Consider the following 57,279-nt stretch of genomic DNA (forward strand, 5'->3'; position numbering starts at 1 on the left):
GGTCAGCCCTGCGGGTGGGGGAACGACGACCAGTCAGGGTCGCGCTTCTCCAGGAAGGCGTCGCGGCCCTCGACCGCTTCGTCGGTGGTGTACGCGAGACGAGTCGCCTCACCGGCGAACACCTGCTGGCCCATGAGGCCGTCGTCGGTGAGGTTGAACGCGAACTTCAGCATCCGGATCGCCTGCGGCGACTTCGTGGCGATGACCGCGGCCATCCGCAGCGCCTCGTCCTCGAGGTCCTCGTGGTCGACCACGCGGTTCACGGCGCCCCAGTCGTAGGCGTCGTCAGCGGAGTACTCCTCGGCGAGGAAGAAGATCTCCCGGGCGCGCTTCTGCCCGACCTGCTTGGCGAGGTACGCGGAGCCGTAGCCGCCGTCGAAGCTGCCGACGTTCGCATCGGTCTGCTTGAACCGGGCGTGCTGGCGGGAGGCGATGGACATGTCGGCCACCACGTGCAGGGAGTGCCCGCCGCCGGCGGCCCAGCCGTTGACCGCGGCGATGACGACCTTGCCCATGGTGCGGATCAGGCGCTGCACTTCGAGGATGTGGAGGCGGCCGGCGCCGCCGGCGCGGACCGTGTCGGCGGTGTCCCCGTCGGCGTACTGGTAGCCGGAGCGGCCGCGGATCCGCTGGTCGCCGCCGGAGCAGAACGCCCACACGCCGTCCTTCGGGGCGGGGCCGTTGCCGGTGAGGATGATGACGCCGACCGTCGGGTCGAGGCGGGCGTGGTCGAAGGCGCGGAACAGCTCATCCACGGTGTGGGGGCGGAACGCGTTGCGGACCTCAGGGCGGTCGAACGCGATGCGCACGGCGTTCAGGTCGCGGACGGCGCCGCTGTCGCGGGCGACGGCGCGGTGGTACGTGATGTCGGTGAACGCGGGGCCGCCGAGTTCGGCCTCGGGGATGTCGCGCCAGCGCTCGGGATCGAACGTGTCGGAGACGCGGCGGGGGAGTGCGGTGGGGGTGGCTCCATCAGTGGTCATGGCTCCACTGTAGAAGGTGGGTCCTGCTCGGCGAGGTCGCGGCCGACGGGGGCGAACCGCGCCGCCAGGTCCGCGAGCGGGACGCGCACGGCGCCGAGGCGGAGGCGGCATCCGTCGGCCGTGACGGGCATGCCCTCTGCCGCCCACAGCTGCCGGGCGCGCTCCAGGAGGTGGGGTGGGAGCTCGCCGCGGGCGTTGGTGACGCGCCACCAGGGGACGGCGCTGCCGTACTGCGCCATGATCCGCCCCACCTCACGGGGGCCGAGACCGGTGACTTCCCCCAGGTCGCCGTAGGTGACCGCTTCGCACTCAGCGAGCGTTTCCGTTAGTCTCAGAATCATCTCTGCTCTGGTCTCAGGATCCACTCAGACAGACTACTCTGGAGGCATGGCCACAACTATGTTCGACGGCATCGACCGGATCGAGGTCTACCGCATCCCCCTCACCACCCGATTCCGCGGGCTGGATGTGCGCGAAGGCGTCCTCCTGCACGGCGAGGCGGGCTGGTCGGAGTTCTCCCCGTTCTGGGACTACGACGCTGAGCAGTCGCGCCCCTGGTTCGAGGCGGCGATGGAGTCCGCCACCCGGGAGTTCCCCCGCATGGAGCGGTCCGATGTCGAGATCAACGCGACCGTCCCCGCCGTGGGGCCCGACGAGGCGCACCGCATCGCCCGCTCCTTCGGGTCGGCGACGGCGAAGGTGAAGGTGGCGGAGTCCGGTTCCACCCACAAGGAGGACCAGGCGCGCCTGGAGGCAGTGCGCGATGCCCTCGGCCCGGAGGCGAAGATCCGGATCGACGCCAACGCCGGGTGGGCGAAGTCCGAAGCGGTGAAGCGCATCGGGCAGCTCGACCGCGCCGCCGGCGGCCTCGAATACGTCGAGCAGCCGGGCCGCACGATCGCCGACATGGCCTGGATCCGTTCCCGCGTTGATGTGCCGATCGCGGCGGACGAGTCGGTGCGGCTCGCCGATGACCCCCTCGAAGTGATCCGCAAGGACGCCGCCGACATCATGATCCTCAAGGTGCAGCCGATGGGCGGCATCACCCGCTGCCTGCAGATCGCTGAGGACGCCGATGTCCCCGTCGTCGTCTCCAGCGCGCTGGAGTCGTCGGTCGGCATCGCAATGGGGCTGGCACTGGCCACGTCCCTGCCGGAGCTGCCGTATGCGTGCGGCCTGGGGACGGCGCGCCTGCTCGCCACCGACGTCGTCGCCGACCCGCTCATCTCCGGCAACGGCCGCCTCACCTCGTTCCGCCAGGACATCGACGAGCTGGGCCTGGAGGTCGTGAAAGCGCCGGAGGATGTGCGTGAGCGCTGGATGGAGCGCCTGAGCCACTACGCGTCCTGATCCCCGCCGTGACCGACGCCCAGCCCGTGCCGCCCGCACGCCCCGAGCTCGGCACCGCGGTGATCCCCGCGAGCGGGTCCGGGGCCGTCGAGTGCGCGCGTGCCCTGCTGGAAGCGCTGCGGGCCGCCGGCATGAGCGACCTCGTGGTGGCGCCCGGGTCGCGGTCCGCCCCGATCGTGTACGCCGCGCACGCGCTCGGCCTGCGGTGCCACGTGCGCCTCGATGAGCGGTCGGCCGCGTTCACCGCGCTCGGCATCTCCCGCGCCGGGCGGGCCGACGGGTCCTTCGCCGCCGTCGCCACCACGTCCGGCACCGCGACGGCGCACCTGCTGGCCGCGATGATGGAGGCGCACCATTCGCATGTCCCCCTGGTTGCGCTGACCGCTGACCGGCCGGCAGAGCTGCGCGGAACGGGCGCCAACCAGACCACCCACCAGGTGGGGATGTTCGAGCCGTTCACGGCGCTCAGTGCGGACCTTCCCGCACCGGCCGCGGACCGGGCGAGCGGGATGGAGCTGCGCACCTGGGCGTCCACCGCGGCGCGCGCTGCCGCGACCGCGCTCGAGGGAGGAGCGCCCGGGACCGACCTCGGAGCGCCCGTGCACCTCAACCTGTCCTTCCGCGACCCCCTCACCCCGCAGACCGCGCCCGAGTCTGCAGCGCCCGGGCCGGGCGGCGAGGATGCGTCGGCGCCCTCGCGTGCGATCAGACTCGGCGCCCGCCGCGACGCGCAGCGGGCACCCGGCGTCCCGCTGAGCCTGCCGATGCGCACCGTCGTCGTGGCCGGTGACGCCGATGAGGCCACCGGCGCCGACGCTGCCGCCCTCGCCGAGCACCTCGATCTGCCGATCGCCGCTGAGCCGTCCAGCAGCGCGCGCCGCCCGGGCCCGACCCTCATCACCCCGGAGCAGCTGGCGACCGTGTTCGCCGAGGATGCGCACCCGCTGCGGCCCGACGCAGCGGTCGTCTTCGGCCACCCGACGCTGTCCCGCCCGGTCCTGCGCAGCCTCCTGGGAGCTGACGACGTGGACATCACGGTCGTCTCACCCACCATCGACTGGGTGGACCCCACCCATCGCGCCGCCCGCGTTCTCGCGCGGGTGGACCCGTCGGCCTCCCGCCTCACCGGCGACGCGGACGCCGCCGGAAGCACCACCGGCGGCGAGTACGCCCGGGCCTGGGCCGCTGTCCCCACCAGCGACGCGACCACCTGGCAGACCCGCGCCGCGCTCGCGGTCTGGAACGAGGCCCGCAACGGCGACGTCCTCATCCTCGGTGCGAGCGCGCTCATCCGCGACCTCGAACGGCACGGCGGCCCCACCCGCGCCCGCATCATCGCCAATCGCGGTCTCGCCGGCATCGACGGCACGATGTCGATGGCCAGCGGCATCGCCCTCGCCCGCGCCCACCGCGGCGAGCGGGGACGCACCCGCGTGCTGCTGGGGGACGTCTCCGCGATCCACGACCTGACCGGGCTCGTCATCGGCCCCACCGAGGAGCAGCCGGAGCTGGACATCGTCATCGTGGACGACGGCGGCGGCCGCATCTTCGGCGGCCTCGAGCACGCTGGTGCCGACCGCGGCCTCTTCGACCGGTTCTTCACCACCCCGCACGGCACGGACCTCGCCGCTGCGGCCCGCGCCCTCGGCGTCGATGCCCGCACTGTCACAGCGGAGGATCTTCCGGAGGCGCTGGGGGAGCAGACGCGGGGCCGACGGGTGCTGGTCGTGCAGTCATCCACAGCCCAGCGGGGCTGATCGCGTCCTCAGGAGGGCTCTGGAACAATGGCGGAACTCCAGCCCCGTCGGCGCGGCGCAGCGGCGACGGACATGACCAGAACAGGAACTCGGATGGCCCCTCGATCACCCGGCTGGTGCGGCACGCTCGCACTGGTCGCCACCGGCATGCTCGTCGCCTCCGGCATCTCCATCGCCGGCAGCACCGCGATCAACGAGCTCAGCGATTCCGGGGACCGCAGCGGGCCCGCCATCACCACCGCAGCGCCGAGCGCCCCGCCGAACCCCGGCAACGGAAAGGGCGGGGATGACCCGTCGGCCCGCTGGTCGCAGACCATCGACCAGATCGGCCCCTCCACGGTGTCCATCCAGGTGAAGTCGGAGGAGGGCAGCGCCGAGGGCACCGGCATCATCCTGGACGGGGAGGGCCGCATCGTCACCAACAACCACGTGGTCGCGGGCGCGAGGCAGATCGCCGTGACCCTGGCGGACGGCCGCACGTTCTCCGCGAAGCCCGTGGGAGCCGACCCGACTACGGACGTCGCCGTCATCGCTCTGGAGCAGGCGCCGAAGGATCTGAAGCCAGCGGTGTTCAGCGACTCCGATCAGCTCAAGGTCGGGCAGGACGTGATGGCGGTCGGCACGCCGCTGGGGCTGGCGAACACCGCCACCACCGGCATCATCTCCGCACTGAACCGCCCCGTCACCACGATGGGGGAGAAGGCCGACGGGTCCGACGCCACCTTCATCTCCGCCGTGCAGACCGATGCATCCATCAACCCCGGCAACTCCGGCGGCCCCCTCGTCAACGCCAACGGTGAGGTCATCGGGATCAACTCGTCGATCGCGTCGAACGCGACCGATGAGCGCAGCGCCGGGTCGATCGGGCTCGGGTTCGCCATCCCGTCGAACACGGTCACGATGATCGCCGAGCAGATCATCGCCGGCCAGGACGTGAAGCACGCCCTGCTGGGGGTGACGGCGCAGGACTCCGCCACCGGTGGGGCCGACGCCACTTACAGGGGCGCCGAGGTCAAGGACATCACCGGCGGCGGAGCGGCGCAGAAGGCCGGGATCCGCCGGGGTGATGTGATCATCGCGGTGGATCAGATCCCCGTCGGCTCCGCCAGCGGCCTCACCGCGATCGTGCGGGGTCTGCAGCCCGGCAGCGAGCACACCATCACGCTGATCCGCGGGGATGAGAAGAAGGACGTCCGCGTCACACTCGGCAGCATGTGACACGGACGCCCTTCGGGGTGCAGGCGCTTCTGCTCCATGTGGTGCGGGCTTCGGCGCAGCACGATCCAGCCGATCGCGACCAGCAGGAACCAGAACGGGGTGGCGAGGCCGAAGATCATGCGGGACGTGGAGTAGATCCCGGAGTTCGCGGAGCTCATCGCGAACCAGAACTCGAGCTCACCGAAGTTCTTCACGCTCGGAATGTTCAGGGCGATGAGGCTGACGATGACCAGCAGTGCGACCACGGGGGCGGTCCACGCCGCCAGGTGGGGGAGCCCGATGATCCCTGGGAGAACCCCGTGGGGATGCCGTGGCGTCGGGGCCGTCGGCGAGTCGTTCAGCCGCGCAGGGCGCGCATCATAGGGCGGGTCTTCGCGAGCGCCTCGGCGTGCTCGGTCAGCGGATCGGACGCTTCGACGATGCCGCCGCCGGCCTGCAGGACCAGGTAGTGCGGGTCCTCGGGGTCGAGGTGCGCCATCCGCAGCGCGATCGCCCACTGGCCGTCGCCGCGCCCGCTCATCCACCCGACGGGGGCGGCGTACCCGCCGCGGTCCTGCTCCTCGATGGTCCGGTTGATGCGGTCGGCGTCGGCGCGGGGCGTGCCGCTGACGGCGGCCGACGGGTGCAGCAGACCGGCCACGTCCACGCTCGTCAGGCCGGGCCGCAGCTTCGCGGAGACGTCGGAGGCGAGGTGCTCCAGGCCGGGCAGGCGCAGCACGAACGGTTCCGCGGGGGCGGAGATCCATTCGGTGACGGCTTCGAGCGGGCCGGTGACGGAGCGGATCGCGTACTCGTGTTCGGCGCGCTCCTTCGGGTCGTGGAAGAAGGCGTCGCGGTCCTCGGCGGTGAGCTCCCCGCCGTCGGCGACGGGCCGGGTGCCGGCGAGGACGCGGGAGAAGAGGCGGGAGCCTTCGGTCTCCACCAGCATCTCGGGGGATGCGCCGATGACATCGCCTACGCGGAACACCCACGTCATGGGATACATCGCGGCGAGGCGGCGGGCGAGCGCAGGGATGGAGACGGGGTCACTGGACCGCGCGTCGAGGCGTTCGGAGATGACGAGCTTCTCGGCACCGCCGGCGCGGATCTCGTCCACGGCGCGGCTGATCAGCGCCTGATACTCGGCGGGGGTGTGGGCGCTGGCCACCTCGATGTGCGGCACGGGCGGTGCCGGCGCATCGGCTGCGCTCGCCTCAACGTCAGCGGTGGGGAAGAGCTCCGCGAGCAGGGCCGACGGGTCCCGGCCATCCGCTGCGCCGAGGCCGCGCGCTGGATCCTCGCCATCGGCGGTGACGAGGGTGAGGAAGGCGCACCCGTCGGCCTGTCCGAGGACGGCGCGGGGGATCACGAGGCGGGAGGGCCGCTCGGAGGCGGCGTAGTAGGAGAAGGAGCCGAGGGCGAGGAGCCCGCTGCCGCGCACACCGGCGGCGTCATCGACCGTGGCGGCGGCACTGACCTGCTGAAACGCCTGGGAGAGGTCCGTGAAGCGGTCCTCGCCGGTGGCGGTGAGGACGAGGGCCTCGCCGCGGGCGAGCAGGCCGTCGCCGCGGTGGAGGAACAGGCCGGAGGGGTCCGCTGGAATATGCTGGGCGAGGTCCACAGGGCCGTCGAGGCGGAGAGTCGTCACACTGAGCCGGGACGCGGATGCATCTGAGCCAGCGGTCCCCGGGCGGTTCACTAGGGTGGCCATGATGATCACCATTATGCCGTCGAGCAGGCCGGAAGAGGTAAGCCAGTGATTCGCAGACCGTCATCCCCGGCCGCAGCCGGGATCATCGCCGGTCTCATCGCGTTCGCGGTCAACGCCGCGACCGTGATCGTGCCCGCCATCGCCGCCCACACCGCCGACTCCCGCACCTCGCTGAGCCTGCTGGACGCGATCATGGTGGCGCTGTCGTTCTTCGCCCTCGGCAACGGCGGCGCGATCCACCTGACCGTGACGGGGATGACGGGGCCGGTCACGATCTCACCCGTCGGCCTCACCGTGGTGTTCTTCGCAGTGCTCGCGTTCACGATGCGCAGCCGCGCCCGCCTCATCGAGTTCACGCGGGCCGACGGCGGCCTCCACCCGGGCGCCATCGCCGGCCTCGGCGTGATCATCGGCGCGTTCGCCGCCGCGTACACCGTCGCGACCATGGTGACGATGATGCTCATCACCAGCGCAGACGTCCGCGTCACCACCATCCCCACCACCCTCGCCGCCCTGGTGCTGTCCCTGGTCGCGGGCGCGGTGGGCACGATGGCGAGCCTGAAGCGGCCGGCCGACGGAGGCATTCCCGCCGTCGGGATGCTCGCCCTCGTCCCGCACCCGTTCGACGCCATCATCCGTGCCATCGGCGCGACCGTCCTGCTGCTGCTCGGCCTCGGCGCCCTGCTCACCACGGTCATGCTCGCTGTCGCCTCCCCGTCGGTGATGGAGATGTTCACCGGCCTCAAGCCCGGACCGTTCGGCGGGGCGGTGCTGATCCTCGCGCAGCTGCTGGTGCTGCCGAGCCTGATCGTGTGGGCGATGGTGGTGCTGCTCGGCGGCACCGTCCTGACCGGCATCGGCACCGGCATCTCCCTCGGCGGCGCGACCGTCGGTGTGCTGCCGGTGCTGCCGGTGCTGGCGGCGCTGCCGCAGCCCGGTGTGTTCCCCCGGTGGATGCTCGCGCTGATGATCCTGCCGGTGATCGCGGTGGGGATGGGTGCTGTTCTGCTGGCGCGCGAGACCCGGCCGCTTGCTGATGAGCCGCCCCTGGACGGCCGCGAGATCGCCGTGATCTGGGGTGGGTTCGTCGGCGGACTGTTCTGCGTGCTGATGCTGCTGGCGGCGTTCTCCGGCGGTGCGATCGGCGCGGATCAGCTCAGTGAGCTCGGCCCGAAGCTCAGCTCGCTCGCGCTGCCGCTGCTGGGGATCATCGTCCTCGGCGCCGGCTCGGTCGCCGTGTGGGAGCTGATGGGGCTGGGGCAGCGCACCGCGGATGCGACGCAGCGTCTGCGGGACCGCGTGGATGCGTCTGAGCGCACCGACGAGGACTGACGCGCAGCAGAGCGCAGCTCAGCGACCGCCGCGCAGCCAGTCGATGACCTCGTCCTGCGCGGAGTCCTTGCAGGCGGCGCGCGCCTGCTCCGTGATCGCGTTCTCCTGACACTGCTGGATCGCGTGCATCGGCTGGTAGAAGATCGCGGACAGACCCGCCATCGCCACCAGCAGCAGTGACGCGAGGATGCCGAGCGCACCCATGATGACGGCCCGGGCACGGCGCTCAGTGCGCAGCCCCGCCATGATCGACCGCACCAGCATCACGATCGCCGCAATCGCCACCACGCCCGAGAGGAGCGAGAACGGCAGCGGGACCAGGGACAGCGCCCACGCCACCGCGAAGCAGAGCAGTGCTCGAGTGGTCCATCGGGTGTAGTCACGCAGGTTCTTCTCATCCATCACGCACCCCATTGTGCCCGAGACGGAGGACCCCCAACCACCCCGCACGGGTCGACTACGCTGGGGGTGTGCCCCACGAGAACACCGCCTCCGCCAGTCCCGCCGGTCCCGCTCGCCTCGTTGTGCTGATCTCCGGCACCGGATCCAACCTCGCCGCGGTGCTCGCCGCGATCGAGCAGAGGACCCTCACCGGCGCCCAGGTCGTCGCCGTCATCGCCGACGTCGACGCCGCCGGTCTCGACCACGCCCGCAGCCGCTCCATCCCCACCGCGGTCGTGCGCCTCGCCGACCATGAGGACCGCGCCGCCTGGGACCGCGCCCTCGCCGACGAGGTCGCGAGCCACGCACCGGACCTCATCGTCCTCGCTGGGTTCATGCGCCTGCTCGGCGCCCCCATGCTGGAGCGCTTCGGCGGCCGCATCATCAACACCCACCCCGCCCTGCTGCCGTCGTTCCCCGGCGCCCACGGCGTCCGCGACGCCCTCGCCTACGGCGTCAAGGTCACCGGCGCCACCGTCATCGAGGTCGACGCCGGCATCGACACCGGCCGCATCCTCGACCAGCGGCCCGTGCTCATCGAACCGGGCGACACCGAGGACACCCTCCATGAAAGGATCAAGGAGGTGGAGCGCGTGATGATCGTCGATGTCATCCGCGACCTCCTGCAGGCAGCACCCGTCGGCCCACCGACCACCACCCTCGCACCCTCGAAGCAGACAGGAACACAGCAGAAGTGACCACCCAGCGAGCGATCAAGCGCGCCCTCATCTCCGTCTTCGACAAGACCGGCCTGGAGGACCTCGCCCGAGCCCTCCACGGAGCCGGCACCGAGATCGTCTCCACCGGATCCACCGCCCAGACCATCCGGGACGCCGGCCTCCCCGTCACCGACGTCGCCGACGTCACCGGGTTCCCCGAAATCCTCGACGGCCGCGTCAAGACCCTGCACCCCGCCGTGCACGGCGGCCTCCTCGCCGACCGCACCAAGGAATCCCACGAGGCGGCGCTGCAGGAGCACGGCATCGCCCCGTTCGACCTCGTCGTGGTCAACCTGTACCCGTTCGAGCAGACCGTCGCCGACGGCGGCGCCTTCGAGGAGATCATCGAGAAGATCGACATCGGCGGCCCCGCCATGGTCCGCTCCGCCGCGAAGAACTTCTCCACCTGCGCCGTGGTCGTGGAGCAGAAGGACTACGCCCTCGCCGCCGATGCCGCCGGCCGCGGCGGCTTCACCCGCGCCGAACGGTACGCCCTCAGCGCCGTCGCCTTCGCCCGCATCGCGATGTACGACGCCGCCATCGACGACTGGACCCAGCAGCAGCTCGCCGACCTCGGCGACGAACTCGCCGGCACCGAACTCGACCTCGCCACCATCTCCGAGCGCTACGCCCCGGACTCCGACGGTGAGGACTGCGACTGCTGCGCCGACGGCCACGACGACGCCCTCGACGGGGAGGTCGAGGAGGTCAGCATCTTCGACATGCCCGCCGAGCAGATGGAGGAGATCGGCATGCGGGCGCTGCGCTACGGCGAGAACCCGCACCAGCGCGCCCTGCTCGACACCGCCGGTGAGGACGGCAGCCTCGCCTCCGCCGAGGTGCTGCACGGCAAGGAGATGAGCTACAACAACTACGTCGACGCCGATGCCGCCATCCGCGCCGCCTTCGACTTCGACCAGCCCGCCGTCGCCGTCATCAAGCACAACAACCCGTGCGGAGTGGCCGTCGCCGACGATGGTGAGGACATCGCGATCGCCCACCGGAAGGCGCACGCCACCGACCCCGTGTCCGCGTTCGGCGGCGTCATCGCCGCGAACCGCCCCGTCACGGTGGCGATGGCGAACCAGGTCGCCGAGGTGTTCACCGAAGTGCTGGTCGCACCCGGCTACGAGGACGGTGCGCTCGAGATCCTGACGCGCAAGAAGAACATCCGCCTGCTGGAGATCGATGGCCAGAACAGCGAACTGGGGGAGACCCGCGACATCTGGGGCGGCACCCTCATCCAGGAGAAGGACCGCTTCCAGGCCGACGGCGACGATCCGGCGTCCTGGCAGCTCGTCGCCGGCGACGCCGCCGATGACGCCACCCTCGCCGACCTCGCCTTCGCGTGGCGGGCCGTGCGCGCCCCGAAGTCCAACGCCATCCTGCTGGCGAAGGACGGCGGCGCTGTCGGCATCGGCATGGGCCAGGTGAACCGTGTGGACTCCTGCCGCCTCGCTGTGGAGCGCGCCAACACGCTCGCCGACGGGGAGGAGCGCGCCCGCGGATCCGTCTGCGCATCCGACGCGTTCTTCCCGTTCGCCGACGGGCCCCAGCAGCTCATCGATGCCGGCATCACCGCCATCGTGCAGCCCGGTGGGTCCGTGCGCGACCAGGAGGTCATCGACGCCTGCACGAAGGCCGGCGTCGCCATGTACGTGACCGGCACCCGCCACTTCGCCCACTGACCCACCCGGGCACCGCCCGGTGCCCGCCCCGCCGCCCAACGAAGGAGCCAGTCAATGAAGGACGTCCCCACGAACCAGAACCTCCGCGAATTCATCGAGCACCTCCGTGAAGAGGGGTACTCCGTCCAGGGCGGAGAGTCCCCGGACCCGGACCTGATCGACCCGCAGGGCAACCCCGTCTACACGTGGCAGGAGGGCTACCCGTACGACGAGCGCATGGAGCGCGACGCCTATGAGCTGGAGAAGTACCGCCTGCAGGTGGAGCTGCTCAAGCTGCAGTACTGGATGGAGGATGAGGGCCAGAAGGCCATCATCATCTTCGAGGGCCGCGACGCCGCCGGCAAGGGCGGCACCATCAAGCGGTTCACCGAGCACCTCAACCCGCGCATGGCGCGCGTGGTGGCGCTCAACAAGCCCAGCGACCGCGAACGCGGCCAGTGGTACTTCCAGCGCTACGTGCAGCACCTGCCCACCGATGGTGAGCTCGTCATGTTCGACCGCTCCTGGTACAACCGCGCCGGTGTGGAGCGCGTGATGGGCTTCTGCACCGATGACGAGTACCACCGCTTCATGGACCAGGCTCCGCAGTTCGAGCGGATGCTGGTGGATGCCGGCATCCATGTCACGAAGTTCTGGTTCTCGGTGTCGCAGAAGGAGCAGCGGACCCGCTTCGCGATCCGTCAGCTGGACCCGGTGCGCCAGTGGAAGCTGTCGCCGATGGACCTGGAGTCCCTGGACCGCTGGGAGCAGTACGGCGAAGCGAAGGAGGAGATGTTCCGCCGCACGGACAAGAAGTACGCGCCGTGGATCATCATCCGCTCCAACGACAAGAAGCGCGCCCGCCTCAACGCGATGCGCTATTTCCTCTCGCAGTTCGAATACGAGGGCAAGGACCATGCCGTGGTCGGCACTCCGGACCCGCTGCTGGTGATGCGCGGCAAGCACGAAGTCGCCGACGAGTGACGGTGCGCTGAGCGCGCCGCGCTGACCCGTCGGCCCGCCTCGCGCCCCGCAGCCCCCGCCGCCAGCGACGATCGGTCGACGTATGCGGGGAAAGCGGCGCGAAGATCCCCGAATGCGCAGACGGATCGCCGACCGCAGACAGAAGCGGCGCGGACACCCCGATGGGGCATCCGCGCCGCTTCACTGTTCTCGCCCATCGCGCTCAGCCGGCAGCCGGTGCTGCGCTGAGCAGGCGCTGCGGCTCAGAGCTAGAGGTCAGCGTCGGTGATGACCGGCATGATGTCGGTCTTGCCGGTGGCGCGGTACGGCTTCGTCATGCGCTCGGGCGCGAGGATGTGGCGCAGGTGCGCCTCGTCCAGCAGGCCCCGCTCGATGACGAGCTCGGCCACGCCGCGGCCGCTCTTCAGCGCCTCCGCCGCAATCTCCGTGGACGCGGCGTAGCCGATCACTGGCACGAGGGCCGTGATGACGCCGATGGAGCGGCGGATATGGTCGCCCAGCACGTCCTCGTTCACCGTGATGCCCTTGATGCAGCGCTCGGACAGGGTGTCCATCGCGCGGGTCATCATGCGGGTGGAGTTGAGGATGTTGTACGCGATGACCGGCTCGAATGCGTTGAGCTGCAGCTGGCCGCCCTCCGCCGCCATCGTCACCGTCATGTCGTTGCCGATGACCTGGTACGCGACCTGGTTGACGACCTCCGGGATCACCGGGTTGACCTTGCCGGGCATGACGGAGGAGCCGGGCTGCACAGCGGGCAGGTTGATCTCGTTGAAACCGGCGCGGGGACCGGAGGACAGCAGGCGCAGATCGTTGCAGATCTTCGAGGTCTTCACGGCGACGCGCTTGAGGATGCCGGAGAACGTGACGAACGCGCCGGTGTCGGAGGTCGCCTCCACGAGGTCGACCGCGGTGACGAACTCGATGCCGGTCAGTTCGGTGAGCTTCTTCGCCACCAGGTTCGCGTAGCGCGGGTCGGTGGTGATGCCCGTGCCGATGGCGGTGGCGCCCATGTTCATCTCGTGGAAGAGGCGCGCGGTGCGGGTGAGGCGCTGGACGTCCTCGGCGATGGTGGTGGCCCAGGCGGTGAACTCCTGCCCCACGGTCATCGGGACGGCGTCCTGCATCTGGGTGCGGCCCATCTTGAGGATGTCCTTGTACTCCTCGCCCTTCGCCTTCAGCGACTCGATGAGGTTCTCCATCGCGGCCGTGAGCTCCGGGAAGGACAGCAGGATCGCCAGGCGCAGGGCGGTCGGGTAGACGTCGTTCGTGGACTGCCCGAGGTTGACGTCGTTGTTGGGGTGGAGGTGCTCGTACTGGCCCTTCTCGTGGCCGAGGATCTCCAGTGCCCGGTTGGCGATGACCTCGTTCGCGTTCATATTGGTGGAGGTGCCGGCCCCGCCCTGGATCATGTCCACCACGAAATGGTCGTGGAGCTGGCCGCTCACGATCTCCTCGCAGGCGGCGCCGATGGCGTCGGCCTTCTCATCGTCGAGGATGCCGAGCTCCTGGTTGGCGCGGGCTGCCGCATGCTTCACGTACGCGAGGGCTTCGACCAGAGGGGGGAAGTGCTTCAGGGGCACGTCCGTGATGTGGAAGTTCTCCTGCGCCCGCAGGGTCTGCACCCCGTAGTAGGCGGAGGCGGGGACGTCGCGATCACCGAGCAGATCGTGTTCGGTGCGAACCTCAGTCATATTCTTCGATTGTCCTTTTCAGGTGGTGTCAACGCTGACATCCACCAGGGTAGCGCGTCCGTCTACCATGGGAGCGTGAATCAGTCGCCGTACACCCTGAGGGCCGCCATGGTGCGCCAGCGGGCACTGATCTTCGCTCTCATCGGCCTGCTGGCCACGGTGCTGATCGCCCTGCTGGTGGACGTCTCCACCGGTGGCTTCGCGCTCGCGGGCCTGCTGCTCTGCCTCGCGGTGGTGCGGCTGGTGGTGCCGGCGCGGCGCCTCGGCGGGCTCGTGATCCGTCGGCGCGTGATCGACGCCGTGATCCTCCTCGCCCTCGCCGGCGGTCTGCTGCTGCTGTCGTCCAGCCCGAACCTCTGACGGCCCGCCTGCGCGGCGAGGGCGGAGGAATGCTCGCCCGGCCGACGGGGTCAGACTCCGTCGGGCGCCTCCACCAGCTCCACCAGACCGGAGTCCAACTGGTACACGCCGCCGGCCAGGGCGATGCGGCCCTCCTCCACAGCGCGGCGCACGATCTCCGACTCCTGCGGCAGGTCCGCGAGGGTGCCGGCCACGTGGTGGCGGATGGGGCGCGGGTCGTCCGGGTCGCTGATGTGCGTGCGCAGGCGCTCCACCAGGACCGGCATGGAGCCGGGCAGCTGCTCACCGTCGCGGATCGCGGCGATGGTGGCCTTGACGGCGCCGCAGTTCTCGTGGCCGAGCACGAATACGATCTGGACGCCCAGGACGTCCACCGCGAACTCGATGGAGGCGCGGACGGAACGGCCCGCCACATGCCCGGCGTTGCGGATCACGAACAGGTCGCCGAAGCCCTGGTCGAACAGCAGCTCCACACTGGCGCGGGAGTCCGAGCAGCCCACTACGCACGCGAACGGCTCCTGCGATTCCGTGAGGATGGAACGGTGGTCGGCGTGCTGCCGCGGGTGCAGGGCGGCGTTGTCCGCGAAGCGGCGATTGCCGCGCAGAAGCTTGTCCAGGGCGTCGGCCGGGGTGCGCGCGGGAGCGGGCATGAAAAGTCTCCTTGTGGTGTGGGATCATCGGTCGGTGAGCACTTCCCTGTCGAGACTGCATGATGTCTTCGACCTCGCTATGAGGATCGGCGAGATCATGCTGGCCAGTGGCGCGGCCGCATCCGAAGTCACCGCCACGATGCTGCGCATCACTGCGTCCTCCGGCATCCGGAACGTCTCTGTGCAGGTCACGTTCAACGAACTGAGCGTCAGCTACCTGCCCGACGAGGAATCTACCCCGTTCACCCGCATCCGCGCAGTCGCAGACGCGGACATGGACTTCTCCAAGCTGGACGAGGCGGAGAAGATCACCTCCGACTACATCCACGGCGAACTCGCCCTCGCCGAAGCGATCACCGCGGCTGAACGCACCCGCTCCGCCCCGAAGCGCTACTCCAACGCGCTGACGACCGCGGGCTGGGCGATCATGAGCGGCGCCGCCGCGGTCGGCTTCGGTGCCGGCACCATGGTGATGCTGTTCGCGGCGATCACCGCCGGCATCATCTACAACCTGCTCGGCGCACTCGCCCGCCGCGGCATCCCCATGTTCTTCGCGCAGGTCATCGGCGGTTTCCTGTCGGTGATGGCGGCGATCCTCGCGTACGTCATCGACCCGAGCGTGAACGCCTCCATCGTGGTGATCGCCTGCATCATCCTGCTGCTGGCGGGCCTGACCTCCATCGGCGCGATGCAGGACGCGATCACCGGCTGGTACATCACGGCCTCGGCGCGGATCCTGCAGACCATCATGCTGACGATCGGCGTGGTGATCGGCGTGCGCGCCGGTCTGATGTTCTCCACCTGGGTGGGGGTGGACATCTCCGTCAGTTCGTCCCTGCCGAGCACGCTCGCGTCCGTGATCGTGGTGCTTGTCGCCGGTGCGGTGATGGGCCTGGGAAGTTCGATCGGTGTGCAGTCGCCGCGGCGCGTGATCGCGGTGTCGACCCTGCTGGCGACGATGTCGTCGGTGGTGAGCTTCGCGCTGCGCACCGTCGGCCTGGAGCAGCCCTGGAACGTCGGGGTGACGGCACTGCTGGTCGGCTGCTTCGCCGTGATAGGGGCTCAGCGTCTGCGCACTCCCGCCGTGTCGATGGTGATCGTCGGGGTGCTGCCGCTGGTGCCGGGCTCCATCATCTACCGCGGCCTCCTCGCGCTCGGCGACGACCCGCAGGCGGGCGCGCTGTCCCTGTTCACCGCGGTGTCGGTCGCGGTCGCGATCAGCGCGGGCGTGGTGTTCGGGCAGCTGCTGATGGCACGCCTGCTGCTGGGCCTGCAGGCGGCGTCCACCACCTGGATCCCGGTGATGTCCGCACCGTTCAGCACGGCGAGGCGCCGACGGGTCCTGAACTCCCGCACCGCCGCCGCGAAGGCCACGAACTACACTCTGGCGATTCCCGTGGTCCGTCTGGAACCGGGCGAAGCCGACCCCACCGAGCCGGAAGCGACCACGGAGAGCCAGAGCGTGCTCAGCCGTCTCGTGCTCGGCAGCACCGATGAGGAGAATCCTTGACCGAGACATCGACGACCCGCCTGCACCGCGCCCCCGACCGAGCCGAGGCGGCCCGCGCCGCTGGCCGGGCCTTCGCCGACGCGTTCGGCACCGAGGCCGACGGAGTCTTCTCCGCCCCGGGGCGCGTCACCATCATCGGTGAGCACGTCGACTACCAGGACGGGCTCTGCCTGCCGATGGCGATCGGCCACCGCTGCTTCGCCGCCGTCCGCGTCACCGAAACGGGCCGTCTGCAGCTGCGGTCCCGGCAGATGCCGGACGATGCCGTGGACGTTGCGCTCGCGGACCTGGCGCCGGGTGCCGTGCCCGTGTGGGCTGGCTATGCCGCCGGCGTGATCTGGGCGCTCGCCGACGCCCATCCGCAGCTGCGCAGCGGAGAGCTGGGCCTGGCGATCCTGGTGGACGGCCAGGTGCCGTTGGGGGCGGGGCTCAGTTCGTCGGCCGCGCTCGAATGCTCCGTGGCGCAGGCGCTGGAGGAGCTGCTCGGCCTGGGCACCACGCAGCAGGAACGGATCGCTGCGTGCATCCGCGCGGAGAACGAGTTCGTCGGCGCAGCAACGGGCGGGCTGGACCAGTCGGCGTCTGTGCGAGCGGCGCAGGGCCACGCCCTGCTGCTGGACTGCGCGGACGGCGCCGTGGAGCTGGAGCCGTGGGACCTGTCGGAGCACGGGCTCGGTCTGCTGATCGTCGACACCCGCGCGGAGCATTCGCTGATCGGAGGGGAGTACGCGGAGCGGCGCGGCCAGACTGAGTCGGCGGCCGAGGCGCTCGGCGCGGCGACGCTGCGCGAGGTCGCCGATGCGGGGGCCGACGGCGTCCGCGATCAGCTGGATGCGCTGGAGGATGACGTGATCCGTCGGCGCGCCCGCCATGTCGTGACGGAGATCTGCCGGGTGCGGGAGTTCGCCGACCTGCTCGCCGACGGGGGAGTGGGGGAGAACCTGCGCCGCCTCGGTGAACTGATGAACGCCTCGCACGACTCGCTGCGGGACGACTTCGAGGTGACGGTCCCGGAACTGGATGTCGCGGTGGGAGCGGCGCGCGATGCTGGCGCGCATGGTGCCCGCATGACCGGCGGCGGCTTCGGCGGCAGCATCATCGCGCTCGTGGATGCGGATCAGATGGAGGCGACCGCTGCGGCGGTGGCGACGGCGTTTGCGGAGCACGGCTTCACCGCACCGGTGGCGTTCGCGGCGCAGCCGTCGACCGGGGCCGGCCGAGACATCTGAGAGGACCGGGCCCCGAGGCGCGGTCCCGGTCAGCCGGGCTGGAGAGCCGGGCTGGATCAGGACGGCTCGGTCTCCAGCCAGCGCTGAACGCCGGCGAGGTGCTGCTGCTTCGCCTCATCGCTCATCGTTGAGGCCATGATGGAGCCCTCGGCGAGCCGAGCGAGTTCAGCATCGCTGAAGCCGTGCTCGCGCGCCTTCTCGTACTGCTCCAGCAGGCGGGAGCCGAACAGCAGCGGGTCATCAGCGCCGAGCGCGATCGTGGCACCAGCCTCCAGAAGGGTGCGCACGGGCACGTCCCCGGATTCGGAGTAGACCCCGAGAGCCACATTCGAGGCGGGGCAGATCTCGAAGGCGATCCCGTCGGCCACCAGGCGCTCCACCAGGCGCGGGTCCTCCGCAGCCCGCACCCCGTGGCCCAACCGGGTGGGCCGCAGGGAGTCGAGCACCTCGGTGATGTGGCCGGGGCCGAGCAGTTCGCCGCCGTGCGGAACCGCGGCGAGACCGGCATCCCGGGCGATGCGGAACGCGGGCGCGAACTCGCGCGTGTCACCGCGGCGCTCATCATTCGACAGGCCGAACCCGATCACCCGACCCGCGTTCCGGGCGGCGAGGCGGGCGAGGGTGCGCGCCTCCAACGGGTGCCGCATGCGGGAGGCCGCCACCACGATGCCCAGCGAGATGCCCTCCTCCTGCTCGATCGCCTCCGCTTCGTCGAGGATCAGCTCGAGCGCGGGTGTGAGACCGCCCGCGAACGGGGCGTAGCTGGTGGGGTCGATCTGCAGTTCGAGGCGGACCGACCCCTCCGCGCGGTCATCGATCGCCGCTTCGCGCAGCAGGCGGCGCATGATCTCCTCGGAGTTCACCACGCGCCGCGCCGTGTCGTAGAACCGCTGGAAGCGGAACCAGCCCCGGGCGCTCGGCTCCACCCGCAGCGCCTGGCCCGTCTGCAGCTGCGACGGCAGACGCAGACGCTGCTCCTCGGCGAGCTCCAGCAGGGTGTCCTGCCGCATCGACCCGGTGAAGTGCAGGTGCAGATGCGCCTTCGGCAGCGCCCTCAGGTCCCGGACCGCCTCCACGGGTCCGCCCTTCAGGCGAGGAGCTTCTGCACGCGCTCGATGCCTTCGGTGAGATCGGCATCGCTGAGGGCGTAGCTGAAGCGCAGGTGCCCGGGCGCATCGAACGCCTCACCGGGAACGGCGGCGACCTTCGCCTGGTCGAGGATCACCGTGGCGAGGTCGGTGGAGGTCTCCACCTTCTGCCCGCCGATGGTGCGTCCCAGCACCCCGCTGACCTCGGGGAACGCGTAGAACGCGCCGGTGGGACGGGGCACGGAGAATCCGTCGATCTCACTGAGCATGTCGAGGATGGTGGTGCGCCGACGGGCGAAGGCCGTCTTCATGTCCTCCACGCTGTCCATCGGGCCCGTCAGAGCAGCCAGCGCAGCGCGCTGCGCAATGTTGTTGACGTTCGAGGTGAGGTGGCTCTGCATGTTGGCGGCGCCGGTCAGGATGTCCTTCGGGGCGATCATCCAGCCCACCCGCCAGCCCGTCATCGCGAACGTCTTGGCGACGCCGTTGAGGACAACGGTCTGATCCGCGAGCTCCGGCACGGCCTGCAGCACGGAGGTGAACTCGGTGCCCTCGTAGGTGAGGTGCTGGTAGATCTCATCGGTGATGACCCACAGGCCGTTCTCCAGCGCCCAGCGGCCGATCTCCTCCATCTGGGCGCGGCTCAGCACGGACCCCGTCGGGTTCGACGGCGAGCAGATCAGCACGGCCTTCGTGCGGTCGGTGCGGACCGACTCCAGCTGCGCAGCCGTCGGTAGGTAGTCCTGGTCGGCGCCGGAGAAGACGCTGACGGGGGTGCCGCCGGCGAGGCGGATGCCCTCCGGGTAGGAGGTCCAGAACGGGGCGGGGACGATGACTTCGTCGCCCGGGTCGATCAGTGCGGCGAACGCCTGGTAGACGGCCTGCTTGCCGCCGTTGGTGATGAGCACCTGGGAGGCGTCCGCCTCCACGCCGCTGTACGTCTTCGCGGCCTCGGCGACGGCCTCGCGCAGCTCCGGCAGACCGGCGGCGGGGGAGTAGCGGTGGTTCTTCGGGTCCATAACGGCTTCCTTCGCCGCCTCCACGATGTGCGGCGGGGTGGGGAAGTCGGGCTCCCCGGCGCCGAACCCGATGACGGGATGGCCGGCGGCCTTCAGCGCCTTGGCCTTCGCATCCACGGCGAGGGTGGCGGACTCGGCGATGGAGCCGATGCGCTGGGAGAGACGGCGAGAGGGAGCAGTCATGGAGGTCAGCACCTTTCCGGTGGTCACGGGGCACAGATGAGGGCTCTGTCATTGTTCCAGAGCACCCCGCATGCAGCTGGGGAATCCTGCATGCTTGCTCACACTCGGCCGAAGGATTCGCCCCGGGGCCCCGGATGTGCGTATGATCGATGGCGGTCACTCACGCGGTGGCCGCGTTCGGATACGTCCGGACACAGGGCAGTGGCGCAATTGGTAGCGCAACGGTCTCCAAAACCGTCGGTTGCAGGTTCGAATCCTGTCTGCCCTGCTACTATCCGCCTCACGATGCACACAGACCCACGACGGACCGAGGTTTCTATGTCACAACTGGAGACGGACCGCACGCGGGGCGACTTCGAGAACGAACCCGTTCGCAGCAGGAACCCGATCACGGCGCTGCTGACCTTCATCCGCGAAGTCTTCGCGGAGGTGCGCAAGGTGGTCACCCCCACGGGTCGCGAACTCGCTTCCTACTCAGTGATCGTGGTCCTCTTCGTGGTCGTCATGATCGCGCTGATCTTTGGCCTGGACTTCGCGTTCGCCGCGCTCAGCCGTCTTGTCTTCGTGGGCTGACGCAGCCGCGAACTCACCGATAGCAAAGGAAGTTGGTTCATCCGTGTCCGATGACATGACCACCGACGACGCCCTCACCGGCGCCGACGAGAGCGCTCTGGAGCAGGCCGCCGCTGAGGACACCGCCGCCGAGCAGCCCGCAGCCGACGAGGCTGCTGACGTGCCCGCAGTCGACGAGGCCTCCGTCGACGAGGTCTCCGCAGACGTCGCTGACGGGGTCGCTGCCGACGAGGACGATGCCCCGGCTGTTCTCGATGCCGACTCCGAGTCCACTGTCGAGGACCCCACCGTGGCGCTCAAGCGCCATCTGCGCAGTGCCCCGGGTGAGTGGTACGTCGTGCACTCCTACTCCGGTCACGAGAACCGCGTGAAGACGCAGCTGACCACTCGTATCGAGACCCAGGACATGGAGGAGTTCATCTTCCAGATCGAGGTCCCGATGGAGGACGCCGCGGAGGTCAAGAACGGTCAGAAGAAGATCGTCCGCCGCGTGCGCATGCCCGGATACGTCCTGGTGCGCATGGACTTCACCGAAGCGTCCTGGCGCGTGGTCCGCGACACTCCCGGCGTCACCGGATTCGTGGGAAACGCCACGGATCCTGTTCCGCTGTCGTTCGATGAGATCTACTCGATGCTGGCTCCGTCGGTGAACCTGCCGGAGAAGAAGAAGTCCTCGAGTGCGAAGGCGTCCAAGAGCGCCGCTGTTCCGGCGTTCAGCGTCGGTGAGTCGGTGACCGTCATGGACGGTCCGTTCGAGACGATGCCCGCCACCATCTCGGAGATCGATTCGACCAACCAGAAGCTCCGGGTCCTCGTGGCCATCTTCGGACGCGAAACCCCGGTCGAGCTCGCGTTCGACCAGGTCGCCAAGATCTGATCCACCGCGAGTCGTACGTGGGAGGGGTCCTGCCGGACTCCGCCCGAACCACAACACAGTAAGGAAGAGCAATGGCTCCCAAGAAGAAGGTCTCGAGCGTCATCAAGCTCCAGATCCAGGCCGGCCAGGCCACGCCTGCGCCGCCGATCGGCCCCGCCCTCGGTGCCGCCGGTGTGAACATCGTTGAGTTCACCAAGGCGTACAACGCTGCCACCGAGTCCCAGCGCGGCAACGTCATCCCCGTCGAGATCACCGTGTACGAGGACCGCTCGTTCACGTTCATCACCAAGACCCCGCCGGCAGCGAAGCTGATCCTGAAGGCCGCTGGCCTCGACAAGGGCTCGGCTGTGCCGCACACCGACAAGGTCGGCAAGCTGACCATGGCGCAGGTCAAGGAGATCGCGGAGACGAAGATGCCGGATCTCACCGCAAACGATATCGATGCAGCCGCGAAGATCGTGGCCGGAACCGCGCGTTCCATGGGCATCACGGTGGAGGGCTGATACACGATGGCTAACCGTTCCAAGGCTTACCAGGACGCAGTCGCCAAGATCGACCGCGAGCAGTTCTACGCCCCGCTCGACGCTGTGCGCCTCGCCCAGAAGACCTCCGTCACCAAGTTCGACGCCGCCGTCGAGGTCGCCATGCGCCTCGGCGTCGACCCCCGCAAGGCGGACCAGATGGTGCGCGGCACCGTCAACCTGCCCCACGGCACCGGCAAGACCGCCCGCGTGATCGTGTTCGCCACCGGCCCCCAGGCCGAGGCTGCACGCGCAGCAGGCGCCGATGAGGTCGGCGATGACGAGCTCATCGAGAAGGTCGCCGGCGGCTGGACCGACTTCGACGCCGCTGTGGCCACCCCGAACCTCATGGGCAAGGTCGGCCGACTCGGCCGCGTGCTCGGCCCCCGCGGCCTCATGCCGAACCCGAAGACCGGCACGGTCACGATGGACACCGCCAAGGCTGTGGAGGACATCAAGGGCGGCAAGATCGAGTTCCGCGTGGACCGCGCCTCGAACCTGCACTTCATCATCGGCAAGGCGTCCTTCACCGACACCCAGCTGATCGAGAACTACGTGGCAGCGCTCGAGGAGATCCTGCGACTCAAGCCGGCCAGCGCCAAGGGTCGCTACATCTCGAAGATCACCATGTCCACCACCATGGGCCCGGGCATCGCGATCGACGTCAACCGCACCCGCAACCTCACCGAGGAGACCCCGGAGGCCTGAGCCCCCGTCGTCCCCTCACACGAGCCCCGCTCTGCATCTGCAGAGCGGGGCTCGTCCGTATCGCAGCCGCCCCGCTGTGAGGGCGGGCACAGTCCGCGCCATCGGGACTCCTGACCCCGTCGGCCGGCGGCGGCGCATGATTCACTCGAAGCGCGGCCCACCCGGCCGCGACGACCCTCCACTCAGAACCGACGCACACCCCGCGTCGGTCCGCTCGGAAAGGACACCCTCCATGTCCACTGCCCGCAACGAAGCAGGCACGGCAATCGGCGAGGAGACCATCTCCCGCCGCGCCGCGTACGTCCCCGAGGGACTGCGCACCGGTCCGTCCGTGAACGACCGCTCGTTCATCGGCCACCCCGGCGGCCTGCCGTGGATGCTGCAGGTCGAGATGTGGGAGCGCTTCTCCTGGTTCGGGATGCGCGCCATCCTCCTGTACTTCCTCACCGACACCCTCGCCAACCAGGGCCTGGGACTGTCCACCACCGCCGGCCAGGTGGTCGTCTCCGCCTACGGCGCCGCGGTGCTGCTCATGACGATCCCCGGCGGCATCGTCGCCGACCGTGTCCTCGGCCCCTGGATGTCCACCCTCGTGGGCGGCTCCGTCATCATGGCGGGCCACGTGGTCCTCGCCATCCCCAGCGTCCCCACCTCGTGGGTGGGTCTGATCCTCATCGCCATCGGCACCGGCTTCATCAAGCCGAACCTGTCGACCGTGGTGGGAGGCCTGTATGACAAGAACGACCCGCGCCGCGACCAGGGGTTCCAGTACTTCTACATGTCGATCAACGTGGGCTCCCTCGTAGCGCCGCTGCTGATCTCCTTCCTCCGCGGCATGTTCGGCTACCACATCGCCTTCATGGCCGCCGCGGTCGGAATGGCGTTCGCCCTCATCGCGTTCTTCTACGGCCGCCGCCGCCTCGGCGAATTCGCGTTCACCATCCCGAACCCGCTGCAGCCGGGCGAGGGAAAGAAGATGGCCCTGCTGGGACTCGGAATCGTGGCCCTCGCCGGTGGCCTCGTCGCGTTCTTCTCCCTCGTGGTGTTCGCCGACTCCGAGGACCCGCTGGTCGGTGCGATCTCCTGGTCCCTGTTCATCTTCGCCTTCGTGACCGCGCTCGGCTACTTCCTCACCATGTTCCGCAGCCCCCGCGTCACGGCGCAGGAGCGGTCGCACCTCAGCGCGTTCACGCCCCTGTGGGTGGGCAACGTGCTGTTCGTGGTGATCTTCGAGCAGGCGGCCGGCAAGATGGCCACCTTCGCGCTGGACAACACGGACCGCAGCGTGTTCGGCCTGTTCGAGCTGGCGCCGGCGATGTACCAGTCGTTCAACCCGCTGTTCGTGCTGCTGCTCGCACCGGTCCTCGGCTGGCTGTTCACCCGCCGTGCCGGACGCTTCCCGAACACGGCCGCCAAGTTCGCGATATCCCTGGTCATCATCGGTGTGTCCGCGCTGATGATGGGCTACGGCTTCAGCACCTGGCCGGGAGGCGCCGCGCTCGCGCCGTTCTGGTTCCTCGCCGCCGTGTTCTTCGTGCAGACCGTCGCGGAGCTGTTCATGAACCCGGTGGGTCTGTCCGTCACGACGAAGCTGGCGCCGCGCTACTTCGCGTCGCAGACGATGACGCTGTGGCTGCTGGCCCCGGCGGTGGGCATGGGCCTGACCTCGGTGGTCATCCAGATGGCCAGCGGCGTGGGCGACGGCGTCTTCTACACGATGCTCGGTGTGGTGACGCTCGTGGTGAGCGTCGGCATGTTCGTGATCGCACCGTGGGTGCAGTCGAAGATGGACGACATCGACCAGCGTGAGCGCGAAGGCAAGGCCTCCATGGAGAGGGCTGAGCAGGGCAGCGAGCCCGCCGACGTCGCCTGACCGCCACGTGGTCCGCCTCACGGGGAGGACCGTGATGCCGTAGGATCGTTGAACAATTCGCGGATGCCCCCGCTCTGCGAACGCACGATCCCTCGGAGGTCCCCCCGTGAGCGTCATCGATCTCAACAGTGACGTCGGTGAATCCTTCGGCAGCTGGACAATGGGCGATGACGCCGCCGTGCTCGCCGCCGTCTCCAGCGCCAACATCGCCTGCGGCTTCCACGCCGGCGACCCCAGCGTCATGGCCGCCACCTGCCGCAGCGCGGTCGCAGCCGGTGCGACCATCGGCGCGCATGTCGCCTACCGCGACCTCGTCGGCTTCGGGCGCCGCTTCCTGGACTGCTCACCCACCGAACTGGCCGACGACGTCCTCTACCAGCTCGGCGCCCTCGACGCCGTGGCCCGCCGCGAAGGCGGCGAAGTCCGCTACGTGAAGCCGCACGGCGCCCTCTACAACACGATCGTCCACCATGAGCAGCACGCGCAGGCGGTGGTGGACGCCGTCCGCGCGTTCAGCCCCGATCTCGCTCTGCTGCTCCTGCCGGGCTCGATCGCCCTGCAGAAGGCGGAGGCCGCTGGGCTGCGCGGCGTCGCCGAAGCGTTCGCCGACCGCGCCTACACCCCGGAGGGGACCCTGGTGTCCCGCCGGGAAGCGGGTGCGGTTCTGCATGACGGCGACGCCGTCACCGAGCGCATGGTGCGGCTCGTGCGGACCGGCACCCTCACTGCCATCGACGGCACCGACATCCGCATCGCTGCCGACAGCATCTGCCTGCACGGCGACACCCCCGGCGCCGCCGCCATGGCCGGGCAGGTCCGCGCCGGGCTGGAAGCCGCCGGCATCCGGATCGAGGCGTTCGCATGAGCCGCCCGCTGCGCTGGGCCGGTGCCCGTGCGTTCCTCGTGGAGTGCACGGACCTGCCCGAGGTGATGCGCCTGCACGCCCACCTGTCCCAGCATCCGCTGCCGGGCCAGGTGCAGGTGCTCGCTGCCGCCGAGACCGTGCTGGTGGAGTTCGAGTCCGCGCCCCGCGCCGCAGAGGGGGCCGACGCGCTCCAGCAGCTGCAGCTCGATGAACGGGCGGCCGTCGCGGGCCGGATCATCGACATCGACGTGGTCTACAGCGGGGAGGACCTCCGGGAGGTCGGGGAGCTCACCGGCCTCGGAGCCGACGGGGTCATCGCCGCCCACACGGGTGCCGAGTGGACCGCCGCGTTCGGCGGCTTCGCCCCCGGTTTCGTCTACCTGGCGGCCGACGGTGACCCCCTGCAGGTGCCGCGCCGCACCTCCCCGCGCCCCGCCGTGCCCGCAGGGTCGGTGGCCCTCGCCGGGGCGTTCTCCGCGGTGTACCCACAGAAGTCGCCGGGCGGCTGGCAGCTGATCGGACACACCGACGCGGTCCTGTGGGACCTCGGCCGGGAGGAGCCGTCGCTGATCCGTCCTGGTGACACGGTCCGCTACCGCGCCGTCACCGAACAGATCCGTGTGCAGGACCCGTCGGCAGCCCACCAGGACGAGCCCGCCGCGGACCCCTCGCAGCTCCCGGCGGTCCCGCAGCGCCCCGTCACCGCCAGCCGGCCCGACGCCGACTACGCCCTGGAAGTCACCGACCCGGGGATGCAGGCACTCATGCAGGACATGGGGCGGCCCGGGCACGGCGACCTCGGCGTCGTCGCCTCCGGTGCGGTGGACCGCGCGTCCGCCCGCCAGGCGAACCGCCTCGTCGGGAACGACGCCCGCTGCGCCGTCGTCGAAGCGCTCCTGGACGGCTTCGCGCTGACCGCCCGCGGCCACCACGTCGTCTCCGTCACCGGCGCCGCCGGCCCCCTCCGCATCGACGGGCCGAACGGGACGCGCACCGCAGTGCGCTGGTCCGCGATCCCCCTGTACGACGGGGAGACCCTCCGCATCGACATGCCGACCACGGGACTGCGCACCTACGTCGCGGTCCGCGGCGGCTTCGACGTGCCCGTGGTGCTCGGCTCCGCCTCCCGCGACATCATCTCCGGCATCGGCGCCGAGCCCCTCGCCGCCGGGGACGTCCTCGCCGTGCACCGCCGCGGCGGACACGTCGGCGCCCCCGAAGTCCCCGCCGTCAGCGCCCCCACCACCGGGTCGCTGCCGGTCCTGCCCGACCCGGAGGACCGGGCCGAGCCGGCGGTGTCGCTGCCCCCGCGGGACGACACGGCGGTGCTGCGGATCCTGCCCGGCCCGCGCGACGACTGGTTCACCCCCGAGGCGATGCAGGAGCTGACCTCCCGCACCTGGGTGGTGTCGAACCAGTCGAACCGCGTCGGCGTCCGCTTCGACGAACCCGCCGGCGGCGGCCTCACTCGCGCCCGCGACGGCGAACTCGCCAGCGAAGGCGCTGTCACCGGTTCCCTCCAGGTGCCGCACTCGGGCGTGCCCGTGCTGTTCCTCTCCGACCATCCCGTGACCGGCGGCTACCCCGTGATCGCCGTCGTAGTGCCGGAGGACCTGCCGCTGGCCGGACAGCTCCCGCCCGGAGCGCATGTGCGCTTCGAGCTCGCAGACTCCCCCCGACCCGTAGGAGAGAACGCATGAAGAAGGTCCTGATCGCCAACCGAGGCGAGATCGCGGTCCGCATCATCCGCGCCTGCTCCGACTCAGGCCTCACTTCGATCACCGTGTTCTCGGACCCGGACGCCGACGCGATGCACACGACCCTCGCCGACGAGGCCTACGCGCTGAACGGCTCCGCCCCCGCCGAGACCTACCTCGACCAGGAGAAGATCCTCGAGATCGCCCGCCGCTCCGGCGCCGACGCGGTCCACCCCGGCTACGGGTTCCTGTCGGAGAACGCCGACTTCGCCCGCGCCGTGGTCGACGCCGGCCTCACCTGGATCGGGCCCAGCGCCGACGTCATCGCCACGCTCGGTGACAAGGTCGCCGCCCGCGAGGTCGCCGTGCGCGTCGGTGCGCCCCTCGTGCCCGGCACCGACGGGCCCGCGAAGGACGCCGCTCAGGTGCGCGAGTTCGCCGAGGAGCACGGCCTGCCGATCGCGATCAAGGCGGCGTTCGGCGGCGGCGGCCGCGGCATGCGCATCGCCCGCACCATGGATGAGGTGGAGGATGCTTTCCTCTCCGCGACCCGCGAGGCGACCGCCGCGTTCGGCCGCGGCGAATGCTTCGTGGAGCGGTTCCTCGACCGGCCCCGCCATGTGGAGGCGCAGCTGCTCGCCGACACCCACGGCAGCGTCGCAGTCATCGGCACTCGCGACTGCTCCCTGCAGCGCCGCCACCAGAAGCTCGTGGAGGAGGCCCCGGCGCCGTTCCTCACCGATGAGCAGCGGATGCGCATCCACGATTCGGCCCGCGCGATCGCCCGTGAGGCCGGGTACGTCGGCGCCGGCACGGTGGAGTACCTCGTCTCCGAGGACGGTGTCATCTCCTTCCTCGAAGTGAACACCCGCCTGCAGGTGGAGCATCCCGTCACCGAGGCGACCAGCGGGGTGGACCTGGTGCGCGAGCAGCTGCGCATCGCGGCGGGCGAGCGGCTCAGCGTCAGTGAGGACCCGCAGCCGTCGGGCCACGCGTTCGAGTTCCGGCTGAACGCGGAGGATCCTGCACTCGGCTTCGTGCCCACCCCCGGCCTGGTGGAGGTGTTCGAGGCGCCGACGGGTCTCGGGGTCCGCGTGGACACCGGTGTGCGCAGTGGCTTCACCGTCCCCGCGGAGTACGACTCCCTGCTGGCGAAGCTGATCGTGTGGGGTGAGGACCGGCAGCAGGCGATCCGGCGAGCCCGCACCGCTCTTGCGGAACTGCGGATCGAGGGCCTGCCCACCGTGGTGCCGTTCCACCGCGCGGTCATGGACCACCCCGCCTACACCGCCGCTGATCGCTTCGGCGTGTTCACCACCTGGATCGAGTCGGAGTTCGCGCCGGACTTGGAGACCTCGCCGTACGCGGCCGCGCCGGAGCGCACCCGCACCACCGTGATGATCGACATCGACGGCCGGGCCGTGCAGCTCGGTCTGCCCGCGGATCTGCACCGCGCCCTGCTCAGCGGCGGGGGCGGTCAGGGCGGCGCTGGTGGTGCCGATGGCGGCGCCGCCGGCGGCGAGGGGGCCGACGGGTCCCAGGAGCGCGATGAGTCGCAGCTGACCGCACCGATGTCCGGCACCGTCGTGTCCTGGTCCGTGGAGGACGGCGCCGAGGTCGAGGACGGCGACGCCGTGCTCGTGATGGAGGCGATGAAGATGGAGACGACGGTGCGCGCGCACCGCGCCGGACGCCTCACCCGCGCCGACATCAGCGACGGGGAAGCGCTGACGCGCGGTCAGGAGATCGCGAGGATCGCATGACCGCTCGCCCGCCCCACCGTGACACCCGCTCGGCCTCGAGCCGGGCGGCCGCGTCGCTGCGCGCCCAGATCTCCGCGGGCCGGCTCCTGCCCGGGTCGAAGCTGTCCGAGGTGGCGGTGGCGGCGGAGCTCGGCATCTCCCGCAATACGCTGCGGGAGGCGTTCGCGACTCTCGCGCAGGAGAACCTGATCGATCGGCGGCCGCACCGGGGCGTGTGCGTCGCCCGGCCGGACCAAGCGGACGTGCGGGAGATCTACGAAGCGCGGCTCGCGGTGGAGCCCAGCGCCGTCCTGTGGGGTGAGGTCACGGATCAGCTGGCCGCCCGGCAGGAGAGCGTCCTCGCCGCCGCACAGGAGGCGCTGGGCGAGGGGCGCATGCACGATGTGGGCGACCAGAACCAGCTGTTCCACGACGGTCTGGTGCAGATGACCGGGTCCACCATCGTGATGGGGGCGATGGATCAGCTGCTGGCGCGGATGCGGCTGATGTTCCTGTGCAAGGATTACAGCCCCACGTTCCACGCGAACTATGTGCACCGCAACGCCGAGCTGTGGGCGATGGTGATGCAGGGACGCCGCCGAGACGCCGCGGAGGAGCTGCGCCGCTACCTCGTGGATGCGCGCACCGAGGTCCTCGACTTCCTCGGCTACGGCGCTCAGGCACCCCGCCGCTAGGGCGCGCGGGCCACGCGCCCGTGCGGCGCCCAGCAGCCGCGGTCAGGGCACGAGGTAGTCGCTGTCGCGGGCGTCCGTGATCAGCATGTGCCCCGGGTCGTGCGCGATCGCGAACGACGGCCGCGATTCCATCACCGCTGCCTGCGGCGTGACCCCGCAGGCCCAGAACACGGGGATGTGCCCGGCGGGGATGTCCACCGGGTCACCGAAATCGGGTCGGGACAGGTCGGCGATCCCCAGCTCCGACGGGGAGCCCACATGCACCGGGGCGCCGTGCACGGCGGGGTAGCGGGAGGTGATGCGGACCGCGTCGGCCACCTGGGAGGCGGGGATGGGCCGCATGGACACCACCAGCGGCCCGCCGATCCGGCCCCCTGATGCGCAGCGGCGCGTGGTGCGGAACATCGGCACGTTTACGCCCTGGTCCTGGTGCGCGAGCGCGATCCCGCCCTCCAGCAGGGCCCGTTCGAACGTGAACGAGCAGCCCACGAGGAACGCCACCAGGTCCTCGCGCCAATAGTCGGTGGCATCCGTCGGCCGCGCGACCTCCACCCCGTTCTCGAAGACGCGGTAGCGCGGGATGTCGGTGCGGATGTCCCCGCCGGCGAGCAGATCGCTGGTGACCTGCCCGGGCTCCAGCACGCCGAGAACGGGGCAGGGCTTGGGGTTGCGCTGCGCGAACAAAAGGACGTCGAAGGCGAGCTCCTGTGGGACCGCGATCAGGTTGGCCTGCGCGAAGGCGTCGGCGATCCCGGAGGTGGGGCGCACCTCGCCGGCGCGGAAGCGCGAACGCGCATCGGCCGGTGACAGGTCCGCCCAGTCGCCGCCGGGGGAGTCGGAAGCAGGTCCGGCCGCTTGCGCGGGGGCCGACGCATCCGGCGCGGCGGCGGGCTGCGCGTCGCGGTCCGCGGGGCCGACGGATTCTGCGCGCATGGCTGGTCTCCTTCTCAGGCGAAGATGCCGGGGATCTTCGCGAGCGAGGTCCAGGCGAGGCCGAGGGACACCAGCCAGGCGAGGACACCGAGCAGCAGCAGCCAGGCGGGGTAGCGGTAGCCGTGCAGCAGGTCGCGGCGGCGCCACCCGGCGTACAGCAGGATCGCGAGGCCGAACGGCAGGATCAGGGCGTTGAACGCACCCGCGAAGATCAGCAGTGCCTGCGGGGCCTGGCCGAGCACCACGAACAGGATGCCGCACACCGCGATGAACGCGACCGTCATCAGGTTGCGGGTGCGCGCCGCGGTGGCCTGGGCGGTGATGAAGGAGATGGAGGTGAAGGACGCGCCGATCACGGACGTGAGGGCGGCGCTCCACAGCACCACGCCGAACAGGCGCAGGCCGATCTGCCCGGCCGCGGCCTGGAACGCGTCGGCGGCCATGTTGTCACCGGCGAGCGCGACACCACCGGCGACCACGCCGAAGATCGCAAGGAACAGCAGCACGCGCATCACGCAGGTGACGAGGATGCCGACCACCGAGCTGCGGGTGATCTCCCGATCCGATTCGGGGCCGGTGACGCCGGAGTCGATCATGCGGTGGGCACCGGAGTAGGTGATGTAGCCGCCGACGGTGCCGCCGATGAGAGTGGAGATGATGAGGAAGTCGACCTGCTCCGGCAGTACGGTGTTCTTCAGCGCCTCACCGACCGGGGGAGCGGACACGACTGCCACGTAGATCATCAGCAGGATCATCACGGCGCCGAGGATGACCACGATGCGGTCCAGGGCGAGCCCGGCCCGCTTGGACAGGAAGATGAGGATGGCGAGGACGGCGGAGACGCCGCCGCCGATGGTCGGGTCGAGGCCCAGCATGGCGTTGAGGCCGAGGCCGGTGCCGGCGATGTTGCCGATGTTGAACACCGCGCCGCCGATGAAGACGAGGGCGGCGAGCACCCAGCCGGCGCCGGGCAGGACCCGGTTGCAGAGCTCCTGGGCGCGCAGGCCGGAGATGCCGAGGATCTTCCACACGTTCAGCTGGACGGCGATGTCGATCAGGATCGAGACGAGGATCGCGAAGGCGAACGCGGCGCCGAGCTGCGCCGTGAACACGGTGGTCTGGGTGATGAAGCCGGGACCGATGGCGCTGGTGGCCATGAGGAACATGGCGCCGAGGAGCGCTGTCCGGCGGCCGCGGCGGGCTGTGCGGTCGTCGCTGCTGTGGGCGGCTGCGTCGGTCTGGGAGGGAGTGCTGGACATTGACCGTCCGTTCCATTGGAGGGGTGAGAGGGGTCACACTGGGTCGCGTAGTCGCACGACACTAGCAGTTGTTGAACAATCCGCTCAAGCGGTGCCCACGGGCCGTCGCCTCCCCGGGTCGTCCCCGCGGGCTGCCGGGTCGCATTTGATCCGCGCCACATCGGGGTGGGAGAAGGCGACGGGATCGGGTAGTGTGACAGCTACCGAAGACCGCCGGTCGTCGCTCCTGCCATCAGGATCGACCGAAGGTTTCCCAGTCGCACTGAGGAACGGCCTGCGCAGGTGACGATTCTTCCGCACACCGGGGCTGGACTCCAGTGGGCGATGAGCCTCGACGCCTGCGTCGGGGCTTTTCTTATGCTGCGGGACACGAATCCTTCAAGGCCGGCAGCACAACCTCTGGAAGGAGGGCCATGGCGAGGCCTGACAAGGCAGCAGCTGTTGCTGAGGTCGCGGATCTGTTCCGCGAGTCCAGCGCAGCGATCCTGACCGAGTACCGCGGCCTGAGCGTGGGGCAGCTGCAGACGCTGCGCCGTTCGCTCGGTGCTGATACCACCTACGCCGTGGTGAAGAACACGCTGGCTGAGATCGCCGCCAAGGAAGCAGGAGTCGATGCTTTCCACGGCGAGCTCAATGGCCCGACCGCTATCGCCTTCATCAAGGGCGAGCCGGTCGAACCGGCAAAGGCCATGCGTGACTTTGCCAAGGAAAACCCACAGCTGATCGTCAAGTCCGGCTACTTCGAGGGCTCCGCTCTCACGGCTGACGATGTCAAGAAGCTCGCAGACCTGGAGTCCCGCGAGGTTCTTCTGGCCAAGGCGGCCGGTGCCCTCAAGGCATCCATGTCCAAGGCCGCGGCAGTCTTCAACGCACCGCTCACGAAGACCGCCCGCACCGTCGACGCTCTGCGTGCCAAGAACGAAGACGCCTGACACTCTGACGAAACGGTGCTGCGTGCACCACCCCAACTTAGGAAGGACTAAGCCCCATGGCTAAGCTCACCAAGGACGAGCTCATCGAAGCTTTCAAGGAAATGACCCTCATCGAGCTCTCCGAGTTCGTCAAGGAGTTCGAGGAGGTCTTCGACGTTGAGGCCGCCGCTCCCGTGGCCGTCGCTGCAGCCGGTGGCGCTGCAGGCGGCGACGCCGGTGGCGCCGCTGAGGAGAAGACCGAGTTCGACGTCATCCTCAGCTCCGCCGGCTCCGCCAAGATCGCCGTGATCAAGGAAGTCCGTGCCCTCACCGGCCTCGGCCTCAAGGAGGCCAAGGAGCTCGTCGACGGCGCACCGAAGCCGGTCCTCGAGGGTGTCGACCAGGACGCCGCCGACAAGGCCAAGGAGCAGCTCGAGGGCGCAGGCGCCGCTGTCGAGGTCAAGTGACCTCCGCGCTGAGAAGCGCAGCCTGACCCCGAGCCGACCGGGCACGAACAGCGCCCGATGCTCGTGACGGAACCGCCCGCCTCCCATGAGGAGGCGGGCGGTTCCTGTATGGGCGGCATCGGAGCGCGCAGGCATCCGTCGGGCCGCAGCGTGTGCGGCCGGCGGGGGAGAGGTCTCCAGGGGCACGGGTACCCGCTCGTTCCGGTGGCGGCGAGGGATGCGCTGGGAGATGATGGGCTCAATCGCTCAGCCCCGGGCCGCTGTCTGCAGCGGCGCCGACGGGCCCGACCACCAGGAGATCCCATGACCCGCTCAGTCCTCACCCGTCCCGGACGCACCCGCGCTGGCCGCACCCGTACGGTGCGCCGCAGCGTCACCGCCGCCACCGCGCTCGCCGCCTCCGCGCTGCTGTTCACCGGCTGCGGTGCGATCAGCGGCTTCGGCAGCGAGGCGGACCCCACCGAGAAGCCCAGTGAGACAGCGAGCGACGAGGTTGACGGATCCACCCCCGCGGGCGACCAGAGCCCGTCGGATGACGCCGCCCCGAGCGACGACGCGACACCGTCCGATGATGCGAGCCCGTCCGATGATGCGAGCCCGTCCGACGACTCCTCCGGCGGCCCCGACGGCGCGATGATGGCCGAGGACATCGGCATCGGCACGAACGTGAAGGCCTCAGTCCAGGAGCAGAGCTCCCCCAGCCCAGACCAGCCTCTCGACTTCACCATGACCTACACCCTCGACGGCGTCGACATCCCGCCCGCATGCCAGGCGGCGATCGACGGAGTCAACAACTCCAAGCAGGACGCCACGGGCCTCGTCGTCGTCAACTACGACGGTGACTTCAGTGCTGAGGCCGTCGACGGCGCAACCGATGAGCCGACCGTGGTCTCCGCACTCGCCACCACCAACGAGGACACCACACTGTTCGACCCCCTGAAGGAAGTCGCCGCCGCATGCACGGAGGAGATGTCCGGCCAGGGCGGCGCGGCGAAGGCCACCGTCAAACAGCTCGGGAACAACCCCAACACGTCCTTCACCACCATGACCCTCGGCGAGCAGAAGCTCACCATGCTCATGTCCGGCGTGGACAAGGGCACCGAACACGGCTACATCCTCGCCATCAACCTCGATGAGGCCTCTGCGCTGAAGTACGCGAGTGCGCTCGAGGAGCATATGAACGGCTGACCTCCCGTTCCGGAAGCGGCGGCGCCCACGGGGCCCGCCGCTTCGCTCTGCCGAGCCGCGGAAGCCGTCGGCCTCCCAGCGGCGCCCCGGGCGCCAGCCGCACCGGCTGCGGGGCGCGCAGGAGCGAGTGTGTCAGGGATAACGGCCGTCACATTTTCCGCGGGGCCCCTTTACGGGGTATCGGGCGCGGCTTATGCTGGTTCTTTGCGCCCAGTGATCAGCGCGCCCATTTTCAGAATTCGACTCATATAGCGGGGTTGGTCGAGAAGGTGGGTGCGGTCACAGCAGCGGCGCCCATTCATCCTCGGCCCGTGGAAGGATCACCCTTGGCTGCCTCGAGCACCGATCTGAAGAAGACCACAGCCCAGCTGACGCAGTCGCCTCGCGTGACGTTCGCAAAGCTCGGCGACCCCATTGAAGTACCTGACCTTCTGAGTCTGCAGACCAGCTCGTTCGACTGGCTTCTCGGCAACGAGAACTGGGAGGAGCGCGCCGCCGCAGCGGCCGCCGCCGGTCGCGAAGACGTCCCCCAGACCTCCGGTCTCGCGGACATCTTCGAAGAGATCTCCCCCATCGAGGACATCGCCGGCAACATGTCGCTGTCCTTCCGCAACCACTCCTTCGAGGCCCCGACCTACACGGTCGAGGAGTGCAAGGACAAGGACCTCACCTACTCCGCACCGCTGTACGTCACTGCGGAGTTCATGAACCACGAGACCGATGAGATCAAGACCCAGACGGTCTTCATGGGCGACTTCCCGCTCATGACCGACAAGGGTACGTTCATCATCAACGGCACCGAGCGCGTCGTCGTCTCCCAGCTGGTCCGCTCCCCGGGCGTGTACTTCGAAGAGTCCATCGACAAGACCAGCGACAAGCACATCTTCAACGCGAAGATCATCCCGAGCCGCGGCGCATGGCTCGAGTTCGAGGTCGACAAGCGCGACCAGGTCGGCGTCCGCATCGACCGCAAGCGCAAGCAGTCCGTCACCACCCTCCTGCAGGCCCTCGGCATGTCCAAGGCTGAGATCCTCGAGGAGTTCGGCGAGTTCGAGTCGATCCGCTCCACCCTGGAGAAGGACAGGATCTCCTCGCAGGACGAAGCGCTCATGGACATCTACCGCAAGCAGCGCCCGGGCGAGCCGCCCAGCCGCGATGCGGGCGAGACGATGCTCAACAACATGTTCTTCAACGAGAAGCGCTACGACCTCGCGAAGGTCGGCCGCTACAAGATCGGCAAGAAGCTCGGCCTGGAGGTCAGCCTCTCCGAGAGCGTTCTCAACGTTGAGGACATCGTCACCACCATCAAGTACATCGTCGCCCTGCACGCGGGCCTCACCGAGTTCACCGCCGAAGGCGGCCGCACGGTGCGCGTGGAGACCGACGACATCGACCACTTCGGCAACCGCCGCATCCGCGCGGTCGGCGAACTGATCCAGAACCAGGTCCGCACCGGCCTGTCCCGCATGGAGCGCGTCGTCCGTGAGCGCATGACCACGCAGGACGTCGAGGCGATCACGCCGCTGACCCTGATCAACATCCGCCCGGTCACCGCTGCGATCAAGGAGTTCTTCGGAACCTCCCAGCTGTCGCAGTTCATGGACCAGAACAACCCGCTGTCGGGCCTCACCCACAAGCGCCGCCTCTCGGCGCTGGGCCCGGGCGGTCTGTCCCGTGACCGCGCAGGCATGGAAGTGCGCGACGTCCACCCGTCCCACTACGGCCGCATGTGCCCGATCGAGACCCCGGAAGGCCCCAACATCGGCCTGATCGGCTCGCTCGCCACCTTCGCGCGCATCAACCCGTTCGGCTTCGTGGAGACCCCGTACCGCAAGGTCGTCGACGGTGTCGTCACCGACGACGTCGTCTACCTGACCGCCGATGACGAGGACCGCCACATCATCGCGCAGGCCAACGCCAAGATCGATGAGGACGGCCGCTTCCTCGAGGAAGCCGTGCTGGTGCGCCTCGCCGGCGGCGAGCCGGACCTCGTGGCCCCGTCGGACGTCGACTACATGGACGTGTCCGCACGTCAGATGGTGTCGGTCGCGACCGCCATGATTCCGTTCCTTGAGCACGACGACGCCAACCGCGCCCTCATGGGCTCGAACATGCAGCGTCAGGCCGTGCCGCTGCTGCGCACCGAGATGCCGCTGGTCGGCACCGGCATGGAGCGCCGCGCCGCTGTCGACGCCGGTGACGTCATCGTCGCTGAGAAGGCCGGTGTCATCGACGAACTGTCCGCCGACTTCATCAAGGTCCTCGCGGACGACGGCACCTCGCAGTCCTACCGCGTGAACAAGTTCGAGCGCTCCAACGCCGGCAACTGCTACAACCAGCGCGTGCTGTTCGACGAGGGCGACCGTGTCGAAGCCGGCTCCATCCTGGCCGACGGCCCCTCCACCGACTCCGGTGAGCTCGCGCTCGGCAAGAACCTGCTCGTGGCGTTCATGTCCTGGCAGGGCCACAACTACGAGGACGGCATCATCCTGTCCTCGCGCCTGGTCCAGGACGACGTCCTCACCTCGATCCACATCGAGGAGCACGAGGTCGACGCCCGCGACACCAAGCTCGGCAAGGAAGAGATCACCCGCGACATCCCGAACGTCGGTGAGGACGTCCTCGCCGACCTCGACGAGCGCGGCATCATCCGCATCGGCGCAGAAGTGCAGCCGGGCGACATCCTCGTCGGCAAGGTGACCCCGAAGGGTGAGACCGAGCTGACCCCGGAGGAGCGCCTGCTGCGCGCCATCTTCGGTGAGAAGGCCCGCGAGGTCCGCGACACCTCCCTGCGCGTCCCGCACGGCGAGTCCGGCACGGTCATCGGCGTCCGCGTGTTCAATGAGGACGAGGACTCCGACATCCTGCCCACCGGCGTCAACGAGATGGTCCGCGTGTACATTGCGCAGAAGCGCAAGATCACCGACGGCGACAAGCTCGCCGGCCGTCACGGCAACAAGGGCGTCATCGCGAAGATCCTGCCCGTGGAGGACATGCCGTTCCTCGAGGACGGCACCCCCGTGGACATCATCCTCAACCCGATGGGCGTGCCCGGCCGTATGAACATCGGCCAGGTGATGGAGACCCACCTCGGCTGGGTCGCCAAGTCCGGTTGGGAGCTCGACCCCGAGTCCGAGCACGCCAAGGAGCTGCCGGTCGCGTCCCACAAGGGCGAGCCCGGCACCCCGGTGGCCGTGCCCGTGTTCGACGGACTCACCGCTCCCGAGGTCAACAGCCTGATCGAGGCGCACTCGCCGAACCGCGACGGCGACCATGTCGTCGGCAACGACGGCAAGGCCCGCCTGTTCGACGGCCGCTCCGGTGAGCCGTTCCCGGACCCCGTCTCGGTCGGCTACATGTACATCCTGAAGCTGCACCACCTGGTGGACGACAAGCTCCACGCACGCTCGACCGGCCCGTACTCGATGATCACCCAGCAGCCGCTGGGCGGTAAGGCGCAGTTCGGCGGCCAGCGCTTCGGTGAGATGGAGGTGTGGGCCCTGGAGGCCTACGGCGCCGCTCACGCCCTGCAGGAGCTGCTGACCATCAAGTCGGATGACATCAACGGACGTGTGAAGGTCTACGAGGCCATCGTCAAGGGTGACAACATCCCCGAGCCGGGCATCCCGGAGTCCTTCCGCGTGCTCCTCAAGGAGATGCAGTCGCTCTGCCTCAACGTCGAAGTGCTGTCCTCGGACGGCAACAGCGTCGAGGTCCCGGAGGATGACGAGGAGGTCTTCCGCGCCGCGGAGGAGCTCGGCATCGACCTGTCCCGCCGTCCCCATGAGGGCGTCGGCACCGTCGAGGAACTCTGAGCCCGCTCAGACACCCCGACCCATCCAACTTTCACCTGCTTTTTTCGAACGAGAGAAGGACACACGTGCTCGACGTCAACCACTTTGACGAGCTGCGAATCGGCCTCGCAACGGCCGATGAGATCCGTTCGTGGTCCCATGGCGAAGTCAAGAAGCCAGAGACCATCAACTACCGAACCCTCAAGCCCGAGATGGACGGCCTCTTCTGCGAGCGCATCTTCGGTCCCACCCGGGACTGGGAGTGCTACTGCGGCAAGTACAAGCGCGTCCGCTTCAAGGGGATCGTCTGCGAACGCTGCGGCGTCGAGGTGACGAAGTCGGCCGTGCGCCGTGAGCGCATGGGCCACATCGAACTCGCCGCCCCGGTCACCCACATCTGGTACTTCAAGGGCGTCCCGAGCCGCCTCGGCTACCTGCTGGACCTCGCCCCGAAGGACCTCGAGAAGGTCATCTACTTCGCGGCGTACATGATCACCGAGGTGGACGAGGACGCTCGCCACGAGGACATGCCGGAGCTGCAGCAGCGCCATGACCTCGAGATCAAGGAGCTCGCCTCCGAGCGCGACGCCGCGATCAACGACCGCGCCCTCGCCGCCGAGAAGGACCTCGCCCAGCTCGAGGAGGAGGGTGCCAAGGCCGACGCCAAGCGCAAGGTCCGCGACTCCTCCGAGCGCGAGCAGGCGCAGATCCGCAAGAAGTACGACACCGAGATCGCCCGCATCGAGGCGATCTGGGACCGCTTCAAGAACCTCAAGGTCGCCGACCTCGAGGGCGATGAGCAGCTGTACCGCGCCATGAAGCTGCGCTACGGCACGTACTTCGAGGGCGGCATGGGCGCCGGTGCGCTCCAGAAGCGTCTGCAGGACTTCGACCTCGAGGCCGAAGCCGCGACGCTGCGCGACACCATCGCCAACGGCAAGGGCCAGCGCAAGGCGCGCGCCCTGAAGCGCCTGAAGGTCGTCTCCTCCTTCCTGTCGACCTCCAACCAGCCCGCAGGCATGGTCCTCGAGGCGATCCCGGTGATCCCGCCGGACCTGCGCCCGATGGTGCAGCTGGACGGCGGCCGCTTCGCGACCTCCGACCTCAACGACCTGTACCGTCGCGTCATCAACCGCAACAACCGCCTCAAGCGCCTGATGGACCTTGGTGCGCCCGAGATCATCGTGAACAACGAGAAGCGGATGCTGCAGGAGTCCGTGGACTCCCTGTTCGACAACGGACGCCGCGGCCGCCCGGTCACCGGTCCGGGCAACCGTCCGCTGAAGTCGCTGTCCGACATGCTCAAGGGCAAGCAGGGCCGCTTCCGTGCGAACCTGCTGGGCAAGCGCGTGGACTACTCCGGTCGTTCCGTCATTGTGAACGGTCCGGAGCTGAACCTGCACCAGTGCGGCCTGCCGAAGGGCATGGCGCTGGAGCTGTTCAAGCCGTTCGTGATGAAGCGCCTGGTCGACCTCGGCCACGCTCAGAACGTCAAGGCCGCCAAGCGCATGGTGGAGCGCGCACGCCCCGAGGTGTGGGATGTCCTCGAAGAGGTCATCACCGAGCACCCGGTGCTGCTGAACCGTGCACCCACCCTGCACCGCCTCGGCATCCAGGCGTTCGAGCCGGTGCTCGTGGAGGGCAAGGCCATCCACCTGCACCCGCTGGTCTGTGCAGCGTTCAACGCTGACTTCGACGGTGACCAGATGGCTGTGCACCTGCCGCTCTCCGCGGAGGCGCAGGCCGAGGCCCGCATCCTCATGCTGTCCTCGAACAACATCCTCAAGCCGTCGGACGGCCGCCCGGTCACCATGCCGGCGCAGGACATGATCATCGGTCTGTACCACCTGACCACGGTCAACGAGGACGCGCTCGGCGCCGGTCGCACCTTCGGCTCCGTCGCCGAAGCGATCATGGCGTTCGACGCCGGTGAGCTGCACATCAACGCCCCGATCACCATCCGCTTCGAGGACATCGTCGCGCCGACCGATTGGGAGGCGCCGGAGGGCTGGAGCGAGGGCGACCCGATCCGCCTGACCACCACCCTCGGCACCGTGTACTTCAACGAGACCCTGCCTCTGGACTTCCCGTTCGTGCAGGGCCAGGTGGGCAAGAAGCGCCTCGGCACGATCGTCAACGCCCTGGCCGAGCGCTACGAGAAGGTGCAGGTCTCCGCATCGCTGGATGCGCTGAAGTCCTACGGCTTCCACTGGTCGACCTTCTCCGGTGTGTCGTTCGGTCTGGCCGACGTGGTCGCCCCGCCGAACAAGGCGGAGATCATCGCCAAGTACGAGGCGAAGGCCGCCCAGGTCGATGAGAACCGCGACTTCGGCCTCGTGTCCGAGGCGGAGCGCAACTCCGAACTGATCGACATCTGGACCGAAGCCACCAACGAGGTGGACGCCGCGATGCGCGCCAACTTCGAGCGCGACAACTCGATCTACCGCATGGTGGACTCGGGCGCACGAGGCAACTGGATGCAGATCCGTCAGATCGCCGGTATGCGCGGCCTGGTGAACAACCCGAAGGGCGAGATCATCCCGCGTCCGATCCTCTCGAACTACCGAGAGGGCCTGTCGGTGCTGGAGTACTTCATCGCCTCGCACGGCTCCCGTAAGGGCCTGGCGGATACGGCTCTGAAGACCGCCCAGTCCGGCTACCTGACCCGTCGTCTGGTCGACGTCTCGCAGGACGTCATCGTCCGCGAGCACGACTGCGGCTCCACCAAGGGCTTCACCATGCCGATCGGTGTGGAGGAGGGCGGCGTCGTCGTCCCGGCCGAGAACGTGGAGATCACCGCCTACGGCCGCTCCCTCGCGCAGCCGGTCCTCGCGGAGGACGGCACCGAGCTCGCCGCAGCCGGCGCCGATGTGGGCGACGTCCTCATCGAGAAGCTGGTCGCCGCCGGTGTCACCGAGGTCAAGGTCCGCTCCGTGCTCACCTGTGACTCCGCTGTCGGCACCTGCGCCATGTGCTACGGCCGCTCCCTGGCCACCGGCCAGATCGTCGACATCGGCGAGGCCGTCGGCATCATCGCCGCACAGTCGATCGGTGAGCCCGGCACGCAGCTGACCATGCGGACCTTCCACTCCGGTGGTGTCGCGTCCTCCGGCGGCGACATCACGCACGGTCTTCCCCGTGTGCAGGAGCTGTTCGAGGCACGCACCCCGGCCGGCTTCGCGCCGATCACCGAGGTCGCCGGCCGCGTCAGCATCGAGGAGACGGACAAGCAGCGCAAGCTCACTGTCACCCCGGACGACGGTTCCGAGCCCGTCAGCTACACCCTGTCCAAGCGCGTGTCGATGCTCGTCTTCGACGGCGACCACATCGAGGCCGGCCAGCAGCTCTCCCAGGGCTCGGTCGACCCGAAGCAGGTGCTGCGCATCCTCGGTCCCCGCGCCGTGCAGAAGCACCTCGTGGACGAGGTTCAGAAGGTGTACGTGTCGCAGGGTGTGGACATCCACGCCAAGCACATCGAGGTCATCGTGCGCCAGATGCTGCGTCGCAACACGATCGTCTCCTCCGGTGACACGAACCTGCTGCCGGGCGACCTCGTGGAGTCCGCTGCGTTCGTCGCCGAGAACCGTCGCGTGGTGGCTGAGGGCGGCGAGCCCGCAGCCGGACGTCCGGAGCTCATGGGCATCACCAAGGCGTCGCTGGCGACCGAGTCATGGCTGTCCGCGGCATCGTTCCAGGAGACGACCCGCGTGCTCACCGAGGCTGCTCTCAACCAGAAGAGCGACCAGCTGATGGGCCTCAAGGAGAACGTCATCATCGGTAAGCTCATCCCGGCCGGCACCGGCCTGCCGCGGTTCCGCAGCTTCGATGTTGAGCCGACCGAGGAGGCGAAGGCCTCGATGTACCAGGTCCCCGGCCTGGACGACTTCGGCTTCGGCGACTACAACGGCTCCGGCTCCTCGCTGAACCTGGACGACCTCGACTTCGGTGATCCGTTCCGCACGAACACGATCTGATCCGATGCGATCCTCGCACCCGTCGGCCCTCTGAGCCGGCGGGGTCGGGACGAGAGCGGCCGCTCAACCACCATGGTGGGGGAGTGGCCGCTCTCGTTCATCCTGGCGCACCACCGTCCGGCAGCGGGCCGCCGCTGGACGCCGCCGCTGGGTGCTGGCCGCGGCACGGTCGCCTGGGCCACATGGCCCCTATGGCCGCAGTTACACGAACCGTCAACCTTGGGTAAAGAGTCCGCCTGGCCGCATCTAAGAAGCGACCATGTCCCTCGTGCTCCGCGGCAGGGGTGCAGAGGATAGGGGATGTTCACCGATCAGACCTGAGGATGTGTCGTGAAGAAGAAGTCCCCCATCATCATCTCCGCCGTCGCGGGCGTTCTGCTCGCCGGCGGTGGCGGCACCGCCGCATTCGCCCTCTCCAACGAAGTCACTGTGGACCATTACGGTCAGCAGACCACCATCCGCACCTACGAGACGGATGTCGACAAGATCCTGGAGAAGCAGGGCCTCGACGTGAAGGACACGGACCGTGTCAGCCCGGCTCTGGACTCCAGCGTCAGCTCCGGCGACACCATCACCGTGGTCGACCGCACCGAGGCGACCGTGGTGGTCGACGGCAAGCCCCGCACCGTGCTCACCGAGGGTGAGACCGTGGAGGCTGCTCTGAACACCGCCGAGGTGAAGGCCGACGGAGCCGTCATCAGCCCGGCGCCCTCCGAGAAGCTCACCGATGGCATGGAGATCACCGTCACCACCCCGAAGGACGTCACGTTCGTGGGCCAGAACGGCTCGTGGACCGCTGAGGGCACCACGGAGCCGACCGTCGACGCCGCTCTGAAGAAGTACTTCTCCGACTCCGTCACCGACGCCGACACCATCACGCCGGGCCGCGACACCCCGCTGACCGACGGCATGGTCATCACCATCGAGCGCCACCGCTCCGGCACGACCGAGAAGGTCGAAGCCATCGACTTCAAGACCATCACCCGCAAGGACGATTCGCTGCCCGAGGGCCAGAAGAAGGTCCTCGCCAAGGGTGAGAAGGGTGCGCGCACCACCGTGATCCAGGAGGTCACCGTGGACGGCAAGGTCACCGAGACCAAGGAGGTCTCCTCGACGGTGACCAAGGAGCCGGTGGACGAGGTCGTCGTCGTCGGCACCAAGAAGGCCCCGGCGCCGCAGCCGACTCAGGCTCCGAAGCCGACCCAGAAGGCGGAGAAGAAGGCGTCCCCGAGCCCGTCGCGCTCCTCCGAGCCGGCACCGAAGAAGTCGAAGGCGCCGAAGAAGTCGGAGGCGCCGAAGAAGTCGGAGGCGCCGAAGAAGTCGGAGGCGCCGAAGAAATCGGCGGCCCCGAAGAAGTCGAAGGCGCCGAAGAAGTCTCCGAAGGCTCCGTCGGTCTCCAACGGCTCCACCTGGGACAAGCTCGCCCAGTGCGAGTCCGGCGGCAACTGGTCCATCAGCACCGGCAACGGCTACTACGGCGGCCTGCAGTTCAACCGCGGCACGTGGCTGGCCTACGGCGGCGACAAGTACGCCCCGACCGCCAATCTCGCCACCCGCGAGCAGCAGATCGACATCGCCAAGAAGGTCCAGGCCAGGCAGGGCTGGGGCGCATGGCCGGCCTGCACCGCGAAGCTCGGCCTGCGCTGAGCATTCGGTCCGCTGCTGCGGCAGCACCCCGCACGCCCTGAATTCGGGGCCGCGGCACATCCTCCATATCAGTGAACGCACGGCCCCGTCGGCTCCTCTTCGGAGGGCGGCGGGGCTTCGTGCACCCCGCGGGGTCCTGCGGCTGAGAGGGCGGCCGGAATGCGCCCGACGGGTGCCGGCCGTCCGCGGTCCCGTTCGGGGTGCAATGTGATGTGCAACAGAACGAGGGAAGACCTTTGACCGGCCGTGATGGCCGTCGGTAAACTGACAAACTGTGTCATGGTTGCCCTCTGTACGCCGCCTTCCGGGCCTGTTCGCAGAGCCGAATCGGGCGTCACGGTAGCCGGGACACCAGCGGATCCGTCCGCTGTGCGGGCCGGAGAGATCCGGGTCGCCCGGGTGGCGCACGCACGTGCGAGCATCCGAAAGAAGTTGATCTGACCGCCCGAACAGGGCGGGAAGCGATAGGAAAGAGAACCAGTGCCTACCATTCAGCAGTTGGTGCGCAAGGGTCGCCAGGACAAGTCGGCGGCATCGTCGACTCCCGCGCTCAAGGGCTCGCCCCAGCGCCGCGGCGTCTGCACCCGTGTGTACACCACCACCCCGAAGAAGCCGAACTCGGCGCTGCGCAAGATTGCGCGTGTCCGCCTCTCCTCCGGCATCGAAGTCACCGCCTACATTCCGGGCGTCGGCCACAACCTGCAGGAGCACTCCATCGTGCTCGTCCGCGGCGGCCGTGTGAAGGACCTCCCGGGCGTTCGCTACAAGATCGTCCGCGGTGCCCTGGACACCCAGGCAGTGAAGGGCCGCCAGCAGGCGCGCTCCCGCTACGGTGCGAAGAAGGAGAAGAAGTAATGCCACGCAAAGGTGCAGCTCCCAAGCGCCAGCTCGCCGTTGACCCCGTCTACGGCTCCCCGCTGGTCACTCAGCTGATCAACAAGGTCCTCCTCGACGGCAAGAAGACCGTCGCCGAGAAGATCGTATACGACGCTCTCGAAGGCTGCCGCGAGAAGAACGGCCAGGATCCCGTCGTGACCCTGAAGAAGGCTCTCGACAACATCCGCCCGTCGCTCGAGGTCCGCTCCCGTCGCGTCGGCGGTGCCACCTACCAGGTGCCCGTCGAGGTCCGCGCTGGCCGCTCGACCACCCTGGCTCTGCGCTGGCTCGTGGGCTACTCCCGCGCCCGCCGCGAGAACACCATGACCGAGCGCCTCATGAACGAGATCCTCGATGCCAACAACGGCCTGGGTGCCGCTGTGAAGCGCCGCGAGGACACTCACAAGATGGCGGAGGCCAACAAGGCGTTCGCTCACTACCGCTGGTAATTCACACCGAAGAATTGGCAGCGGGGACGAGAAGAAGTCGCCCCCTAGCCAGAAAGGCAGCAGCCCGTGGCACTTGCAGTGCTCAGTGACCTCAGCAAGGTCCGCAACATCGGCATCATGGCCCACATCGATGCCGGTAAGACCACCACGACCGAGCGCATCCTTTACTACACCGGCGTCAACTACAAGATGGGCGAGACCCACGACGGCGCCGGCACCATGGACTGGATGGAGCAGGAGAAGGAGCGCGGCATCACGATCACGTCTGCCGCGACGACCTGCTACTGGCACGACAGCCAGATCAACATCATCGACACCCCCGGGCACGTCGACTTCACCGTTGAGGTGGAGCGTTCGCTCCGCGTCCTCGACGGTGCCGTCGCTGTCTTCGACGGCAAGGAGGGCGTGGAGCCCCAGTCGGAGACCGTGTGGCGTCAGGCTGACAAGTACGATGTCCCGCGCATCTGCTTCGTCAACAAGATGGACAAGATGGGGGCCGACTTCTTCTTCACCGTGAAGACGATCGTCGACCGTCTGAAGGCGAAGCCCATCATCATGCAGGTTCCGATCGGTGCCGAGGCGGACTTCCGCGGCGTCATCGACCTCGTCGAGATGAAGGCCTACGAGTGGCCGGACGTCTTCGAAGAGGACGCACCGGAGCTCGGCAAGAAGAAGGGGGACGACGCCTTCGGTCAGTACCAGAAGGAGATCGAGATCCCCGCTGAGCTGAAGGACACGGTCGATGAGTACCGTGCCAAGCTCGTCGAGGACGTCGCCGAGAGCTCCGAGGAGCTCATGGAGAAGTACCTCGAAGAGGGCGACCTCACCATCGAGGAGATCAAGGCCGGCATCCGCCAGCTGACGATCAACTCCGAGGCGTACCCGGTCTTCTGCGGCTCCGCATTCAAGAACAAGGGCGTGCAGCCGGTTCTGAATGCTGTGGTCGACTACCTTCCGTCCCCGCTGGACGTCCCCGCGATGATCGGTCACGACCCGAAGGACGAGTCCAAGGAGATCGAGCGCAAGGCCGACTGGAACGAGCCGTTCGCAGCGCTGTCCTTCAAGGTCGCTGCGCACCCGTTCTTCGGCTCGCTCACCTATGTGCGCGTCTACTCCGGCCAGGTGAAGCAGGGCGATCAGGTCCTGAACGCCACCACCGGCAAGAAGGAGCGCGTGGGCAAGCTCTTCCAGATGCACTCGAACCAGGAGAACCCGGTCGAGGAGGCCTTCGCCGGCCACATCTACGCGTTCATCGGCCTGAAGGACACCACCACCGGTGACACCCTGTGCGATCCGTCGAACCCGATCGTGCTGGAGTCCATGTCCTTCCCGGAGCCCGTGATCTCGATGGCCATCGAGCCGAAGACCAAGGGCGACCAGGAGAAGCTGGGCGTTGCTATTCAGCGCCTCGCCAAGGAGGACCCGACCTTCCAGGTCGAGCTGGACGAGGAGACCGGCCAGACGGTCATCCGCGGCATGGGCGAGCTGCAGCTCGACGTCCTCGTGGACCGTATGCGCCGCGAGTTCAAGGTCGAGGCCAACGTGGGCTCCCCGCAGGTCGCGTACCGCGAGTCCATCAAGCGCACTGTCGAGAAGTTCGACTACACGCACAAGAAGCAGACCGGCGGCTCCGGCCAGTTCGGTAAGGTCCAGATCACCTTCGAGCCGCTCGTGGACGCCGAGGACGGCGTGTTCTACGAGTTCGACAACCAGGTGACCGGTGGCCGCATCCCGCGCGAATACATCCCGAGCGTGGACGCGGGCATCCAGAGCGCCCTCGAGTCCGGCGTCCTCGCCGGCTACCCGGTGGTCAACGTCAAGGCAACCCTCATCGACGGTGCCTACCATGACGTGGACTCCTCGGAGATGGCGTTCAAGGTCGCAGGCTCCATGGCAACGCGCGAGGCCCTCAAGAAGGCCCAGCCGATTCTGCTCGAGCCGATCATGGACGTCGAGGTCCGTACTCCTGAGGAGTACATGGGCGACGTCATCGGCGACCTGAACAAGCGTCGTGGTCAGGTTTCGTCGATGGAGGACGCGAGCGGGGTCAAGATCGTCCGTGCTCTCGTTCCGCTGTCGGAGATGTTCGGTTACATCGGTGACCTGCGTTCCTTCACGCAGGGTCGCGCAATGTACACCATGCAGTTCGACAACTACGCGGAGGTCCCCGGCAGCATCGCCGAGGAGATCATCGCGAAGACCAGGGGCGAATGAGCTTCCATCTCTGACACGTAGACTTCTGTCTGCATGTCGGTGTCCGGATCACATTCGGTCGGGGCCCGCTGCGGCGGGCCCCACCCACCGTTCAACAGAACAACCAACAACGTCCTAGGAGGACATCACTATGGCTAAGGCCAAGTTCGAGCGCAAGAAGCCGCACGTCAACATCGGCACCATCGGTCACGTCGACCACGGCAAGACCACGCTCACCGCTGCCATCTCCAAGGTGCTGCACGACCAGTACCCGGACCTCAACGAGAGCCGTGACTACGACCAGATCGACAACGCTCCCGAAGAGAAGCAGCGCGGCATCACCATCAACGTCTCGCACATCGAGTACGAGACCGAGAAGCGCCACTACGCTCACGTCGACGCCCCCGGACACGCCGACTACGTGAAGAACATGATCACCGGTGCTGCTCAGATGGACGGCGCCATCCTTGTGGTCGCCGGCACCGACGGCCCGATGGCTCAGACCCGTGAGCACGTGCTCCTCGCCCGCCAGGTGGGCGTGCCGGCTCTGATCGTTGCGCTGAACAAGTGCGACATGGTCGACGACGAGGAGATCCTGGAGCTCGTCGAGATGGAGGTCCGCGAGCTGCTCGGTTCGCAGGGCTTCGATGAGGACGCACCGGTCCACCAGGTCTCCGCTCTCAAGGCCATCGAGGGCGATGAGAAGTGGGTCAAGTCCGTGCAGGACCTCATGGCTTCCGTCGATGAGTACATCCCGGAGCCGGAGCGCGACATGGACAAGCCGTTCCTCATGCCGATCGAGGACGTCTTCACCATCACCGGTCGTGGCACCGTGGTGACCGGTAAGGTCGACCGCGGCAAGCTCGCCATCAACTCCGAGGTCGAGATCCTCGGCATTCGCGAGCCGCAGAAGACCACCGTCACCGGTATCGAGATGTTCCACAAGCAGATGGACGAGGCATGGGCCGGCGAGAACTGTGGTCTGCTCCTGCGCGGCACCAAGCGTGAGGACGTCGAGCGCGGCCAGGTCGTCTGCGTGCCGGGCTCCATCACCCCGCACACCAAGTTCGAGGCTCAGGTCTACATCCTGTCCAAGGACGAGGGCGGCCGTCACAACCCGTTCTACTCGAACTACCGTCCGCAGTTCTACTTCCGTACCACGGACGTCACCGGCGTCATCGAGCTGCCCGAGGGCACCGAGATGGTCATGCCGGGCGACAACACCGAGATGTCGGTCGAGCTCATCCAGCCGATCGCCATGGAAGAGGGCCTCGGCTTCGCTATCCGTGAGGGTGGCCGCACCGTGGGCTCCGGCCGTGTCACCAAGATCAACGCCTGATTCTCCTGAGAGACTCAGCGTCTGATTGACGCATAGCGGCGGCCCCGGGATTCGTTCCCGGGGCCGCTTCTTCATGCCCGATTCGCGGCCGGAGCTCTGTACCGTCGGCGCTGTGGCGCCGGTGCCGGGTCCCCGCGACCGCGGTGCCGGCAGCCCCGGGACTAAGGGGCTGGCAGCCCCGTGCGCCTGCCGCATCCGCCGGGACGAATCGTCGTCGTATTCGGGGGGAAGGCGATCGATGCGCGCATACGTCAACGGATCGGTGCCGCACCCGCCGAGTCGTGCGTGCGGCCTCCGCCGAGTGTGTGCGGCGGCCGGCGGCGCGCCGAGGGCGGCGTACGAGCGGCGCCCTGCTGACCGCTTACTGTCTGAGCTGCGGCCCTCGCATGCGAGCTCGGAGCAGCGCACTCGTACCCATTCCGGTAGCCGACGGGAGCACGCTCGGGTCCTGGATGACGATGAGGCCCCCACCGGGTGGTGGGGGCCTCATGGTGCTGAGCCGAGCAGAGCAGATGCCGGCTCGGGGAGTCAGCGGGGGAGGTCAGCGCGAGCGGGGATCCTCACCCGACGGGGACCCGTCGGCGCCGGATGCGGAGGCTGCGCCGCGATTCGAGTCTCCGGGTGCGGGCGCAGCGCCGTCTGCTGCGTTGCCTGATGCGGCGTGCCGTCCGGGCTGCGCGGGCAGTCCGAAGCTGGGACGGCGCGGCGCGTCATCGTCGGTGCCGAAGCGCGGATCGTGGGTCTGCCCGTCCGGCGCGGCTGCGGTTGAACCGCCGGCTGAGACCGGCGCGGAATCGTCCGGGTGCGGGGCGCGGTGGCGCGGCTGGTGCGCTGCACCGGACGGCGAGTGCGCCAAGTGAGGGGAGTGTGAGGACTGCGCCGGGTCTCCTGACTGACGCGAGCGACCGGAGGAGGGCTGGCCGTACCGGTTGTGCATCTCCGGGCTGATCGGCGCCGAGTCGCCGGTGCCGAATGCGCCATAGCCGAGCGCGATGCCCTTCTCCATGAGGATGCGTCGGGCGTCAGCGAAGTGGCGATGCTCCACCAGCAGTTCGTACTGCATGGGAATCGTCGACACCATCGAGGTGAAATCGCGCTGGCCCCGGTTCGAGGCATGCCGGATGATCGCCCACACCGTGAAGAACACGATGCCCATCAGCACCGACGTGCCGAGCATGGACAGCCAGTTGCTGGTGAACAGGCCGAACAGCAGGCCGATGAACGTGCCCATCCACAGGCCCGAGAGAATGCCTCCCATGATGACCCTGCCCCATGTCTGGCGGCCGGTCACGCGCTCCACGAGCTTCAGGTCCGTGCCGACGATCAGGGTGTGCTGTACGGGGAAGTCCTCATCGGCGAGGGCATCCACCATCCGCTGCACCTCCACATAGTCCCGCACCATCCCGAGGGACTGCGGGAACTCGAGGCGGAAGGCGCTCTGCATGAGTCGGCTGGATGCGGCCATCTGGCCCTGGCTGCTGGGATGCTGAGTCATGGCCCCAGGTTATAGGGAGCACCCGTCGGCGCCTTGGGTGTCCGCTCAGGGCGCAGGGCGAGCCGACGGCGCCCGCGGTGTGATGTGACCTGCTCCTTAGTGCGAACCCCTTGGCGGGCCGTTCGCATGATGGTTGAATGGATGAGTTGCCTGCGCGAGTCGACATGCCCGGTTCCATTCCCGTCTCTGGGGAATGATCACCGGATGAGGCTCAGCCCGAGGATGCGAACAGTGCGGTCTTGACCCTGAGTGCGCATCGGTCGAGGGACCAGTCGTAGGTGCAATGGGATCTGCCCACGGCGTTTCGATGCCCGCGGCACACTCGACACACCCGACCGCGGGTGTCGGGTGGGTCCCTGACCATGTCAACGCGGTTATGAAGAGAGAGAGTCAGACCAAAGCTATGGCGGGACAGAAGATCCGCATCCGGCTCAAGTCGTATGACCACGAGGTGATTGACAGCTCGGCACGCAAGATTGTCGATACTGTCACCCGCGCTGGTGCAACGGTTGTGGGCCCGGTGCCGCTGCCGACCGAGAAGAACGTCTTTGTTGTTGTTCGGTCGCCGCACAAGTACAAGGACTCCCGTGAGCAGTTCGAGATGCGCACGCACAAGCGCCTCATCGACATCGTCGATCCCACGCCGAAGGCTGTGGACTCGCTGATGCGCCTCGACCTGCCGGCGGACGTCAACATCGAGATCAAGCTCTGAGGTATCGGAACATGAGTAACGAACTGACAGGGCAGCGCGCAGCCAACGTCTCCGGCGTGCTCGGCACCAAGCTCGGCATGACCCAGGTCTGGGATGAGAACGGCGTTCTCGTTCCCGTGACCGTCGTGCAGGCTGGTCCGTGCGTTGTCACGCAGGTGCGCTCCGTCGAGACCGACGGCTACGACGCTGTTCAGATCGCCTACGGCGCGATCGACCCCCGCAAGGTCACCAAGCCCCTGAAGGGCCACTTCGAGAAGGCCGGCGTCACCCCGCGCCGTCACCTCGTCGAGCTGCGCACTTCCGACGCCGCTGACTTCTCGCTCGGCCAGGAGATCGACGCCTCGGTCTTCGAAGCCGGCCAGAAGGTCGACGTCGTCGGCACCTCCAAGGGCAAGGGCACCGCTGGCGTCATGAAGCGCCACGGCTTCGCAGGCGTGTCGGCCACCCACGGCCAGCACCGCAACCACCGCAAGCCGGGCTCCATCGGCGGCGCATCGACCCCGGGTCGTGTTTTCAAGGGCCAGAAGATGGCCGGACGCATGGGCGGCGACCGCACCAGCGTGCAGAACCTCACCGTTCACGCGGTGGATGCAGAGAAGGGCCTCGTGCTCGTCAAGGGCGCCATCCCCGGCCCCAAGGGCGGCATCGTCCTGGTCCGCTCCGCATCGAAGACTTCGGCGAAGAAGGAGGCCTGAGAACCATGGCGAACCTGACTGTCGATGTTCTCGACCCCGCAGGCAAGAAGGCTGGCACCGCTGAGCTGCCCGCCGCGATCTTCGACGTTCAGACGAACGTCGCACTGATCCACCAGGTCGTCACGGCGCAGCGCAACGCTGCACGCCAGGGCACCCACAAGGCCAAGACCCGCGGCGAGGTCGCCGGCGGCGGCCGCAAGCCGTGGAAGCAGAAGGGCACCGGTCGCGCTCGTCAGGGCTCGATCCGCGCTCCTCAGTGGACCGGCGGTGGCATCGTCCACGGCCCGACCCCGCGCGACTACAGCCAGCGCACCCCGAAGAAGATGAAGGCCGCCGCACTGCGCGGTGCCCTCTCGGATCGCGCACGCTGCGGCCGCGTCCACGTGGTCACCGCACTGCTCGAGGGCGACACCCCGTCGACCAAGGCAGTTGTGAAGACCCTGTCCGCCATCTCCGACCGCAAGCACCTCCTGCTGGTGGTGCGCCGCGGCGACACGATCGGCGCTCTGAGCAGCCGCAACCTGAAGGACTCCCACGTCCTGTTCGCGGACCAGCTCAACACCTACGATGTCATGCTCTCCGACGACGTCGTCTTCACCTCCGGTGCTCTCGAGGACTTCGTGGCCGCTGCCATGCTGACCGCCTCGAAGTCCAAGGCCGCCGCGTCGGTCTCCGCTCAGGCTGCGCCTGCTGCTGAGTCCGCCGAGGTTGCTGAGGCGCCGTTCGGTGAGGGCTCCGCTGCTGCGCTGGCCGACGGCTCCGCACCCGAGGGCTACACCATCAAGGGCAACAAGGACTCGATGAAGTACCACACCGAGCAGTCGCCGTGGTACGGCCGCACCAAGGCCGAAGTGTGGTTCGCAAGCGAGGAAGCCGCTCAGGCTGCCGGCTTCGTGAACGCCGTTCGGTCCGCTGAGGAGGACGCGAAGTGACCGCGATCAACAAGGACCCGCGCGACATTCTGCTCGCGCCCGTCGTTTCCGAGAAGAGCTACGGTCAGATGGCCGAAGGCAAGTACACCTTCCTCGTCGACCGCAACGCCAACAAGACCGAGATCAAGATCGCCGTCGAGGAGATCTTCGACGTCAAGGTCGCCTCGGTCAACACCATCAACCGTGAAGGCAAGGCGCGTCGCACGCGCTACGGCATGGGCAAGCGCAACGACACCAAGCGCGCCATCGTCACGCTGAAGGACGGATCCATCGACATCTTCGGAGGCTCGGTCGCCTGAGGCGATCGAGACGACGAAGATTCACGAGAGAATCTGAGGAAACCCCATCATGGGAATTCGTAAGCACAAGCCGACCACGCCGGGCCGTCGCGGCTCGAGCGTCGCCGACTTCGTCGAGATCACTCGTAGTGTCCCGGAGAAGTCGCTGGTTCGTCCGCTGCACAAGACCGGTGGTCGCAACAGCAACGGTCGCATCACGTCGCGCTTCCGCGGCGGCGGCCACAAGCGTGCGTACCGTGTGATCGACTTCCGTCGCGCCGACAAGGACGGCGTGAACGCGAAGGTCGCGCACATCGAGTACGACCCGAACCGCACCGCCCGCATCGCCCTGCTGCACTACGCAGACGGCGAGAAGCGCTACATCCTCGCTCCGGCGAAGCTGCGCCAGGGCGACTGGGTGGAGAACGGCCCGAAGGCCGACATCAAGCCCGGCAACAACCTCCCGCTGCGCAACATCCCCGTGGGCACCGTTGTGCACGCCATCGAACTGCGCCCCGGCGGCGGTGCGAAGATCGCCCGCTCCGCCGGCTCGTCCGTGCAGCTCGTGGCGAAGGAGGGCCGCTTCGCTCAGCTGCGCATGCCGTCCGGCGAGATCCGCAACGTTCTCGCTGACTGCCGCGCCACCATCGGCGAGGTCGGCAACGCCGAGCAGGTCAACATCAACTGGGGCAAGGCAGGCCGTATGCGCTGGAAGGGACGTCGTCCCCACGTGCGCGGTGTCGTCATGAACCCGGTGGATCACCCCCACGGCGGCGGTGAGGGCAAGACCTCCGGTGGTCGTCACCCGGTCTCGCCCTGGGGCAAGCCCGAGGGCCGCACCCGCCGTCCGAACAAGCCGAGCGACAAGCTCATCGTGCGCCGCCGCCGCACCGGCAAGAAGCGCTGATAGGGAGATCCAGATATGCCACGCAGTATCGCCAAGGGTCCTTTCATCGACGACCACCTTCAGAAGAAGGTGGACGCTCAGAACGAGAAGGGCACCAAGAACGTCATCAAGACCTGGTCGCGTCGTTCGGTCATCACGCCGGACTTCCTCGGCCACACCTTCGCTGTGCACGACGGTCGCAAGCACGTGACGGTCTTCGTCACGGAGTCGATGGTCGGCCACAAGCTCGGAGAGTTCGCTCCCACGCGCACGTTCCGCAGCCACGACAAGGATGACAGGAAGGGTCGTCGCTGAGCTCCTCAGTGATGTTCAGAATCGATGACACCCACAGTTTCGAAAGAAAGCAGGACAGCAATGGAAGCCAAGGCGCAGGTGCGGTTCATCCGTATTTCGCCCATGAAGGCCCGGCGCGTCGTTGACCTCATCCGTGGCAAGAGCACCGTCGAGGCACTGGAGATCCTGCGGTTCGCGCCGCAGGCAGCATCCAAGCCCGTACTGAAGCTCCTGCAGTCCGCGATTGCCAACGCCCGCGTGAAGGCCGACCAGGCAGGGGAGCGCTTCGATGAGCGCGAGCTCGTCGTCTCCGCTGCATACGTCGACGAAGGCCCGACCATGAAGCGGTTCCAGCCCCGCGCTCAGGGTCGTGCATTCCAGATCAAGAAGCGCACCAGCCACATCACCGTGGCGGTCGCTCCCGCGAAGAAGAAGGAGACCCGCTAGTGGGCCAGAAGGTCAATCCGAACGGGTTCCGCCTCGGCATCACGACCGATCACACCAGCCGCTGGTTCGCTGACTCCACCAAGGAAGGTCAGCGCTACAGCGACTACGTGATGGAGGACGTCCGTATTCGCGAGATGCTCACCGAGGATCTCGAGCGAGCAGGCGTCTCCAAGGTCGAGATCGAGCGCACCCGAGATCGTGTCCGCATCGACCTCCACACCGCACGTCCCGGCATCGTCATCGGTCGCCGTGGTGCAGAGGCCGAGCGTCTGCGCGGAAAGCTTGAGAAGCTGACCGGCAAGCAGATCCAGCTCAACATCCTCGAGGTCAAGAACCCCGAGGCCGACGCACAGCTCGTCGCTCAGAACATCGCTGAGCAGCTCGCGAGCCGCGTGTCCTTCCGCCGCGCAATGCGCAAGGGCATCCAGTCCGCGCAGCGCGCCGGCGCCAAGGGCATCCGCGTCGCCGTCTCCGGCCGCCTCGGCGGCGCCGAGATGAGCCGCAGCGAGTTCTACCGCGAAGGCCGTGTGCCCCTGCACACCCTCCGTGCGAACATCGACTACGGCTTCTTCGAGGCGCGCACCGCCTTCGGCCGCATCGGCGTGAAGGTCTGGATCTACAAGGGCGACCTCACCGACAAGGAGCTCGCGCAGCAGGCCGCTCAGGCGCCTCGTGCGGGTCGCGGCGGCCGTGCCGACCGTCCGCGTGGTCGTCGCAACGAGCGCAACGCCGCTCGCCGTGAGCGCGGTCAGCAGCAGGATCGGGCCCCCCAGGCCGAGAACGCTGCAGCGAGCGCTCCCAGTGACAATGGAACGGAGGCCTGAGTCCAATGCTGATTCCGCGTAGGACCAAGCACCGCAAGCAGCATCACCCGAGCCGTCGTGGTCTCGCCAAGGGCGGCTACGACCTCGCGTTCGGTGATTACGGCCTTCAGGCTCTCGAGCCGGCCTACATCACCAACCGTCAGATCGAGGCTGCTCGTATCGCAATGACCCGCTACATGAAGCGTGGCGGCAAGGTGTACATCACCATCTTCCCGGACCGTCCGCTGACCAAGAAGCCTGCCGAAGTCCGCATGGGCTCCGGTAAGGGTTCGGTGGAGTTCTGGGTCGCCAACGTCAAGCCCGGCCGCATCATGTTCGAGGTCGCCGGCGTCTCCGACGAGGTTGCTCGTGAGGCACTGCGCCTGGCGATGCACAAGCTCCCCATGAAGTGCCGAGTTCTCAGTCGAGAGGGTGACGACATCTGATGGCTGCCGCAAAGCTCACTGCCGACGAACTGAACAAGATGGACGATGCGAAGCTCCTGGAGGAGCTCGCGAAGGCCAAGGATGAACTGTTCAAGCTTCGGTTCCAGTCCGTCACGCAGCAGCTGGAGTCCCACTCCCGCCTGCGTTCGGTCAAGAAAGACATCGCACGGATCTACACGATCCTGCGCGAGCGCGAGCTTGGCATCCGCCAGGCTCCGGGCTCGGCCGAGTGATCGAAGAACGAGGAAAGACGATGAACGAAAACGCACAGGCTGCTGACGAGCGGAACGACCGCAAGCAGCTCCGTGGCCTCGTTGTCTCCGACAAGATGGACAAGACCATCGTTGTCGAGGTGGAGGAGCGCGTGAAGCACTCCCTCTACGGCAAGGTCATGAAGAAGCACAAGAAGTTCAAGGCCCACGATGAGGAGAACACCGCCGGCATCGGCGACCGTGTCCGCATCATGGAGACCCGCCCGCTGAGCGCCTCCAAGCGCTGGCGTCTGGTGGAGATCATCGAGCGCGCCAAGTGATGCGCTGATCTCTCACGGAAACGGCCGGCATTCCCTTCGGGGGATGCCGGCCGTTTCGTCGTTCGGTGGGGGAGAGGCGGCGCCGTGCGGTCGAGCTCGGCAGCGTCAGCCGTCGAGGTCGACCACTTCGAAGCTGAGGAGACCCTCCGCCTTCGACACCGTCGTGCCCTCCGCGCGCGGCTGCCTCTTCGCGGCCCACGCGTCGAAGGAGGCGTCGTCGGCCCAGCGGGTGACGACGAAGTACGGCTGGCCCTCCTCAGCGGGCCGCAGCAGCTCAAAGCCTTCGAAGCCGGGCTCGGAGTCCACGGACTTCCGGCGTGCGGCGAACTTCGCTTCGAGGTCGGCGCCGCGGTCGACGGGAACGGACAGCTGATTGATCTTGACGACGGTCATCGGGTGAGCCTCCTGGCAGGTGGGGATCCGTCGGCCGACGGGTGCTGACGGCCGGATGAGCCCAGCGTAGGCGCCCGCCCGAAGAGGACCGTCCAGCCGACGGGGGAGCGTCCACTCGAGGCCCCCTGGAAAAGTGCTGCGCGTAACCAACCACACACGCTCAGGCGAGCCCGAGCTGTTCCCATCCGCGGCGGGTCCGCGTAGACTAGAGCAGTTGCTGTGGGCCTCGGCCCACGCTCCGCTCGCGGTACGCGAACCTCGTCGGAGACCTTGGGTTCCCCTCATTGGGAGAGCCCCTGAGTCCGACAGAGGGGTTTTTTATGCCCGCGCGGAGGCAATTGTCCGATATCCGTTCCGCAAGGCTCGACAGCTGCCGGCCCCCACGGGGGCAGACGGCAAGAGAACCGGCGAGACGCAAGGAGAACGTTAGTGATTCAGCAGGAGTCGCGACTGAAGATCGCCGACAACACTGGTGCGAAGGAGATCCTCTGCATCCGTGTTCTCGGTGGCTCCGGTCGCCGTTACGCCGGCATTGGCGACAAGATCGTGGCGACCGTCAAGGACGCCATCCCGGGCGGCAACGTCAAGAAGGGCGATGTTGTGAAGGCCGTCGTGGTTCGCACCACGAAGGAGACCCGCCGTGCCGACGGTTCGTACATCCGCTTCGACGAGAATGCAGCCGTCATCCTCAAGACCGACGGCGAGCCGCGCGGCACCCGCATCTTCGGCCCCGTGGGCCGCGAGCTGCGTGACAAGCGGTTCATGAAGATCATCTCGCTGGCACCGGAGGTGCTGTGACATGGCAAGTATGAAGATCAAGAAGGGTGACCTCGTGCAGGTCATCTCCGGGCGCACCAGCGACGCAGACCGCATCGCAGCCCGCAACAAGACCCGCGCCGACAAGGGCAAGT

General features: G+C 68.3%; 54 protein-coding genes and 1 tRNA gene (1 of these 55 only partly in view). 43 read left to right on the plus strand and 12 right to left on the minus strand.

Annotated features, from left to right (window positions below; all coding sequences use genetic code 11):
- Nucleotides 1-2 precede the first annotated feature (2 nt).
- Together MHY20_RS00750 and MHY20_RS00755 are read right to left on the minus strand one after the other, a co-directional pair.
- Nucleotides 3-983 (minus strand): 1,4-dihydroxy-2-naphthoyl-CoA synthase, encoded by a 981-nt coding sequence (locus MHY20_RS00750; protein WP_239373874.1) that lies wholly within the window; start codon nucleotides 981-983, stop codon nucleotides 3-5.
- Nucleotides 980-1,348: an MGMT family protein gene (locus tag MHY20_RS00755; RefSeq protein ID WP_239373877.1), complete on the minus strand. Its 369-nt coding sequence runs from the start codon at nucleotides 1,346-1,348 to the stop codon at nucleotides 980-982. Before MHY20_RS00755 ends, MHY20_RS00750 begins: the two co-directional genes overlap by 4 nt.
- Before the next feature lie 22 nt (nucleotides 1,349-1,370).
- Here MHY20_RS00755 and MHY20_RS00760 point away from each other — a divergent pair, with 22 nt between their 5' ends.
- From MHY20_RS00760 to MHY20_RS00770, 3 genes are all read left to right on the plus strand, one after another.
- Entirely contained in the window at nucleotides 1,371-2,333 is a 963-nt protein-coding gene (locus tag MHY20_RS00760) for an o-succinylbenzoate synthase (protein ID WP_239373880.1), read from the plus strand.
- An 8-nt stretch (nucleotides 2,334-2,341) separates the two neighbouring features.
- Nucleotides 2,342-4,090: a 2-succinyl-5-enolpyruvyl-6-hydroxy-3-cyclohexene-1-carboxylic-acid synthase gene (gene menD / locus MHY20_RS00765; protein ID WP_239373883.1), complete on the plus strand. Its 1,749-nt coding sequence runs from the start codon at nucleotides 2,342-2,344 to the stop codon at nucleotides 4,088-4,090.
- Nucleotides 4,091-4,183: 93 nt separating this feature from the next.
- Nucleotides 4,184-5,308 (plus strand): trypsin-like peptidase domain-containing protein, encoded by a 1,125-nt coding sequence (locus MHY20_RS00770; RefSeq protein ID WP_183375702.1) that lies wholly within the window; start codon nucleotides 4,184-4,186, stop codon nucleotides 5,306-5,308.
- A gap of 337 nt (nucleotides 5,309-5,645) precedes the next feature.
- On the opposite strand, the gene MHY20_RS00775 is transcribed toward MHY20_RS00770, so the two are convergent.
- Nucleotides 5,646-6,935 (minus strand): chorismate-binding protein, encoded by a 1,290-nt coding sequence (locus MHY20_RS00775; protein WP_239373886.1) that lies wholly within the window; start codon nucleotides 6,933-6,935, stop codon nucleotides 5,646-5,648.
- 108 nt (nucleotides 6,936-7,043) lie between these two features.
- Here MHY20_RS00775 and MHY20_RS00780 point away from each other — a divergent pair, with 108 nt between their 5' ends.
- Nucleotides 7,044-8,330, plus strand: coding sequence for a DUF6350 family protein (locus MHY20_RS00780; RefSeq protein WP_239373888.1), 1,287 nt, complete (start codon nucleotides 7,044-7,046; stop codon nucleotides 8,328-8,330).
- 18 nt (nucleotides 8,331-8,348) lie between these two features.
- Here the strand turns inward: MHY20_RS00780 and MHY20_RS00785 are convergent, their stop codons facing one another.
- A complete protein-coding gene (locus MHY20_RS00785; protein WP_183375696.1) occupies nucleotides 8,349-8,732 on the minus strand; it encodes a hypothetical protein in 384 nt (127 codons plus the stop codon).
- 68 nt (nucleotides 8,733-8,800) lie between these two features.
- Between MHY20_RS00785 and purN the strand changes: the two genes are divergently transcribed.
- From purN to ppk2, 3 genes are read left to right on the plus strand one after another with little or no spacing between them, the layout of a single operon-like run.
- The gene (gene purN, locus MHY20_RS00790; protein ID WP_239373890.1) at nucleotides 8,801-9,469 is read left to right on the plus strand and encodes a phosphoribosylglycinamide formyltransferase; all 669 of its coding nucleotides are present in this window, start codon (nucleotides 8,801-8,803) and stop codon (nucleotides 9,467-9,469) included.
- The gene (purH, locus tag MHY20_RS00795; protein WP_239373892.1) at nucleotides 9,466-11,178 is read left to right on the plus strand and encodes a bifunctional phosphoribosylaminoimidazolecarboxamide formyltransferase/IMP cyclohydrolase; all 1,713 of its coding nucleotides are present in this window, start codon (nucleotides 9,466-9,468) and stop codon (nucleotides 11,176-11,178) included. Before purN ends, purH begins: the two co-directional genes overlap by 4 nt.
- 54 nt (nucleotides 11,179-11,232) lie before the next feature.
- Nucleotides 11,233-12,141, plus strand: a complete 909-nt coding sequence (gene ppk2, locus MHY20_RS00800) for a polyphosphate kinase 2 (RefSeq protein ID WP_183375692.1) — start codon at nucleotides 11,233-11,235, stop codon at nucleotides 12,139-12,141.
- Between the two features lie 248 nt (nucleotides 12,142-12,389).
- Here ppk2 and MHY20_RS00805 read toward each other — a convergent pair whose 3' ends face one another.
- Nucleotides 12,390-13,835, minus strand: coding sequence for an aspartate ammonia-lyase (locus MHY20_RS00805; RefSeq protein WP_239373894.1), 1,446 nt, complete (start codon nucleotides 13,833-13,835; stop codon nucleotides 12,390-12,392).
- Nucleotides 13,836-13,910: 75 nt separating this feature from the next.
- Here MHY20_RS00805 and MHY20_RS00810 point away from each other — a divergent pair, with 75 nt between their 5' ends.
- Entirely contained in the window at nucleotides 13,911-14,195 is a 285-nt protein-coding gene (locus tag MHY20_RS00810; RefSeq protein ID WP_239373896.1) for a DUF3017 domain-containing protein, read from the plus strand.
- A gap of 50 nt (nucleotides 14,196-14,245) precedes the next feature.
- Here MHY20_RS00810 and MHY20_RS00815 read toward each other — a convergent pair whose 3' ends face one another.
- A complete protein-coding gene (locus MHY20_RS00815; RefSeq protein ID WP_183375688.1) occupies nucleotides 14,246-14,845 on the minus strand; it encodes a carbonic anhydrase in 600 nt (199 codons plus the stop codon).
- A 34-nt stretch (nucleotides 14,846-14,879) separates the two neighbouring features.
- Between MHY20_RS00815 and MHY20_RS00820 the strand changes: the two genes are divergently transcribed.
- Both MHY20_RS00820 and galK read left to right on the plus strand, forming a co-directional pair.
- Nucleotides 14,880-16,355: a threonine/serine exporter family protein gene (locus tag MHY20_RS00820; RefSeq protein ID WP_183375686.1), complete on the plus strand. Its 1,476-nt coding sequence runs from the start codon at nucleotides 14,880-14,882 to the stop codon at nucleotides 16,353-16,355.
- On the plus strand, nucleotides 16,352-17,584 hold the full coding sequence (galK, locus tag MHY20_RS00825) for a galactokinase (protein ID WP_183375684.1): 1,233 nt from the start codon (nucleotides 16,352-16,354) through the stop codon (nucleotides 17,582-17,584). The genes MHY20_RS00820 and galK overlap by 4 nt, the downstream gene beginning before the upstream one ends.
- Before the next feature lie 56 nt (nucleotides 17,585-17,640).
- On the opposite strand, the gene MHY20_RS00830 is transcribed toward galK, so the two are convergent.
- Both MHY20_RS00830 and MHY20_RS00835 read right to left on the minus strand, forming a co-directional pair.
- Nucleotides 17,641-18,660 carry an adenosine deaminase gene (locus MHY20_RS00830; protein ID WP_239373898.1) on the minus strand — a complete coding sequence of 340 codons (1,020 nt, stop codon included), beginning with the start codon at nucleotides 18,658-18,660 and terminating at the stop codon, nucleotides 17,641-17,643.
- Between the two features lie 11 nt (nucleotides 18,661-18,671).
- Entirely contained in the window at nucleotides 18,672-19,874 is a 1,203-nt protein-coding gene (locus tag MHY20_RS00835; protein ID WP_239373900.1) for a pyridoxal phosphate-dependent aminotransferase, read from the minus strand.
- Between the two features lie 195 nt (nucleotides 19,875-20,069).
- On the opposite strand from MHY20_RS00835, the gene MHY20_RS00840 reads away from it, so the two are divergent.
- From MHY20_RS00840 to MHY20_RS00885, 10 genes are all read left to right on the plus strand, one after another.
- Nucleotides 20,070-20,142 (plus strand) — tRNA-Trp (locus MHY20_RS00840).
- A 50-nt stretch (nucleotides 20,143-20,192) separates the two neighbouring features.
- Nucleotides 20,193-20,447, plus strand: coding sequence for a preprotein translocase subunit SecE (secE, locus tag MHY20_RS00845; protein ID WP_239373903.1), 255 nt, complete (start codon nucleotides 20,193-20,195; stop codon nucleotides 20,445-20,447).
- Between the two features lie 55 nt (nucleotides 20,448-20,502).
- Entirely contained in the window at nucleotides 20,503-21,324 is an 822-nt protein-coding gene (gene nusG / locus MHY20_RS00850) for a transcription termination/antitermination protein NusG (RefSeq protein WP_239374070.1), read from the plus strand.
- A gap of 71 nt (nucleotides 21,325-21,395) precedes the next feature.
- Complete coding sequence (gene rplK / locus MHY20_RS00855) at nucleotides 21,396-21,827, plus strand: 50S ribosomal protein L11 (RefSeq protein ID WP_183375678.1); 432 nt, start codon at nucleotides 21,396-21,398, stop codon at nucleotides 21,825-21,827.
- A gap of 6 nt (nucleotides 21,828-21,833) precedes the next feature.
- Nucleotides 21,834-22,553, plus strand: a complete 720-nt coding sequence (gene rplA / locus MHY20_RS00860; protein WP_183375676.1) for a 50S ribosomal protein L1 — start codon at nucleotides 21,834-21,836, stop codon at nucleotides 22,551-22,553.
- Between the two features lie 232 nt (nucleotides 22,554-22,785).
- Nucleotides 22,786-24,426 (plus strand): oligopeptide:H+ symporter, encoded by a 1,641-nt coding sequence (locus tag MHY20_RS00865; protein WP_183375674.1) that lies wholly within the window; start codon nucleotides 22,786-22,788, stop codon nucleotides 24,424-24,426.
- A gap of 106 nt (nucleotides 24,427-24,532) precedes the next feature.
- The gene (locus MHY20_RS00870; RefSeq protein WP_183375673.1) at nucleotides 24,533-25,291 is read left to right on the plus strand and encodes a 5-oxoprolinase subunit PxpA; all 759 of its coding nucleotides are present in this window, start codon (nucleotides 24,533-24,535) and stop codon (nucleotides 25,289-25,291) included.
- A complete protein-coding gene (locus MHY20_RS00875; protein WP_239373906.1) occupies nucleotides 25,288-26,991 on the plus strand; it encodes an urea amidolyase family protein in 1,704 nt (567 codons plus the stop codon). The genes MHY20_RS00870 and MHY20_RS00875 overlap by 4 nt, the downstream gene beginning before the upstream one ends.
- Nucleotides 26,988-28,751: a biotin carboxylase N-terminal domain-containing protein gene (locus MHY20_RS00880; RefSeq protein WP_239373909.1), complete on the plus strand. Its 1,764-nt coding sequence runs from the start codon at nucleotides 26,988-26,990 to the stop codon at nucleotides 28,749-28,751. Before MHY20_RS00875 ends, MHY20_RS00880 begins: the two co-directional genes overlap by 4 nt.
- Nucleotides 28,748-29,425 (plus strand): GntR family transcriptional regulator, encoded by a 678-nt coding sequence (locus MHY20_RS00885; RefSeq protein WP_183375667.1) that lies wholly within the window; start codon nucleotides 28,748-28,750, stop codon nucleotides 29,423-29,425. Before MHY20_RS00880 ends, MHY20_RS00885 begins: the two co-directional genes overlap by 4 nt.
- A gap of 42 nt (nucleotides 29,426-29,467) precedes the next feature.
- Here the strand turns inward: MHY20_RS00885 and MHY20_RS00890 are convergent, their stop codons facing one another.
- Nucleotides 29,468-30,358 (minus strand): putative hydro-lyase, encoded by an 891-nt coding sequence (locus tag MHY20_RS00890; RefSeq protein WP_183375665.1) that lies wholly within the window; start codon nucleotides 30,356-30,358, stop codon nucleotides 29,468-29,470.
- Nucleotides 30,359-30,372: 14 nt separating this feature from the next.
- A complete protein-coding gene (locus MHY20_RS00895; RefSeq protein WP_239373913.1) occupies nucleotides 30,373-31,617 on the minus strand; it encodes an NRAMP family divalent metal transporter in 1,245 nt (414 codons plus the stop codon).
- Nucleotides 31,618-32,030: 413 nt separating this feature from the next.
- Between MHY20_RS00895 and rplJ the strand changes: the two genes are divergently transcribed.
- The 10 genes from rplJ (at nucleotide 32,031) to tuf (ending at nucleotide 48,455) form a co-directional block, all read left to right on the plus strand.
- The gene (gene rplJ / locus MHY20_RS00900; protein ID WP_183375663.1) at nucleotides 32,031-32,549 is read left to right on the plus strand and encodes a 50S ribosomal protein L10; all 519 of its coding nucleotides are present in this window, start codon (nucleotides 32,031-32,033) and stop codon (nucleotides 32,547-32,549) included.
- A 56-nt stretch (nucleotides 32,550-32,605) separates the two neighbouring features.
- A complete protein-coding gene (rplL, locus tag MHY20_RS00905) occupies nucleotides 32,606-32,995 on the plus strand; it encodes a 50S ribosomal protein L7/L12 (RefSeq protein WP_183375661.1) in 390 nt (129 codons plus the stop codon).
- Between the two features lie 303 nt (nucleotides 32,996-33,298).
- Nucleotides 33,299-34,183, plus strand: a complete 885-nt coding sequence (locus MHY20_RS00910) for a hypothetical protein (protein ID WP_239373916.1) — start codon at nucleotides 33,299-33,301, stop codon at nucleotides 34,181-34,183.
- A 326-nt stretch (nucleotides 34,184-34,509) separates the two neighbouring features.
- Entirely contained in the window at nucleotides 34,510-37,998 is a 3,489-nt protein-coding gene (gene rpoB, locus MHY20_RS00915; RefSeq protein ID WP_183375657.1) for a DNA-directed RNA polymerase subunit beta, read from the plus strand.
- 65 nt (nucleotides 37,999-38,063) lie between these two features.
- Complete coding sequence (locus MHY20_RS00920; RefSeq protein WP_239373919.1) at nucleotides 38,064-41,951, plus strand: DNA-directed RNA polymerase subunit beta'; 3,888 nt, start codon at nucleotides 38,064-38,066, stop codon at nucleotides 41,949-41,951.
- 330 nt (nucleotides 41,952-42,281) lie between these two features.
- Nucleotides 42,282-43,598 carry a transglycosylase family protein gene (locus MHY20_RS11535; protein WP_343217720.1) on the plus strand — a complete coding sequence of 439 codons (1,317 nt, stop codon included), beginning with the start codon at nucleotides 42,282-42,284 and terminating at the stop codon, nucleotides 43,596-43,598.
- A 480-nt stretch (nucleotides 43,599-44,078) separates the two neighbouring features.
- On the plus strand, nucleotides 44,079-44,453 hold the full coding sequence (gene rpsL, locus MHY20_RS00935) for a 30S ribosomal protein S12 (RefSeq protein ID WP_183375651.1): 375 nt from the start codon (nucleotides 44,079-44,081) through the stop codon (nucleotides 44,451-44,453).
- A complete protein-coding gene (gene rpsG, locus MHY20_RS00940; RefSeq protein WP_183375649.1) occupies nucleotides 44,453-44,923 on the plus strand; it encodes a 30S ribosomal protein S7 in 471 nt (156 codons plus the stop codon). Before rpsL ends, rpsG begins: the two co-directional genes overlap by 1 nt.
- 66 nt (nucleotides 44,924-44,989) lie before the next feature.
- Nucleotides 44,990-47,137 carry an elongation factor G gene (gene fusA, locus MHY20_RS00945; protein ID WP_239373922.1) on the plus strand — a complete coding sequence of 716 codons (2,148 nt, stop codon included), beginning with the start codon at nucleotides 44,990-44,992 and terminating at the stop codon, nucleotides 47,135-47,137.
- 130 nt (nucleotides 47,138-47,267) lie between these two features.
- Nucleotides 47,268-48,455: an elongation factor Tu gene (gene tuf, locus MHY20_RS00950; RefSeq protein WP_183375645.1), complete on the plus strand. Its 1,188-nt coding sequence runs from the start codon at nucleotides 47,268-47,270 to the stop codon at nucleotides 48,453-48,455.
- 541 nt (nucleotides 48,456-48,996) lie between these two features.
- On the opposite strand, the gene MHY20_RS00955 is transcribed toward tuf, so the two are convergent.
- Nucleotides 48,997-49,950, minus strand: coding sequence for a general stress protein (locus tag MHY20_RS00955; protein ID WP_239373925.1), 954 nt, complete (start codon nucleotides 49,948-49,950; stop codon nucleotides 48,997-48,999).
- 403 nt (nucleotides 49,951-50,353) lie between these two features.
- On the opposite strand from MHY20_RS00955, the gene rpsJ reads away from it, so the two are divergent.
- From rpsJ to rpsQ, 11 genes are read left to right on the plus strand one after another with little or no spacing between them, the layout of a single operon-like run.
- Nucleotides 50,354-50,662, plus strand: a complete 309-nt coding sequence (gene rpsJ, locus MHY20_RS00960; protein WP_183375641.1) for a 30S ribosomal protein S10 — start codon at nucleotides 50,354-50,356, stop codon at nucleotides 50,660-50,662.
- Between the two features lie 11 nt (nucleotides 50,663-50,673).
- Nucleotides 50,674-51,357, plus strand: a complete 684-nt coding sequence (gene rplC, locus MHY20_RS00965; RefSeq protein WP_183375639.1) for a 50S ribosomal protein L3 — start codon at nucleotides 50,674-50,676, stop codon at nucleotides 51,355-51,357.
- A gap of 5 nt (nucleotides 51,358-51,362) precedes the next feature.
- On the plus strand, nucleotides 51,363-52,289 hold the full coding sequence (rplD, locus tag MHY20_RS00970) for a 50S ribosomal protein L4 (protein ID WP_239373928.1): 927 nt from the start codon (nucleotides 51,363-51,365) through the stop codon (nucleotides 52,287-52,289).
- Nucleotides 52,286-52,588, plus strand: a complete 303-nt coding sequence (gene rplW, locus MHY20_RS00975; RefSeq protein WP_183375635.1) for a 50S ribosomal protein L23 — start codon at nucleotides 52,286-52,288, stop codon at nucleotides 52,586-52,588. Before rplD ends, rplW begins: the two co-directional genes overlap by 4 nt.
- A gap of 49 nt (nucleotides 52,589-52,637) precedes the next feature.
- Nucleotides 52,638-53,474, plus strand: coding sequence for a 50S ribosomal protein L2 (gene rplB, locus MHY20_RS00980; RefSeq protein WP_183375633.1), 837 nt, complete (start codon nucleotides 52,638-52,640; stop codon nucleotides 53,472-53,474).
- Between the two features lie 15 nt (nucleotides 53,475-53,489).
- The gene (gene rpsS, locus MHY20_RS00985) at nucleotides 53,490-53,768 is read left to right on the plus strand and encodes a 30S ribosomal protein S19 (RefSeq protein ID WP_183375631.1); all 279 of its coding nucleotides are present in this window, start codon (nucleotides 53,490-53,492) and stop codon (nucleotides 53,766-53,768) included.
- A gap of 60 nt (nucleotides 53,769-53,828) precedes the next feature.
- Nucleotides 53,829-54,194 (plus strand): 50S ribosomal protein L22, encoded by a 366-nt coding sequence (gene rplV / locus MHY20_RS00990; protein WP_183375629.1) that lies wholly within the window; start codon nucleotides 53,829-53,831, stop codon nucleotides 54,192-54,194.
- Nucleotides 54,194-55,018: a 30S ribosomal protein S3 gene (rpsC, locus tag MHY20_RS00995; protein ID WP_239373930.1), complete on the plus strand. Its 825-nt coding sequence runs from the start codon at nucleotides 54,194-54,196 to the stop codon at nucleotides 55,016-55,018. The genes rplV and rpsC overlap by 1 nt, the downstream gene beginning before the upstream one ends.
- A gap of 5 nt (nucleotides 55,019-55,023) precedes the next feature.
- Nucleotides 55,024-55,443, plus strand: coding sequence for a 50S ribosomal protein L16 (rplP, locus tag MHY20_RS01000; RefSeq protein ID WP_183375625.1), 420 nt, complete (start codon nucleotides 55,024-55,026; stop codon nucleotides 55,441-55,443).
- Nucleotides 55,443-55,676, plus strand: a complete 234-nt coding sequence (gene rpmC / locus MHY20_RS01005; protein WP_183375623.1) for a 50S ribosomal protein L29 — start codon at nucleotides 55,443-55,445, stop codon at nucleotides 55,674-55,676. Before rplP ends, rpmC begins: the two co-directional genes overlap by 1 nt.
- A gap of 20 nt (nucleotides 55,677-55,696) precedes the next feature.
- On the plus strand, nucleotides 55,697-55,975 hold the full coding sequence (rpsQ, locus tag MHY20_RS01010; protein WP_183375621.1) for a 30S ribosomal protein S17: 279 nt from the start codon (nucleotides 55,697-55,699) through the stop codon (nucleotides 55,973-55,975).
- Nucleotides 55,976-56,080: 105 nt separating this feature from the next.
- On the opposite strand, the gene MHY20_RS01015 is transcribed toward rpsQ, so the two are convergent.
- Entirely contained in the window at nucleotides 56,081-56,368 is a 288-nt protein-coding gene (locus MHY20_RS01015; RefSeq protein ID WP_239373933.1) for an antibiotic biosynthesis monooxygenase, read from the minus strand.
- Nucleotides 56,369-56,797: 429 nt separating this feature from the next.
- Between MHY20_RS01015 and rplN the strand changes: the two genes are divergently transcribed.
- Entirely contained in the window at nucleotides 56,798-57,166 is a 369-nt protein-coding gene (rplN, locus tag MHY20_RS01020) for a 50S ribosomal protein L14 (protein ID WP_183375617.1), read from the plus strand.
- A gap of 1 nt (nucleotide 57,167) precedes the next feature.
- On the plus strand, nucleotides 57,168-57,279 hold the beginning of the coding sequence (rplX, locus tag MHY20_RS01025; protein WP_183375615.1) for a 50S ribosomal protein L24. The gene runs 305 nt beyond the window's last position; the window shows 112 of its 417 coding nt (coding positions 1-112); the start codon lies at nucleotides 57,168-57,170; its stop codon lies beyond the right edge, outside the window.

It is taken from the genome of Helcobacillus sp. ACRRO, assembly GCF_022347125.1.
GTDB classification, from domain to species: Bacteria; Actinomycetota; Actinomycetes; order Actinomycetales; family Dermabacteraceae; genus Helcobacillus; species Helcobacillus massiliensis.

Coding starts and splice junctions, on each gene's coding strand:
- rplP (WP_183375625.1), top strand. CDS start 55,024: ATGCTGATTCCGCGTAGGACCAAGCACCGCAAGCAGCATCACCCGAGC.
- rpsG (WP_183375649.1), top strand. CDS start 44,453: ATGCCACGCAAAGGTGCAGCTCCCAAGCGCCAGCTCGCCGTTGACCCC.
- rplL (WP_183375661.1), top strand. CDS start 32,606: ATGGCTAAGCTCACCAAGGACGAGCTCATCGAAGCTTTCAAGGAAATG.
- secE (WP_239373903.1), top strand. CDS start 20,193: ATGTCACAACTGGAGACGGACCGCACGCGGGGCGACTTCGAGAACGAA.
- MHY20_RS00890 (WP_183375665.1), bottom strand. CDS start 30,358: ATGCGCGCAGAATCCGTCGGCCCCGCGGACCGCGACGCGCAGCCCGCC.
- MHY20_RS00815 (WP_183375688.1), bottom strand. CDS start 14,845: ATGCCCGCTCCCGCGCGCACCCCGGCCGACGCCCTGGACAAGCTTCTG.
- MHY20_RS00760 (WP_239373880.1), top strand. CDS start 1,371: ATGGCCACAACTATGTTCGACGGCATCGACCGGATCGAGGTCTACCGC.
- MHY20_RS00875 (WP_239373906.1), top strand. CDS start 25,288: ATGAGCCGCCCGCTGCGCTGGGCCGGTGCCCGTGCGTTCCTCGTGGAG.
- MHY20_RS00885 (WP_183375667.1), top strand. CDS start 28,748: ATGACCGCTCGCCCGCCCCACCGTGACACCCGCTCGGCCTCGAGCCGG.
- rpsQ (WP_183375621.1), top strand. CDS start 55,697: ATGAACGAAAACGCACAGGCTGCTGACGAGCGGAACGACCGCAAGCAG.
- ppk2 (WP_183375692.1), top strand. CDS start 11,233: ATGAAGGACGTCCCCACGAACCAGAACCTCCGCGAATTCATCGAGCAC.
- rplD (WP_239373928.1), top strand. CDS start 51,363: ATGGCGAACCTGACTGTCGATGTTCTCGACCCCGCAGGCAAGAAGGCT.
- rplJ (WP_183375663.1), top strand. CDS start 32,031: ATGGCGAGGCCTGACAAGGCAGCAGCTGTTGCTGAGGTCGCGGATCTG.
- rplK (WP_183375678.1), top strand. CDS start 21,396: ATGGCTCCCAAGAAGAAGGTCTCGAGCGTCATCAAGCTCCAGATCCAG.
- MHY20_RS00805 (WP_239373894.1), bottom strand. CDS start 13,835: ATGACTGAGGTTCGCACCGAACACGATCTGCTCGGTGATCGCGACGTC.
- rplA (WP_183375676.1), top strand. CDS start 21,834: ATGGCTAACCGTTCCAAGGCTTACCAGGACGCAGTCGCCAAGATCGAC.
- MHY20_RS00880 (WP_239373909.1), top strand. CDS start 26,988: ATGAAGAAGGTCCTGATCGCCAACCGAGGCGAGATCGCGGTCCGCATC.
- MHY20_RS00895 (WP_239373913.1), bottom strand. CDS start 31,617: ATGTCCAGCACTCCCTCCCAGACCGACGCAGCCGCCCACAGCAGCGAC.
- rpmC (WP_183375623.1), top strand. CDS start 55,443: ATGGCTGCCGCAAAGCTCACTGCCGACGAACTGAACAAGATGGACGAT.
- tuf (WP_183375645.1), top strand. CDS start 47,268: ATGGCTAAGGCCAAGTTCGAGCGCAAGAAGCCGCACGTCAACATCGGC.
- MHY20_RS01015 (WP_239373933.1), bottom strand. CDS start 56,368: ATGACCGTCGTCAAGATCAATCAGCTGTCCGTTCCCGTCGACCGCGGC.
- rplC (WP_183375639.1), top strand. CDS start 50,674: ATGAGTAACGAACTGACAGGGCAGCGCGCAGCCAACGTCTCCGGCGTG.
- MHY20_RS00785 (WP_183375696.1), bottom strand. CDS start 8,732: ATGGATGAGAAGAACCTGCGTGACTACACCCGATGGACCACTCGAGCA.
- MHY20_RS00910 (WP_239373916.1), top strand. CDS start 33,299: ATGACCCGCTCAGTCCTCACCCGTCCCGGACGCACCCGCGCTGGCCGC.
- MHY20_RS00770 (WP_183375702.1), top strand. CDS start 4,184: ATGGCCCCTCGATCACCCGGCTGGTGCGGCACGCTCGCACTGGTCGCC.
- rplV (WP_183375629.1), top strand. CDS start 53,829: ATGGAAGCCAAGGCGCAGGTGCGGTTCATCCGTATTTCGCCCATGAAG.
- rpsS (WP_183375631.1), top strand. CDS start 53,490: ATGCCACGCAGTATCGCCAAGGGTCCTTTCATCGACGACCACCTTCAG.
- rpsJ (WP_183375641.1), top strand. CDS start 50,354: ATGGCGGGACAGAAGATCCGCATCCGGCTCAAGTCGTATGACCACGAG.
- MHY20_RS00835 (WP_239373900.1), bottom strand. CDS start 19,874: ATGACTGCTCCCTCTCGCCGTCTCTCCCAGCGCATCGGCTCCATCGCC.
- nusG (WP_239374070.1), top strand. CDS start 20,503: ATGACCACCGACGACGCCCTCACCGGCGCCGACGAGAGCGCTCTGGAG.
- MHY20_RS00750 (WP_239373874.1), bottom strand. CDS start 983: ATGACCACTGATGGAGCCACCCCCACCGCACTCCCCCGCCGCGTCTCC.
- MHY20_RS00865 (WP_183375674.1), top strand. CDS start 22,786: ATGTCCACTGCCCGCAACGAAGCAGGCACGGCAATCGGCGAGGAGACC.
- MHY20_RS00955 (WP_239373925.1), bottom strand. CDS start 49,950: ATGACTCAGCATCCCAGCAGCCAGGGCCAGATGGCCGCATCCAGCCGA.
- rplB (WP_183375633.1), top strand. CDS start 52,638: ATGGGAATTCGTAAGCACAAGCCGACCACGCCGGGCCGTCGCGGCTCG.